The organism is Parvibaculum sp., from assembly GCF_030694575.1.
In the GTDB taxonomy this organism is placed as follows: Bacteria; Pseudomonadota; Alphaproteobacteria; order Parvibaculales; family Parvibaculaceae; genus Parvibaculum.
Genome location: NZ_JAUYUS010000032.1, coordinates 1 through 43328 on the forward strand (window position 1 = coordinate 1; position 43328 = coordinate 43328).

The window sequence follows — 43328 nt, forward strand, 5'->3', positions numbered from 1 at the left end:
TCGGGTGCGAGAAATCGCCCCTTGGCTTCGACGGCAACGCGGGGATACCGGCGGCGTTCTTCTTCCTGGTCGGGCTGCATCGGCTATGGCCTGTACATTGTCGAAAGCGCGAAAGCGCCGAATCTCCGGGCCAGAATACCCGCGTCACGGTTAATGATTTTTTACTGCGATGGTCTCGGCGTATCGAATATTTTCCCAATATGGACAAGCCTTTGGCTTATCCGCTTTGTGAAATTGACGCTTGCGTCAGCTTCCGCGATTCCCGACAATCGGCGAAATTCCGATCACTCAGGCAAATTGGCAGGGAATCGGGCAGGGAGCCGGCCATAAATGGAGCCGTGCGCCGCCGTCGCCACGCAGGCACCGGCCGCCACGTTTCCGGCGGCATCGCGAATGGCCAAACAACAAAGACCGGAAACAAAGCTTATGAGCGATTTCGACTACATCATCATCGGGGCGGGCAGCGCGGGCTGTGTATTGGCGAACCGTCTCTCCGAGAACCCGGCGAACAAGGTGCTGCTGCTCGAGGCAGGATCCAAGGACTCCAATTTCATGATCCATATGCCGGCGGGCGTCGGCAAGCTGATCGGAACGGACCTTGCCAACTGGTGTTACGACACCGAAGGCCAGCCGCATCTCAACAACCGCAAGCTCTACTGGCCGCGCGGGAAGGTGCTGGGCGGTTCGTCCTCCATCAACGGCATGATCTATATCCGCGGCCATGCGCGCGATTACGATATGTGGCGGCAGCTTGGCCTTGAAGGCTGGGGTTTTGCCGACGTTCTCCCCTATTTCCGCCGCTCGGAGGGCAACGAGAACGGCAACAGCGCCTTCCATGGCGGCGAAGGCCCGCTCGGCGTCAGCAACCCGCGCAAGACCAATGTGCTTTTCGAAGCCTTCGTCGAAGCGGGCAAGCAGGCCGGCCATCCCTATACGGAAGATTTCAACGGCCCGCAGCAGGAAGGCGTCGGTCCTTACCAGCTCACCATCAAGAATGGCCAGCGCTGCAGCGCCGCCAAAGGCTATCTCGTCCCCGCGCTCTCGCGTCCGAACCTGAAGGTCGAAGTCGAGGCGCTGACCTCGCGGGTGATCTTCGAGGGCAAGAAGGCGGTTGGCGTCGAATATACGCAGAAAGGCGAGACGAAAGTCGCCCGCGCGGCGAAGGAAATCGTCGTCTCCGGCGGCGCGGTCAATACGCCGCAAATTCTCATGCTGTCGGGCATCGGCAAGGGCGAGTATCTGCGCAAGTTCGGCCTCGATGTGGTGGCGGACCTGCCGGGTGTCGGCCAGAATCTGCAGGATCATCTCGACTGCGTCGTCATCAACGAATGCACGCAGCCGATCACGTTGCACAGCACGGTCAGCAATCCGCTCAAGCAGATCGTGAGCGGCATGCAATATACCTTCTTCAAGACGGGGCTTGCGACGTCGAACGGTCTCGAATCCGGCGGCTTCCTGAAGACGCGCCCGGAACTCGAAGTGCCGGACATACAACTTCACTTCGTCGCCGCCATGATGCGCGACCACGCGCGCATCAAGTCCGACCGTCACGGCTTCACCGTGCATATCTGCCAGCTCCGGCCGGAGAGCCGCGGTTATATCGGCCTCAAGTCGACCAACCCGTCCGACTATGCGCTGATCCAGCCGAACTATCTGGCGGCGGAATATGACCGCAAGGTGATGCGCGACGGTGTGCGCATCGTCCGCGATATCCTTTCGCAGCGCGCGATGGACCCTTATCGCGGACCGGAATTCTGGCCGGGTGCGGGCAAGCAGTCCGATGCGGAAATCGACGCCTGGGTGCGCGAGACGTCCGAGACGATCTACCATCCGGTCGGCACGGCGAAGATGGGCACGGATCCGATGGCGGTGGTCGATGCGAAGTGCCGCGTTCACGGGCTCCAGGGCCTGCGCGTGGTCGATGCCTCCGTGATGCCGACACTGGTCGGAGGCAACACCAACGCGCCGACGATCATGATCGCGGAGAAGATTTCCGACGACATGCTCGGCAAGGCGCCGCTGCCGGCTGAAAACGTCACGATTGCGGAAGACAGGATCGGCAACGCGGCCTGACGGACGTTTGCTTAAAAGACAAAAGCCGGTGTCGAAGGACACCGGCTTTTTTGCTGTTGGATTTTGGGCAAGAAGAGCAGGTTTAACCGTGTTCCTCGTTTCCGCCCAGCGCACCTTTCACGAGCCTGAGATATGAGCGCTCGCTCCGGAGCGGCGGCGTGCGGCCGGCGTGGCTTGCGATGCTCGAGATCGCGACGGGCGGTTTTTCAGCGAGGATACGGCGGGCGACCGTTGCGGCGGTTGGCGCGCGCTTCGGCATCCGTTCGGGGTCGAGGCGGCGCAGGCGGTCGATCCACTGGCGGGCGAGCAGCCGGTCACCGATCCAGGGAAACTGGTCGATCGGAACGGCGGCGCCCAGCACGCGGGACACCGAGCCGTCTTCATGTGCCAGCGGCAGCAGGATCATCTCGAAGGTTGCTTCACGCTTGTCGTTGGTGGCGGCGGTATATTCGACGACGCTGATGGTGGCGTTGGCGGTCACGTCCTCGAGCGCCTGTTTCAGATTTTCGACACAGTCGTCCTGCCACATGGAGAGCATGTTGTGGCCGCGAAATTCCATGCCGTAGACGCTGCAAAGGCCGGTGCCGGCAAGACGGAAGCGGTAATCGTTCCGGTCCTTCCGCTCCAGAATGAACACATAAGGCAGGATGCGGCGGATGTCGCCGGGTTCGATCTCGGCGCGGCGCGGCGCCGGGCGGCCTGCGCGGATGGCATTCCAGTAATCGAACAGCGCCTGGTTGGTCTTGTGCTTCATACCCGTCATCCCCTGCCGCACTTGACCCGTTCGGCGGGGGAAACCCCCGATTGCCCCAGAACGGGATACTAACTCATTCCTCGCGGATCGTCCCGTTTCGGGTCTCTCCGTCTTCCGCTGGTGCGCTTCCCGGTTCTCGTGTCGATCCGGTACGGCTTTCCTGGCGGACGAGGGGGTGGGAGCAGAAAGCGTGCCAGACGTTAACGGCTGGGACGCGACGAGGTGGGGCGAGGGCGGGAGAAGGTTGTTTTCACATGGAAATCAATGCCTTGCGGCGGGGATGACCGCGAAGGCGGGGAGGATCGTCAATTTTTGGGGCGGGGCTTGTGCCGGAAGGGTTCGGACGGCGGTGGTTTTCCGGTGCGGCATGGCTTCTGCATTCTTCCCGGCAGAACTCTCAACGACGCAGGCCAACGTGCCCTTTCGGGCCGGGAGTGTCAGGAATGAAAAAGATGAATGTCCCCCTTTCCAGCCGTGGGCTGGTCATGAGCTCGATGGCGGTCGGTGCCGCCCTGTTCCTTTATGCGCTGGCGGGTGCGAGCCCGGCCGCGGCCTGCGGCGGCGGCTGCACGCCTCCTCCGCCTCCCCCGAGCCACGATTGCGGCTGCGACGATGGCGGCGGCAAGGGCGGCAGCAAGAACTACAATTTCAACAAGAACTACAACTACAACAAGAACTACAACTACAATCACAACGAAAACACGAACATCAACAAGAACGTCAACAACAACCACAACGAGAACAACATCAACGTCGAAGTGAACGTCAACGCGAACTCCAACGCGAACGCTTCCGCGACGGCGACGGCCATCGCCAATGCCAATGCGGCGGCGGACAGCGCTTCGTCCGCTCTCGACCGCACAAGTTCGGTGGCCGTCGGTAACGGCAGCGGCGGCGGTTATGGCGGCGGCGGCTCGAGCTTCTACATCTCCGCGCCCCAGGCGGCGCCGATGGGTGCGCTCAATGTCATCGTCCGCACCGAGAAGGTCATGAAGCCGGTCAAGGCGATCTGCGTCAGTGCCAAGGGGCTCGAAGAGGCCGCGCGCATGAGCTCCAAGGTGACGGAGGTCAATCCGGACGACGACGTCGAGCTTTTCCACTGCGTCGCCGGCGACATGCTGGTCGCAACGCTCGGCCGCATGGCCGGCAAGGGCGAGGATGCACGTGCCGATTACACCGGCGGCTACGTCATCGAATGCCGCGCCGGCGAAGCGCTGCGCCACGGCTCGAACGGCATGCTCGCCTGCGTGCCGCAGCAGAAATACGGCTACAGCGAGATACCGGCCGCCACGCGCATGGCCTATGCGGAAGTCTTCATCCGCAAGAACGAGCGCGGCGAGGAAGCGGTCGCAACCGGCGGCGCCTTCTTCTCGGGCGGCGTGGGCTACTAATACGGTCAACCGGGGTGGGGACTACCGGGGCACGAGGAGCGGGGAGAGCGAAAGCTCTCCCCATTTTCTTTTCGTCTACTCGACCCGTTCCCAGGTCTGGGAGCGGCTCATTATTCCTTTCGAGCCGGTCACCTCGAGCTTCCGACCGCCGTCGAGGAGTTTCGCGCTCGCATTCGCCGTCTTGCCGTTGGCGGGGCGCAGGATCGTGCCGCCCGACCATTCGCCGCCCTTCGGCTTCACGTCCCACAGGATGACCATGCCGACAAGCGGCTGGTTCCTGCGGTCGCCGTCGCATTGCGAGCAGACCGTTTCGCCGTCGTCCAGCAATTCGACGATCTTGCCTTCGAGTGCGCCGTTCGTCTCGGCGATCTCGACGATTGTCTTCGCGGCGCCGGTATCGGGGTCGAATGTCCGCCATTTGCCGGCGGGAGAAGATGTGTCCGCCGCCGCAGGCATCGCAAACGCCGCCGTGAGCAGCAGCGTCGCCGTCAAACCTCTCAATGTCATGATTATCTCCTCCCGGCTATTTATTGGCAGTTACAGTGCCAATATAACGCGAGGTGGGCCCGATGCCAAGAGGATTGTGCCCGGTCCGTTGGGCGGGTCGCGCATACGGATTATTTCTTGTACGGTGTCGACCAGTCACGATTTCTGCGGGAGGAAAGGTGACGGTTCTTTCGGCACTCGACATTCGATTCGGGCGCGCTGGAGCGATGCTCCAGCGGCGGTATCTCGCTGAACGCGGCTGCCTGACGGCGCGTACGAACTTCGCCGAAAACGGCGCCGTCCCCTATGAAATTCCGAAATCGGCCGCTGCGAGGATGATGCGTTACTTCGTGCGCGAAAATGCAAGGCAGTTTCGTGCCGACGATTGTGCCGATGGATTTACTTCATCGGATCTTCCGGAAAAAACGGTCCGCAGGCTGAATGCGGAAAACACCTACTACGGCGTGCCGGATGAATCGGTTCAGGCAGCGCTGGAAGACTATCTGAAGCTGATCTCGGGAGCGGTGGCGGAGGAGCTTCTCGGTCATTTCAGCGTGGTGAATATCCGCGCCTGGGAAATGAAGCCAGGAGCGGCATTCGGTCCGAGCGCGTGGCATGTCGACGGATCATCGCCGTTTCTGACCAAAATAATGATCTATCCGAACGGAGCGAGTCCGGCGAAGGGATCGTTCGAGTTCTTCGACAGAAACGGTGTCCGGCGTCTTCTGGATTCCGACCAGCCGTTGGCGGTTCTGTTCGACAGCGCAGTATTGCTGCACCGGGGCGTGTCATCGCCGACGGAACGGCGGCCCGCTATTGAAGTTACACTGGCGCCCGACTTTGACACGACATCGTTCTTGGCGTTTGCTGGACAGAACGCGCGCTTTCCACATGCACATCTCCGGAAGCTGGAGGAGGGTCTGGAAGCCGCTTCCGGCGAGGTTCCTTCCAGGGTGCCGCCGGGAGGCGGTGCGGGCGGGGTATCGGGAATCAAATGTCAGCCGGTGGAAATATCTGAAATGTCGATGGTACAGTCTCATTCGCCCGATATGGATGCAGCCGCGTTCAACACGTCCGGCAAGGTCAATATTGGCGGCGGCCCGAACTTCCAACACGAAGGCTGGCTGAATTTCGACGAGTTTCCCGGTGCGGCCGAACAATCAGTCAAGCTGTCGGAGGAGACCGTGCTGCCGGTGCCTTCCGGCACCGTAGACATCGTCTATTCATCCCATTGTTTTGAGCATCTCCCCGAAGGCGCCATCGAGCGGTGTCTCGACGAGGCGTTGCGCATTTTGCGCCGGGACGGGCTCCTGCTGGTGAAGTTGCCGAGCTACGAGGCGATTCTCGAAGCTTACCGGAACGGCGATGCGGCCTTCTTCGATCTGTGGAATATCGGGGGCATTGCGTCGACGTGGGGAGCGCGACAGATCGAGGACAATCTTGCTAACCGCGCCTCGATGATATTCTGCGGTTTCTGGAACAGTGCCTATGGGCATGAGTTCGGCGGAATGCGGAAGCTGAAGAAGAAGTCTTTCCGCCGGTCGATCGTGCCGTTCTTTCGCGACGTGTTCGCGCGGATCACGGCCGCTTTCAGTGGAAAGAAGACGGGCACGCTCGCCGATGCCGAAGGCGCATCGGTGGGGCAGGCCGCGTATCACGGGCCGGCAGCGCTGCCCCTGCATGTCGTCGAAGACATATTGTCTCTCGATTCGCCGCGGGAAATCGCCCGGACCCTCCGGGCGCACGTCATCGCGACCGAGCCCGACCGCACCTTCAACCACCAATGCGCCTTCAGCGTTGCCGAATTCTCCGATCTGTTGAGCCAGCGCGGATTTGAATTGCTCACCACCGACAAGGCGCGCATTTGCAGCGGCTATGCAGATGTGCCGGGCATCCGGGAAATGTACGAGATCAGTTCATATTATCTGGCGAAGCCGAAAGGCTAGCGGATACTGCCGCCGTCCGGCTTCCTCGTTCACTCCACCCGCTCCCAGACTTGCGTGCGTCCGAGCATCGAGAAGCCGATATAACCACGGACGTTCAGCTTCTCGCCTCCATCCTGCAGTTTCACCGTCGCGTCGTAGGTGTCGCCGGATTTCGGATCGAGAATGGTCCCGCCGGTCCATTCGCCGCCTTCCGGTGCGAGACCCCACAGAACGGTCATACCCTTGATGGGCTGACCTTTCCGGTCGCCGGGACATTCGTCGCAGGTCGGGTTCGGATCCTGGCCTTCGCGGTCGAGCAGCTTCACGACCTTGCCCCGCAATTCGCCATCGGTTTCCGTAATCTCCACGATGCTCTTCGGGCGACCGGTTTCGTCGTCGATGGTACGCCAGTAGCCGGCGGGTGAGGTTTCGGACGTTGCAGCGAGAGCAGAGAGTGCCGTGTGCGAGGCAAGGGCCGTCAGCGTAGCGGCGGCGAGGACGATTACTGTATCGGTAGCAGACATGGTTCCCTCCATCGCTTCCCCGCCCTGAAAACGTCATGAAGGCCTTCAAGTTCCAGCCCTGTCTGCTATATATCGCGAGATCAGGGACGACCCTGTGTGGCGGAGCTTCGCTCCGTCATCCCATTCGCGGGGACGGCCTCGCTTCTTCCGACAGGAGAGGCGGCATGGCCTGGATTTATCTTCTCATCGCAAGCGCGGCGGAAATCGTCTGGGCCTTCACGTTGAAGGCGAGCGAAGGCTTTACGCGACCTTCCATGATTGCGTTGAACATCGCGGCGCTGCTTGTGGCGGTCTGGTTTCTCGTGCAGGCGATGCGCACCCTGCCGCTCGGTACGGCCTATGCGGTCTGGACAGGGATCGGCGTCGTCGGTGCGGCCATTCTCGGCGTCGTTCTTCTGGGAGAAAGCGCCTCGCCCGCGCGGCTTACCGCGATCGGCATGATCGTTGCCGGCGTCACGCTGCTCAAGGCGGTGGAGGGGTGAGGGCGGGGCGTTGAAAAAAGGGGGAGGGCAAAGCCCTCCCCAAGTGGTCTTCCGGAACGCGAGACGGAAACTCAAAGATCCCGTTCCGGTTGGCGGGCAAAGCTCCGCCGTAGCTCTCAAGGTTCGGCCGGAGGCCGCCGGGCCGAACAGGCTTGAGGGGTGGAGTCGGCTATGGGTGCCGGCAATTGCTGTGACTCAGGAGTTTCAGTAGGCGCCGCCGCGAAGGCCGCTGTCTTCGAAGACGGGCTCGTTGTAGTAGGCGTAGGGTTCGCTTTCGGCGGGCTTTGCAGCCATGCGCTGGGCGGGCTTCGCCGTCGCGGACGGATTGGCCTGGCGATAGTCGATCTCGCCCATCGGATCCTTGTTGCCGGGGAAGCGGGCGCAATCGGCGGGCTTCACGCCGTAGAGCGGAACAAGGAGCTTCAGGACCGCACGTTCGACGACGGCGCGCACCGCGAGCTGGATCGGCTCCTGGGCGCTGGAGCCAACGCCCAGCGAGAACAGGTTGCCGCCGAAGAAGTCGAACACGCCGGCCTTTATCTCGCGGCCGACGATCTGCTTCTGGTAGGACACATAGTCGACGACTTCGAGCGTGCGGCTGTTCACGAGGCGCAAGTCGAGGCCGATATTCATGACGTAGGTCGCAGCCGAAGCATTCGCCGCGGCGCCCATGTCGCCGCCTTCGGCGTAGGAGCCATTGATGCCGCCGGACTGGATGTTGAAATTCAATTCGGTGATGCCGCCGACGAGGTAGTAGTCGCTGCCGCGGATCTCGCCCGCATAGATCTTGCGGTATTCGCCGTCGACCGCGTCGCCGATGAGCTTGTTGTTGGTGTACTTCATTTCGAGTTCGGAGATCGACGTGTCGTAACGCTCGACCAGCGGCACGCCAGCCTTGCCGAGCGCCGACATCGCCATCAGCGAGGCGCCCTGCGTGACCTTCATGCCGGTGCCGTCGGCTTCGGCCTTGCCCGTGTAGTCGCGGATGTTGCCGACCGCGATGCGCGTCGTGTTGGCCGCCGACGGCACATGGCCGGCCAGGCAGCGCAGCGCGCTGGAATAGGGCGTCTCGTTGTTGATGACGGGAGCGTTGCCGATCGGAGCCACATAACGGCCGTCCGAACCCGCATTGGCGCTGACGCAGCCGGTGAGGGCGAATGCCATGGCGAGGGCTCCCAGCGTGCGCTTGGGCGTTCCCTTCTTCTTCGCGATCGACAGAACCGTTGTAAACACTTTGGCCTCCTGGTGGTCATCGGTCGAAGGTGAGCGCTGGCGATCATTTTTTCGATCTGCTCGGCGCGCCGCCGACCGTTCGGTTGCAGGGTGGATTGCAACCGGCATGCCAGCGCTTACCTTTTGTTAAGAACCGCAGAAAGCCTTGCTTTTTTCGGGTCGAACGGCGAAGGCGGGGAGCGGCTGAGCGAGCGCGCAACCGCTTCATTGCGAATCTGGCACGGCTTCCCCGTCCCGCTTCGATACGCGATGGGATCGTTGGACCGGGGCAGTACCGGAAGTTAAGGCGAATGCGTGTGGCGGGGTTGCAGGTGCAACGCGCGCGGGCGACACTCCGCGAAACGGAAATCGCATAATGTGAAGTGGACGGAAGCCTTGGCGACGCTCGAATTTTTCTTCGACTGCTCCAGCCCGTGGACCTATCTCGCCTTTGCCCGCGTCGAAGCGCTGGCGGAGCGGACGGGGGCGACGATCGAATGGCGGCCCATCCTGGTGGGAGGCGTCTTCAACGCGGTTAACGAAAGCGTTTACGAAGCGCGCGCCAACCCGCATCCGGTCAAAGGCCGCTACTACGTCAAGGACCTGCGGGACTGGGCGCGTTACTGCGGTGTCGAGATCGGCCAGCCGCCGGTCTTTCCGGTGCGTTCCGTGGATGCGATGCGCGCGGCCATCGTGGCGCAGGACGAGGGCAAGCTGCCGGCCTTCGCCTGGGCGACCTTCCGCAGTTATTGGGGCGACCTCAAGGACATCAGCCAGCCGGACGTGCTGGAGGAAATCTGCAATACGGCCGGGCTCGACTGGGCCGTCGTCGGCCAGCGCATCAAGGACGAGGATGTGAAGGCGCGGCTGCGGGCCAATACGGAAGAAGTGATCGCGCGGGGCGGCTTCGGCTCGCCGACCATGTTCGTCAACAAGACCGACATGTACTTCGGCAACGACCGGCTGCCGCTGGTCGAGGCGGCGCTTGCGAATGGTTGAGCCGGTGCAGAGGGAGATGGAGCGGGGCGAACCACCGGCATTCAATGTGCCCTGGCCCGTCGGCCTGCTGCTTGTGCTTATCGCCGGCGTTTTTCTGGCAATGAGCTTCTTGCCGCCGGAGGTGGCGGAGCAGGCGATATTGCTGTTCGCGCTTTTTCCCGCGCGCTATGCGCCGGAGACCGCCGCTCTCTACGGGGACCTGCCGGGCGGCCTCGCGGCAGCGATATGGAGCCCGGTCAGCTACACGTTCCTGCATGGCGGGCTGGAGCACCTGGTCGTCAACAGCGTATGGCTTCTTGCGTTCGGAACGCCGCTGGCGAGACGCTTCGGCGCATCGCGCTTCTTCATCTTCTATTTTGCGTGCGGCGCGGCGGGGGCCTTTCTTCACGTCCTTCTTTATCCGGGTTCGCCGATACCGGTGGTCGGCGCATCCGCCGCCATTTCGGGCCTGATGGGCGGCGCGGCGCGGTTCGTGTTCCTCGCGGGCGGGCCGCTTGGCGGGCTTGGCGGCCGCAGGGAGGTTTCGACGCGGCGCAGCGGAATTCTGGCGGCGCTGGGCGACAGGCGGACGCTGATCTTTGTCGGTATCTGGATCGGGCTCAACTTTCTCTTCGGTGCGACGCCGCTCAGCGGCGTGCTGGGCGTGACCGCGCAGGTTGCGTGGGAAGCGCATCTGGGCGGGTTTATTTTCGGTCTTCTGGCGTTCGGGCTGTTCGATCCGCTGCGCTTGTCGCCGTCGGGCGGGCCGGGCAATGTCGGTTACGGCGAATGGCTGGGCGACAACCGGCAGGACGAAAGCCGTCATTGAATCGGGGCCTGGCCGAACCACATATGGAAAAGGCCCTTTATCCGGGGGCTTTATTCAGGAGGAGGTCCAATGAGCGACACATCCGCATATCCGGGCGCAGAGCAGCCGGAGGGTCCGCGATCCGCCTACGACGAAACCGCTCCCGCCGGGCGCAGAGAATTGTGGATTCGCTTTCTCTACATGATCGCGTTCTGGTTTCTCGGCAACATCGCCTTTTCCATTGCGATCTTTCTCGGCGCCGTCCAGTTCGTCGTGATCCTCGTCAACGGCAACAAGAACGAGGAATTGCGGACGTTCAGCCGCAATCTCATTCAATATGTCTGGGAGTGCCTGGCGTTCGTCATCTTCGCGCGCGAGGAAAAGCCGTTTCCGCTCGGCAAGTTTCCGTCGGTCACCGGGCCTTTGTGATCGCGTCGAATTTCTTCAGGCCTTTCGGCGTCAGCAGGCCGCGCAGGACCGCTTCAGCCGTCACATGGAAGCGTTTCTCCGCGGCTGCGGCGCTGGCGTGAAAGCCGGCCAGCTCGAGGCTGCTCAGTCCGTGCACGGCGGCCCAGAGAGCGTCCGCCAGTATTTCGGACTCGATGTCGGCGGGGAAACTTCCCTCCGCGACGCAGGCTTCCACCGCATCCAGCAATGTCCGGTATGAGGGGTGGCGCGTGATGCTTCGCGCCGCCGGTTCGCCGCCGTCGGGAACGGCGTGGCGCAACGAGGCGGGCACGGGCAGGGTCGCGCTGATCATCAGCGCGTAATAGGACGGGTTCTTCAGGGCGAAGCTGCGATAGGCGCGCGCGAGATCGGCGAGCCAGAGCAAGGGCTCGGCGTTGCGCGGCACCGCCTGTTCGAGCGCGGCGAGACGGTCGAAGGCTTCCTCGAAGAGCGCGGTGACGAGCCCCTCCTTGCCGCCGAAGGCGGTATAGACGGCCATGGTCGATGTGCCGACCTTTGCCGCGAGCTTGCGCAGGGAGATGGCGTCGGGGCCGCCATGGACGAGCATTTCGCTGGCGGCATCGAGGAGGGCTTCACGCTGGGCCGTGCGACGGTTGCCGGCGGGCGATGTATGCGGCTCGATACTCATGCGCTCTCTATCGAACAGGCTTGACCTCAAGTCCAGCCCTAACTATAACGGAACCATAACACTGTTATAGGCCCTGCGCCATGCGCGCGGCAGAGGGGGAGGAGAGCAATCATGTCGAAGCCTTATCCGAACAATCCGTTTCTTCAGGCCAATTTCGCGCCGGTGCAGGCCGAGTGCGATGCGCCCGATCTCGTGGTCGTCGAAGGCGAATTGCCGCGCGAGCTGGCGGGCACGCTTTACCGCAACGGACCGAACCCGATGTTCCCGCCGCTCGGCAACCAGCATCACTGGTTTCTCGGCGAAGGCATGATCCATGCGATCAGCGTGGAAGACGGCAAGGCGAGCTACCGGAACAGATGGGTGCACACGGAGCAATACGAAGCGCAGCGGAAGGCGGGCCGGCGCCTGCTGCCGACGGGCTTCGGCGAAGCGCCGGTGGCGGGCGCGGAGACCGTGAAGCGCAATGTCGCCAACACCAACGTCGTCTGGCATGCGGGCAAGCTGCTGGCGCTGGACGAGGGAAGCTCGCCGGTGGCGATGGACGGCGACACGCTGGAGACGGCGGGGCCGTGGACCTTCGAGGGAAAATACCAGGGGCCGATGACGGCGCATCCGAAGTTCGATCCGAAGACGGGCGAGATGCTGTTCTTCGGTTACATGGCGGCAGGGCCGGGGACGCCGGACATTTCGTACCAGGTGGTGGACCGCAACGGCGCGCTCGTTCGCAGCGACATGTTCAAGGCGCCTTATGCGAGCATGGTTCACGACTTCATCGTGACCGACGAGCACGTGATCTTTCCGATCTTTCCGGCGACGATCGACGTCGAGCGGATCATGAAGGGCGGACCGACGATCGCATGGGACCCCGATGCCGGCACGCATATCGGCATCATGGCGCGCGATGCGAGCGTCGACACGATCCGCTGGTTCAAGGGCGATCCCTGTTATGTCTATCATCCGATGAACGCATGGACGTCGCATGAGGGCGGACGCACGCGCGTGATCGCGGACATGATGAAATACAGCCGCGTGCCGCTGTTTCCGAGCGCGGACGGCAGCAAGCCGCCGGCCGACCTTGCCGACGAGCAGAGCATACTGGTGCGCTGGACGTTCGATCTCGACAGCAATTCGGATTCGTACACGGAAGAAGTTCTGACCGATCTCGGCGGCGAGTTTCCGCGCTTCGATGAGCGGTTTGCGGGGCACAAGAACCGGCACGGCTATTACGCCGCGATGAAGAGGCCGAAAGAGGCGCCGGGCTCGTCCTACGACACGCTGGTGCATATCGATCTGGAAAGCGGCAAGCGGCGCGAATGGGAACCGGGCGTGGGAAAGTACCTGCACGAACCGGTTTTCGTGCCGCGAAAGGAAGGCGCGGCGGAGGGCGACGGGTTTATCGTTTCGCTCGCCTACGACACGGCGCGGAACATAAGCGACTTCGTTGTGATGGATACGGACGATATTTCGAGGGGTCCGGTGGCGCGTGTCCAACTGCCGATGCGGGTGCCTTTCGGCTTCCACGGCAACTGGCGAAACCGGGCATAAAGCGGGGTTATCCCCGCGACTGTCATCGAACTGTCACCTAACTGTCATGTGGGGTGCGCAGGCGACTTATCCCCGGCGGCGCGGATGTGCCGGTCGCCGGAAGGTACATTCGCCTGACCGACCGGCGGAGCATCCTTGCGCTCATGTCATGAAAAACGTGCGCGGGGATGTACGCGGCGGTGTCCTCAGAAAAGCGGTTCCTCGTAGACCGGCTCGCCGTCGAGGCGGAGGCCTTTGATCGCAGCTTCGCCGTCGCTGCCGAGGGCGACATCGACGGTGAGAGAACCGGCGTTACGCTGGTCTTCCAACTCGCGGCCTTCGCCCTCGGGTACGAAGTAGCTTTCGATGCCGTAGGCGACGGTTGCCGAGTTGCAATCGATGCAGGGCGCCTCTTCTCCATCCGCAGGCGCCGTGACGGGGCGTCCTTCGATCACCCAGGAAACGCGGCCGCGAATGATTTCGTTACCCGGCGACGGGTTGCGGCGTTCGCGCCATGCGGCGACGGGTTGCCAGATGGCTCCCGCGGGCGTCAGCTCGACATAGATCGTGTCGCCCTGCGCGAAACCGTCGTCGCCTTCGAGGGTATCGAGAGACAGCCGCGATATTTCATAGTTGAGGATGACGTAGTCGCCGCGAAAGATGTCGCGCGGGTCGATGGGTTCGGTCTTGAGGGTGACGACATGGTCCGAGCGGAGAAGCGTCACGCGATCCTGGATCATGGCGGCAAGGAAGAGCGACTGGCCGATGACGAGCGCGAGGCCGAAGCGGGAGGTCATGCCTGGCCTCCATCGGTTGCCGTTTTCACGAGGCGGCGGCGCATCCGCTCCATGACGAAACTGCCGACGATGAGAAGGATGCCGCCAAGCGCGAAGAAGAGGGCGGTGTCGAGAAGGTCGCCGAGGGTTTCAAAATAGAGGTAGAGGACTTCCGCCGCGAAGGCGACGAAGCCGAAATTGACGGCGAAGCGGCTGCCGCGCCCGGTGCCGTAGGAGACGAGCCAGGCGGCGAGCGCGAGGAAGGCGGCGGCGTAGAGCCACGGGATCGTTTCCTCCGCGCCGGATTTCAGAACAGGGAACAGGAGGGCGAGGAGAGCCAGCGCCCCGATGCCGGCGAGGTGGCGCGCTTCCAGCTTTCGTCCGGCAACGCAGAGCAAGGCGAGGCCCGCCACCAATGCCGCGGAGAGCGCCATTGCCGTGGGACCGATGGCCGTCGAGGCCTGCTCATTGTCGGTGGGCGCGGTCTGGAAGATCCAGAAGAGAACGAAGGCGAGCGCGACGGCATAGCTCTCCGCGATGGCGGCGAAGCGCGGGCCGCGCTCCGACAGGAGGACCGCCGCAAGCCAGACCGCCAGCATTTCCATGAGAAAGACGATGGCGAGTTGGGTTTCCGCCAAGCCGTATGTCTCGACGATCGCCTCGGCGTTCATCGCCTGCCAGATGAAGCCGGCGATCAGCGAGAGATGCAGGCCGGGCGCCCATGAAAGCCGCAGCGAGAGGAGGATGGCCGCCGCCCAGGGCAGCCAGAAGGCCCAGTGCGGGGAGGCGGTGCCGCCCATCTGCGCGACGAACCAGGTCCAGACGACGGCGAGCAGGATGCCGAGCGCGAGGGCAGGGCGCGAGGGAAGGAGCCATGCGGTGGCGAGAGCGGCGATGCACCAGGCGAGCACGCCTGCCGGATCGTCGGTGACGATGTGATAAATCTGCGCGACGAGCATGATGCCCGCGCCGAAGAGGCCGAGCCCGATCAGCACGGCGGCCTGCGCGAAGGCCGGATGATCGCGCTTCTGGAGGATGAAGGCGGCGACATAGGCCGCCCACATGGCGCCGAAGATCATGACGAGTTTCGCGAGCTTCGAAATCTCCGCCCAGTTGGCGGCGACGAAACTCATGACAGCGAAGCCGATAAGGACCGCGCCGAGAATGGCGAGGACGCCCGGCATGCGGCGCGCCGTTGCGGGCTCGCTCGCGGATTGCAGGATGGCTTCGGCATTGCCGGCGGTGACCCAGCCCCGCTCGATCCACAGATCGAGATCGCGCTTCAGCCGCTGCAGATAGACGCGCTGCCACATGGGAAGGCTGTTTCCTTTTTTACCGGAACGGGAGAGCGGGTCTGCGGGGGGACTCAGTCGGGCACGCGCCGATTATCGGGCGGGGAGGCAGGAAGTCAAAGGGGCCGGTTGACGTCGGGGGAACAAGGGCGGAATCGCGCCATTTATGTGCTTGCGCTTGCCCGCTGCGGCGGAATGCCGCATCATTTCCCCAGAGGCGGTTGCCGGTGCGGCTGGGGGGCTGCGACGGCGGGGGCCGATCTCGCCGGTACAAACCGAACGGCCCAACTGGGAGGAGACGCCATGAATGTTGCCGCGATTTTGAAGGCCAAGGGCTCCGATGTCGTGACGGTGAGTCCCACCGCGACATTGGGCGAGATTGCGGTCCTGCTCAGCGAGCGCCGCATCGGCGCGGTCGTGGTGATGCAGGACCGAAAGGTTCTGGGCATCGTGTCCGAACGCGACGTGGTGAAAGCCATCGCGCGGAACGGCGCGCAATCGCTCAATGCGCCGGTGCGCGACGTGATGACGGCCCGCGTCGTCACATGCGGCCTCAACGATTCCATCGACGAGCTGATGGATTCGATGACGATGGGCCGCTTCCGGCATCTGCCCGTGATCGAGGGCGGCGAGCTGGCGGGCATCGTGTCCATCGGCGACGTGGTGAAGCACCGGATCGCCGAGACGGTGATGGAGACGGAAGCGCTGCGGCTCTATATCGCCAACGGCTGACGCTCTACTGCATGATCTCGATGGTTTCGAGGATCTGAGGGATCGCCTCTTCAGCGGCCTCTTCGCCGAGCCGTATCAATTCGTCGGCACGGTCGAAATCGAGCAGGCTCAGGTGGCCGACGCGCGGCGCGATCATGATGTCGGGCGGGTCGCCCGCCATGCGCATGCGGGCCAGCCTGTCCTGCACGATGTTGAGCGAGGCGAGCATGACGCTGGCGATGCCCGGGCCGCGCCGATTGCCGCCGATGACACGGCGCATCAGCTCGCGTTCCGGGTTGCGCTTCCAGGTGAAGTTTTTCAGGCTCTGCCTGATCCGGTCGGCGACGGCGGGTGTCGTTTCCGCGGCGTCCTTCACAAGCTCGGCGGCACCTTCCGAGGCGTCTTCTTCTTCCTGCTCCGCATCTTCCTGCAGGTTCAGTTCCTCCTCGATCCTGTCCTCGATGTCGTGGAACAGATCGTCGTCGGGCAAGGGTGGCGGCGAGGAACGGATATAGCCGGGATGGACCGCCTCATGCGCGCGGCGGCGCGCGGCGGGGTCGAAGGGATCGGTGTTGAGATTGACGGCGATGACGACGCGGGCGCCGAGCGCGCGGGCGACGGAAACGGGGACCGGGTTCACCAGCGCACCGTCGATCAGCCAGCGGCCATCGACCGCGACGGGCGCGAAGACGCCGGGGAGCGCATAGGAAGCGCGGATCGCCTGAATGAGGTTTCCCTTGTGCAGCCAGAGTTCGTGGCCGGTGGTGAGCTCGGTCGCGACGCCGACGAAGGTCCGCGTCAGGTTTTCGATGTCGATGTCGGAAAGCTGTTCGCGCATCAGTTCGGCGAGCTTGGAATCGCCGATGAGCCCGGAGGAGCGGAAACGGAAATCGAGCAGGCTCAACATGCGGCGGCGCGTCAGCGAGCGCGCGAAGTCCTCAAGCGGCTCGAGCCTGTCCGCGACGAGACAGCCGCCGACAAGCGCACCGATGGAGGTGCCGGAGACGATGTCGGGCTCGATGCCGGCGCGCTTCAACGCTTTCAGGACGCCGATATGCGTCCAGCCGCGCGCTACGCCGGCGCCGAGAGCTATGCCGATTTTGGGGCGGGGCATGCGGAACTGCTTCATGGTCAAGAGGACTTGCGACAAACAATATAGCGGACCGCCCGAGCGGCGGTTTCGTTTTATATGGGTGGCAATTGTGACGAAATTCGAGCGCGGAGGGCGAGGCGTTCGGCAGTAACAATCAAAAACATCAATCGTCATGCCCGGGCTTGACCCGGGCATCCAGGGCGAGGAGGTGAGGCGCAAGAGTCTTGTGAAGAGAGACGCCGCTTTGCGGCTACTGGATTGCCGGGTCAAGCCCGGCAATGACAAGTATTAGGTTGAGTGAAGAGTATCGGGTTTAACCGCCAGTGTTGAGCTTAGTGGTCGTGGCTGTGCAGCTTCGTCGCGCCTGTGGCTTCGAGTTTCGCGGGCTCGCCTTTCGGGACGCGGCGGTAGAAGCAGGAGCGGTAGCCGACGTGGCAGCAGCCGCCATCGCCCGCGACATCGACCTTGAGCCAGACGGTGTCCTGATCGCAGTCGGTGCGGAGTTCGACGACGGTTTGCACCTGGCCCGAGGTGTCGCCCTTGTGCCAGAGCTCGTTGCGCGAGCGGCTCCAGTACCAGGCTTCGCCGGTTTCGACGGTGCGGGCCAGCGCCTCGGCGTTCATCCATGCGACCATGAGGAGCTCGCCCGTCTTCGCGTCGGTCGTGACGGCCGTGATGAGGCCGTCGCGGTCGAATTTGGGTGAGAAGGTTGTGCCTTCCTCAATTTCCTGCGCGGTGCCGCGCGGGGCGAAGGGGGATGTGCCAGTCATGTCTCTCGTTTCCAATTGAAAAAGGCCCCGCCATTCAGATGAAGGCGGGGCCTCTTGTCAAAGCCGGATGGCTTTTGAAGGTCAGTATCCGCGGATCATCTGCATGAACCGGGCTTCCATGCGGGGATCATCGCGGAAGACGCCGGTGAACTGCGTGGTGATGGTGGCGACATCCGGCTTCTTGATGCCGCGCGTCGTCATGCATTGATGCTTCGCCTCGATGAGGATGGCGACGCCCTGGGGCTGCAGCGCGCGGTTGATCGTATCGGCGATCTGCGCCGTCATCGTCTCCTGCGTCTGGAGGCGGCGGGCGTAGATCTCGATCACGCGGGCAAGCTTCGAAATGCCCACCACCTTTTTGGTCGGCACATAGGCGATATGCGCGCGGCCGAGGATGGCGACCATGTGATGCTCGCAATGCGACTCGATGTTGATGTCGCGGAGCATGACCATGTCGTCATAGCCCTCGACTTCCTCGAAAGTGCGGGTCAGTTCCTTGTAGGGGTCTACGTTGTAGCCCTCGAAGAACTCTTCATAGGCGCGCACGACACGGCCGGGCGTGTCGATCAGGCCTTCGCGGTCCGGATTGTCGCCGGCCCAGGCGATGAGAGTGCGGACGGCGGCTTCGGCCGCCTCGCGGGAGGGCTTTTCGACGTGCGTCAGGCGCTCGTCCTCCGTCGGGGCCCGAAGCCCATCAACTGCAGCATTCATGTCCATTCGACCAATCTCGTTTAGGGGTTTCCCGGCCATACAGCCCTTCTTCGGGGCCGTTTGTCCGGTTCAAGTCACAGGCGGTTCCGTTGCCGGGACCGCCCATTTTGCCCATCAAGCACGGGGTCTTATGCCATGCTGAAGCTGATGTGACATCGTCTCAACCATGCATATAGCCTTGCGGAAAGGGGCTATCAAGGGTGCGTGAAACGCAAGGTTGCGCAAAATGGGGGTTCGGTCCGGGGCGTAATTTCCGGTCTTTGGACGCAGAAAAGCGGCTGCCGGTTCTCTTTCGCGGCGTTTTTGGTTAATTCTTAAACCTTGCCGGGCAGCATCGGCTCGGCTAACAGAGTGGCAGACGGTCCACAGGATTTGATGGTCATGACGCGCCGGACGACATGTTGTCGAACTTCGCTCCACCCCTCCTTCGTTTTTTGGGGCGGATGCGCGGACTGCTGCGCAGGCACCCGCACCGCCGACTGAGGGCCCGTGAGGAAGGCGGGCCGCCAGGGAAGCCCACGCCGAACCACATCAAGGCCTGACCGATGAATACCCAGCCCAACAAGTTGAAGCTCTCGCTCTACAACACGCTGACGCGGCAGAAGGAAATCTTCGAGCCGGCGGAGCCCGACCGCGTGACGATGTATGTCTGCGGGCCGACGGTCTACAACCGCTCGCATATCGGCAACGCGCGGCCGGCCGTCGTGTTCGACGTGCTGGCGCGGCTGCTCCGGCGGCTTTACCGGCATGTCGTCTATGCGCGGAACATCACCGACATCGAGGACAAGATCATCGCCGCCGCGAAAGAGGCGGGCGTCGATATTTCGGTCATCACCGAGAAATACGCGCGGATATACCGCGAGGACATGGGCGCGCTCGGCGTGCTGGCGCCGGATATCGAGCCGAAGGCGACGGAGAGCATCGCCGAGATGATCTCGATGATGGAGCGGCTGATCGCGAGCGGGAACGCCTATGCGGCGGAGGGGCATGTACTCTTCAACGTGCCGAGCTTTGCGGAATACGGGCGGCTTTCGGGGCGGGACCGCGACGACATGATCGCGGGCGCGCGCGTCGAAGTGGCGCCCTACAAGAAGGACCCGGCGGATTTCGTGCTGTGGAAGCCGTCGACGCCGGAGCAGCCGGGCTGGGACAGCCCGTGGGGACGCGGGCGGCCGGGCTGGCATATCGAATGCTCGGCGATGATCGAGAAGCATCTGGGCGAGACCATCGACATTCACGGCGGCGGCATCGACCTGCAGTTCCCGCATCACGAGAACGAACTGGCGCAATCGTCCTGCGCGCATGGGCGGGCGCCGCTCGCGCGGTTCTGGCTGCATAACGGCTTCGTGAACATGGGTGCCGAGAAGATGTCGAAGTCGCTCGGCAATGTGCTGCTGGTGCATGAGCTGATCGCGCAGGCGCCGGGCGAGGCGGTGCGGCTTGCGCTGCTCAACGCGCATTACCGGCAGCCGCTGGACTGGTCGGACGAGGGGCTGGCGCAGGCGAAGCGGATGCTCGACCGGCTTTACGGCGCGCTGCGGGGGCTTTCGGACGTGAAGGCGGAACCGACAAGCGATGCGGCGCCTGATGCCTTCATGGAGGCGCTGGCCGACGACCTCAACACGCCGAAGGCGCTGGCGGTGCTGTTCGACCTCGCCAAGCGGGCCAATACGGAGACGGACCCGGGCACGAGGGCGCAGCTGAAGGCGGCGCTGATCGGGGCGGGGCGGCTTCTGGGCGTGCTCGAAATGGACCCCGAAGCCTGGTTTGCAGGGGCGGGGGCGGCTTCCCATATAGACGGGGACGAAGTGGAGCGGCTGATCGCGGCGCGCAATGCCGCGCGCAAGGCGAAGGATTTCGCCGAGGCCGACCGCATCCGCGGCGCGCTTGCCGAGATGGGCGTGGCGATCGAAGATGGGCCGCAAGGCACAAGCTGGAGAGTGGCGAGCTAGATGCTCAACGAGATCTACAACAAGCGCATTCTCGAACTCGCATCGGATATTCCGCATGGCGAGCGGCTTGCCGCGCCCGACGCCTCGGCGACGGCGGTGTCGAAGCTGTGCGGTTCGAAGGTGACGGTCGATGTGAAGCTCGACGGCGACCGGGTTGTGGATTACGGCGCGGATGTGAAGGCATGCGCGCTGGGGCAGGCGTCGTCCTCCATCATGGCGCGGCATGTGATCGGTGCGAGTGCCGCCGAGCTGCACGAGGTCGGCGCCGCGATGCGGGCGATGCTGAAGCAGGGTGGCGAGCCGCCGCGCGAAATCTATGGCGGCAAGTGGAAAGACCTCGAGGTGCTCGAGCCGGTGCGCGAATACAAGGCCCGGCACGCCTCGACGCTGCTGGTATTCGACGCGGTGGAGGAGGCGGTGGAAGCCGCGCTTGCCGAAAAAGGGAGTGGTACTGCGCCGCAGACCGGGACCCTCACTAGCACCGGCCCGGCCGCTTAGGCGCCGGGCCCGACCGCTCCCGCGCGACATGCGCCCGGGCGGCTTTTCCCAGACGAATCAGACGGATAGGCCGAAAGGCGCCGACGGCGCCTGCAAGTTGTGCCGATTCCGATTAAAAGCTAACAAGTGCGTGTAACCGGAGCGGGATCGCTCTTCTTCGAATCGCAATCCCGCTCCAGTCCTTTTGTTTGTCGCGCAATTTATGGGCGAACTGCTGCGCATTTCGCCCGATTGCGCTTAGGGGACTTCCGATCCCATGCGGCGCGATCCTTTGTCGCTCATCATGCGCGGGCTGATCCGGTTCTATCAGTGGTTCATATCGCCGCTGATCGGGCCGAAATGCCGGCATTTGCCGACCTGCTCGGACTATACGATGCAGGCGATCGAGCGCTTCGGGGCATGGCGTGGCGGATGGCTGGGGCTGGCGCGGATCGCGCGGTGCCACCCATGGGGAAGCCACGGCTTCGACCCGGTGCCGGAGCGGCTGGCGGACCAGCCTTTCTGGGCGCCGTGGCGATATGGAAGCTGGCGGATGGAAGAACAACGCGACTGCACGCACGGAACGCATTGAGAGAGACACATGATAAAGCTGAAACTTCCAGACGGTTCCGTTCGCGAGCATGAGGCGCCGCTTGACGGGCTCGCCTTTGCCGAGAGCATCGCAAAGTCGCTGGCGAAAAAGGCGGTCGCGATCAAGATCGACGGCCAGATGAAGGACCTCTCGACGGTGATCGACCGCGACGCCGCGGTGGAGATCGTCACGCGCGAGACGCCGGACGGCGTCGACCTGCTGCGGCACGATGCCTCGCATGTGATGGCCGAAGCCGTGCAGGAGCTTTTTCCGGGCACGCAGGTGACGATCGGGCCGGTGATCGAGAACGGCTTCTATTACGACTTCGCGCGGGCCGAACCCTTCAAGGCGGAAGACCTCGAGAAGATCGAACAGCGGATGCGCGAGATCGTGGACCGCGACGAGACGATCACGCGCGAAGTGTGGGACCGCGATGAGGCGGTCGCGTATTTCCGAAAGATCGGCGAGCATTACAAGGCGGAGATCATCGCTTCCATTCCGGGCGGTGAGCCGGTTTCGATCTACCGGCAGGGCAACTGGCTCGACCTGTGCCGGGGGCCGCATCTGCCGTCGACGGGCAAGCTCGGCAAGGCGTTCAAGCTGACGAAGCTCGCCGGCGCCTATTGGCGCGGCGACAGCCGCAACGAGATGCTTCAGCGCATCTACGGGACGTGCTGGGCGAACGACAACGACCTCAAGGCCTATCTGACGATGGTGGAGGAGGCGGAGCGCCGCGACCATCGCAAGATCGGCCGCGAGATGGATCTGTTCCATCTGCAGGAAGAGGCGCAAGGGTCGGTCTTCTGGCATCCGAAGGGCTGGCGCATCTGGCAGGCGCTGGAGCAATATGTCCGCAGGCGGATCGATGCGGCGGGCTATGTGGAAGTGAGGACGCCGCAGCTTCTCGACTCGAAGTTCTGGGAGCAATCCGGCCATTGGGGCAAGTATCGCGAGAACATGTTCGTGGTGCCGGACGAGGTGCCGTCGACGGATGAGGACGCGCCTGTCCTCTCCGGCAAGGCGAAGCTCATGGCGATCAAGCCGATGAACTGCCCCGCGCATATCCAGATCTTCAAGCAGGGCGTGAAATCCTACCGCGACCTGCCGCTGCGCATGGCGGAGTTCGGCTGCTGCCACCGCAACGAGCCGCATGGCGCGCTGCACGGTCTCATGCGCGTGCGCCAGATGACGCAGGACGACGCGCATATCTTCTGCACGGAAGACCAGATCAAGGAAGAGACGGAAGCCTTCGTGGCGCTGCTCGAAAGCGTCTATGAGGATATGGGCTTCACGGGCACGAAGCTCAGGCTTGCGACGCGGCCCGATGTGCGGGCCGGTACGGACGAGACGTGGGACAAGGCGGAGAAGGCGCTGGAGGAAGCGTTGCGCGCGCTGGGCAAGGAGTTCGACTTCGCGCCCGGCGAGGGCGCGTTCTACGGGCCGAAGCTCGAATTCCACCTGCGCGACGCCATCGGCCGTTCGTGGCAGCTCGGCACGCTGCAGCTCGACTTCGTGCTGCCGGAACGTCTCGATGCCTCTTATATCGGCGAGGACGGCAACAAGCATCGCCCGGTGATGCTCCATCGCGCGATCTTGGGGTCGCTCGAACGCTTCATCGGCATCCTGATCGAAAACTATGAGGGACGCTTCCCGCTCTGGCTGGCGCCGGTGCAGGCGGTGGTGACGACGATCACGTCGGATGCCGATCCCTATGCCGAAGAGATGCTGCAGAAGCTGCGCGATGCGGGTATCCGGGCGGAGCTCGATCTTCGGAACGAGAAGATCAACTACAAGGTGCGCGAGCATTCGGTAGCGAAGGTGCCGGCGATCTTCGTGGCCGGCAAGCGCGAGGCGGAGGAGGGGACGGTTTCGATCCGCCGTCTCGGCTCGCAGCAGCAGCAGACGATGAAGCTCGACGAGGCGATCAAGGCGCTGGCCGAAGAGGCGACGCCGCCGGATTTGCGATAGCGTTCTGCCTGAGTGATGTGAGTGGCCCGTCCTCCTTTGCAATAAAGGTGGGCGGGCTTTTTTATGGAGAGGCACGGAGCGAGCCGCTCCTGGATTGCCGGGTCAAGCCCGGCAAAGACATTGTTTTTAACTGGCGGTTCTCATGGCAGGGTTCGGTTGTTCTCCGGCGGTCTATTTCCTGTAGCGCGCGCTGTACTCGCCCTCGATGCCCTCGAAGGCTTCCCAGAAAGGCGTTCTGGGGTTGCCCTCCAGCTGCTCGGTGAGCATCCGCAGATGGGTGTGCCAGCCGCCCGAGAAATTGATCGCGTCGGAGATGCCGGAGACGCGGCGATGGGTGAGAACGAGGCGGACCTTGTCACCTTCCTCCGTCAGTTCGATCTCAACGACCGAACCCTTGGGGTCCATGTCGTCGTCCCAGGTGAAACCAAGGCGGCGGGGCGGCTCGTAGATCGTGACGACATGCTTGCTGTCGAAGGGGCCGCCATATTTCCTGAAGCGTTCGGGCGGCGCGGAGGGGCGCGGTCCGAGATTCGAATTGTCGAAGACGATGTCCATCTTGCCGCCGACGCGGGATTCCATCGGGCCGGCGGCGAACCAGAGCCCGCGCAATTCGGCATCCGTCAGATATTTCCAGACGCGCTCGATGGGGCCGGGGAGAAGCCGCTCGAAGCGGACCGTGTGGTCGTCGACCAGGGTGCCGTATTCACTCATCGGGTTACCTCGCGAGTTGGTTCGTGTTTACCGCTTCCTGTCCCGCTCCGCCGCCGCGAGAAGTTCGCGCTCCAGTGCGTCGAGCTTCGGCGTCCAGAACTTGCGGATATTCGCAAGCCAGCGGTCGAGCTCGCCGAGCCCCTGCGGATCGAGGGAATAGATGCGGCGCTGGGCATCGACGCGGACGCGGACGAGATGCGCGGCCTTCAATGCCTTCAGATGCTGGGAGACCGCGGGCGCGCTCATCGAGAAGCGCCGCGCGATGTCGCCCGCCGGGAGCTCGCCCGAGGCGAGCATTTCGACGATCCGGCGCCGGGTGGGGTCTGCGAGGGCGGTGAAACTTTCCATGCGTATATATTTTCTGTTTCACTTAATTAAGTCAACACAGAAATATGGATCAGGGCATGGTTCCCCCGATACGCCGCGCAAAACCTCGCGATTCCGGTTAAGTTGAGACAAGACGAAGCTGGGAGAGGGCGATCATGGCGGCGCGTTTGCTGAGGCGGTCGGGGGTGCTTGCCGCCGTGCTCGGGTTCATGGCGGTGGCGGCATGGGCCGAGACGCCTTCCACGGCGACGATGACGCCGGTGGCGAGCGGGGGCGAGGTGCTGGACCCCGCGCATTACCAGACGCCCGAAGGTTTTCGCTGGCGCATCACCAAAACCGCGTGGACGGAAAGCGACGAGCGCGCCTTCGGCGAATTCGTGACCGCGATCGGCGAGAGCGATTGCCGGACTTTCGACGAATGCCTGAAGGGGCCGTGGAACATCTACCGCGCGAGCGATCCGAAGGGCATGTTCTTCTATGCCGATTGCGCGGACCTGCCCTATGCGCTCAGGGCCTATTTCGCGTGGAAGACGGGTTTGCCCTTTTCCTATGCGAGCGGCGTGGCGGCGGTCGGGCAGTCGCGGGATTTGCGCTATTCGCGCTATGGCAACTACGTCTACAAGCGGAGCGACGTGGTTCCTTCCGTGGAAGGCGCCTTTCCGAACGGGCGGAGCGTGCTCAATGCGATCAACAATGTCGTTTCAAGCGCCATGTACCGCTTTGCGCCGGAACAGACGCGGGGCGAGACGTTCGACTTCTACCCGGTGAAGATCGCGAAGGGATCCATTCGTTCGGGTACGGTGATTTACGATCCGAACGGGCATGTGGCGGTCGTCTACAGCGTGGACGACGAGGGCCGCATTCGCTTCATCGACGCGCATCCCGACAATTCGCTGACGCGCGGCACATATGGCAAGCGGTTCGTGCGGGCTTCCGCGCCGATGGGGGCGGGGTTCAAGAACTGGCGGCCGATGAAGCTCGCAGGTGCAAGGCAGGGCGCGGACGGCACCTGGCATGGCGGGCGCGTGGTTCTCGCCGCGGATCACGAGATCGCCGATTGGTCCGACGAGCAATTTTACGGGAACGGCGCGCCTGGTGCGAAGCAGTGGGGATCGGCGGTCTTCATCCATGACGGGCAAAGGCTCGATTATTACGATTATGTGCGGCAGGCGGTGGCCGCCGGCAACGTGACCTACAATCCGGTCATGGAAACGAAGCTGATGGTGCGGGAGCTTTGCGACGACCTGCATTACCGCGCGCAATCGGTCGATGTGGCGGTCATGGCAGGGCTTCAGCGGCAACCCCAACCGTCGCGTCTGCCGGACAATATCTACGGCACGACGGGCGACTGGGAGACCTATTCGACGCCGTCGCGCGATGCGCGGCTCAAGACGTCGTTCGTGGAATTGCGCGAGCAGATCGTGCGGTTCATCGAGATGGCGCGGACGGGCGACCCGAAGCTCGACTATGCCGGGACGAACCTGCCGGCGGACCTGCAGGCCGCCTATACCGAGGAGGCGGAGGCCTGCGAGGTCGTCTACACCGCAAGCGACGGCACGGCGCGGTCGTTGAGCTTTGAAGAGGCGCGGATGCGTGCGTTCGATTTCTCCTTCGATCCCTATCATTGTCCCGAACTTCGCTGGGGCGCGCGCTCGGCAGCGGAGCTTGCCACCTGCCCGGACGGCGAATTGAAGCGCGCGTGGTACGACGCGCAGCAGCGGTTGCGGAACCAGGTGGAGCGCACTTACGACGCGCGGATGGGATTCACGCTCAGTGATTTGCAGATGCGGGTGGCCGGAAGCGGCGCCGACGCGCCGCCGGATACCGATGCGCTCGCGGCGCTGCGGAAGCATCTGTCGCAAGCGGGCGCCGACGAACTCCGGGCCGCATCGTCCGAACCCTGAGTCAGAAGCGATACCAGAGAGCGAACCGGGCGACCGTCTCGTCGACGGTGCTGCGCCCGATGATGGTGCGTTCGATGCCTGCCTCCGCCGACCAGCCGGGCGCCAGATGGTCCGGGAGGGCGTAAACGGCGGAGAAGGCGAGTTTGCCGGACTGGTAGCTTTCGCCGTTCGAGGCCGGTTTCAAGGCGACGGTGTTGAGGCTTTTCACGAGGAGCATGATGCGCGGCCAGGGCTTGATGCCCAATGTCACGTCCGCGCGGACCTCGTCCGGCCGGTTCCGGTCGCGATAGCGGTAGCCGACTTCCTGAACGGAGAAGATGTCGAGGCCGGAGAGCGTTTCGTTCCGTGCCATGACGAGCGCCAGTTCGGCGTCGATGTCGCCGCTCGCCGTCGCCGCGGGATCGTCGCCAGTCCGCATGAGGTGGAGCGTCATCAAGGGCTGCAACGAGAACAGGGTATCCTTCCAGCTGCCGAGCGCGAGGCGCGCGCCTGCCTTGAGACGCGAGATATCCGTGTTGCTGTGTTCTTCGCCGTAGTAGTCGGTCTTTTCGGCGGTATAGGCGGCTTCGCCTATGAGGGTCAGGTTCCGGGTCAGGCCGTATTCGGCATAGGGGGCTATCTCGAATTTGGTATAGCGGCTCGTCGCGCGTTTGCTGCCGTCCGCCTCGTATCTCTCATCGGCGGAGAGCCACGTGAAACTCGCGATTATCTCGCCGGTTCCTGGCGCCAAAGGCCAGCCGCCCGCCTTCGCCTGCGTGGCGGAAAGCGACGCAGCGAAGGCGCAGATCAGGAAAATGCCGTTGCGCGGTAAAGATCGCCGCACCCAAAGCCCCCCATGGCGACAGGGCCATGGTGACGGCCGGACTTGTCTAAGTAAAGCGGCGGGCCTAAGTAAACCGCCGGGAGAGGCCCACTCACCGTCACCGGACAGAGGATTTCTTTTGCCCCGATCTCAGGAAACCATCGACCTTCTACTGACGCGCCGGTCTGCGAAAGCGCTGACCATGGTGGAGCCGGGGCCGGGGGACGCGGAACTCGAAATCATTCTGCGGGCGGGCGCGCGCGTGCCGGATCACGGCAAGCTGGCGCCGTGGCGCTTCATCGTCTTCAAGGGAGAGGCGCGCCGGCAGTTCGGCGAAGTGCTCAGCCGCGCCTGTGCCGCGACGCAGCCGGGGGCGACAAGCGATCAGGTGGCCTTCGAGGCCAACAGGCTGACGCGGGCCCCGGTCGTCGTCGCCGTGATCTCGCGGGTGACGCCGGGCATAAAGATACCCGAGTGGGAGCAGCTTCTGTCGGCCGGTGCGGTCTGCCAGAACATGCTGATCGCCGCTACCGCGCTCGGATATGGCGCACAATGGCTGACCGAGTGGTATGCGTTCGATGCCGGGGTCAACGAGGCGCTCGGGCTGGCGGAGAACGAGAAGGTTGCGGGATATCTCTATTTCGGCAGCGAAAGCGTGCCGAAGGACGAACGTCCGCGGCCGGAGCTTTCCGAGATCACGTCCGAATGGACGCCGAAAGACTGAGGCCTAGCCGTTCTTGTAGTTGGGCGTGCCCCGCACTTCGCCTTCGGCGAAGCGGGTGAGGGCCGCACCCTGGGCAATGGCGACGCCCGCCTTGCCGCCGGGAACCGGCTTGCGGGAGCCGCCGCCGAAAATCGCGCTACGGTTGTCGAAGACGAATGACACGAACACCAGTCCCATGAGCAGCCCGACGCCGGTTGCCCCACCGCCGCTCTGAAGATAGATCAAGCCCGTCACGCCGACGCAGAAGGCGGCGATGAGCAAGGCGAGGATGATCTTGAAAGTCCTCATGACGGCATCCCTCCGGCTTCCGATAGCTGGTCCCGGGTGACACTATAGATCGGAATTGTGTCGAAACGGAACAGAGACGGTGGCGATGGGCGGCGAAGTGCGGGGGAAGGTTCGGGGTATCCTGTTCGACAAGGACGGAACGCTTTTCGACTATCACGGAACCTGGGCCCCGATCCTCGTCGAGGCGGCGGAGATTGCCGCGCGGGGCAGGCGCGAAATCGTGCCGGAAATGCTGGCGGCCATCGGCTACGACGTGAAGACCGCGCGGGTGACGGCGGGGAGCATCGCGGCGGCGGGCGACACGTTCGGCCTCGCCGATGCGTGGCTTTCGATCGCCGGCGGCTGGGACAGGCGGGCGCTGATCGAGGAAATGGACGGGCTCTTCGTGCGGCTGGCGCCGGAGCGGTCGCTGCCGGTGACAGACCTGCCGGCATTTTTCAACGGGCTGCGGAACAGGAGCATCCGGACGGGGATCGCGACCAACGATGCCGGCGCATCGGCGTGGGCGACGATCCTGCGGTTCGGGCTCGAGAGCTATATCGAGTTCGCGGCGGGATATGACAGCGGACACGGGCAGAAGCCGGGCCCGGGCATGGCGCTCGCTTTCTGCGCGGCGACGGGGCTGGCGCCGGGCGAGATCGCGGTGGTGGGCGACAACAGCCACGATCTGGAGATGGGCCGGAGCGCGGGCGCGGCGCTGAAGATCGGCGTGCTGACCGGCACCAGCAGCCGCGACGAATTGCTGCCGCTTGCGGATCATGTCATAGGCAGCATCGTGGAACTGCCCGCGCTGCTCGACAGGCTGGCGCTTAAGCGAGATCCCAGATCGACTTGAAGTCGCGGGACTCTCCGAGGAGGCGCTGGGCGGGCGTCTTCTTGTCGATATGGCCGATCAGGTTCATGTAGGTGCCGAAGCCGCAGAGTTCCTGCAGGCGCGGCTCGAAAGTCTTCACGAGGTCGAGCGGCAGGCCGAGCTGCTGGTTCTCCTGCTGGCGGATGTAGCCGGCGCAGTAGTTCATGGCGATGCCGACGCGGCGCTTATCGGACCGGTTGGCGCCGCCGCCATGCCAGAGACTGCCATGCCAGACAAGGACCGAGCCTTTGGGCATTTCGGCCGGGATGCTGTCGTAATGCGTTCCGTATTCGGGGGAACGATCCCATTTATGCGTGCCGGGGATAATGCGCGTGGCGCCGTTTTTCTCGGTGAAATCCGTCAGCGCCCACATCGAATTGCAGACGAAGGGCACATGGGGCTTTGCCACCGGCATGACCTGGTCGTCGGCGTGGATGGGCTGGCTCCTCTCGCCCGGGTCGATGGAGATGGAGGAGAGCGAGGAGATCAGGCAGCCCTTGTCCAGCACGCCTTCGACGATGGGCAGGACGGATGTATGGACGGGGATGCGCTGGAAGACGGCGCCGAAGGCGAGCAGGTTGTAGATGCGGACGGTGTGGTGACCCTCGAAACTGTTTTTCGCGGGCACGATATTCATGTCGCGCTCGAGCTTCAGCAGGGTCTCGTTCAACTCATCGACGAGAGCGGGCTCGATGGCGTTTTCGACGATGGTGTAGCCGTCCGCTTCGACCGCGGCGAGATGGCGGGCTGTTTCTTCAGGTGTCATTTTGTCCTCCCCGACAGCCGCATGATACGCGCAGCGGCGGTTTCGTCCATATCGCCGGGCCGGTTCACCGCCAGCTTGTCGGCTTCACGTCGAAAGCGAGGCTGATGCGCTGCACGTCGCCCGAGAAGGGCAGGGTGCGGTGGAAGAGGTAGGAGGGGAAGAACAGCGCGTCGCCCTCGCGGGGTTCGTAGGCAATCGTCTTCGGCTCGAATTTCGCGTCGAATTCCGGCGGCGGATGGCCGAACTCGATCCAGCCGTCATGACCGTCTTCGCCCTTGCCGAGAGCGGGGGGCAGGGCGACGTAGTAGACGCCGCTCATCCAGCCGCCGACATGGATATGCGAATGCTGGTGGCCGCCTTCGGAGAGAAGCGTGCCCCACAGGTCGAGATGGTAAGTCTTCGGGATCTGGCTGCGAAAGGGGTGGCGGGGTTCGCGCTCGATGCCGTCGAAATGGGCGTCGATGGCGCGGCGAAGCGCCTTTTCGAAGGAGATGAAGGGTTCGCGCGGCGCATCGAGGAGGAGGCCCGTCTGGCCGCCCTTGCGCGTCGCCTTGCCGAGCGGTTCCCAGGTGACCGTCGGGTCTTCGGCGAGGGCGGCGGCAAGTGCCTTGTTGAGATCGGCGAGGCTCGCATATCCGTCCGGGGGCGTCAGTGTCGTGCGGCCGATGAGTTTGCCGAGTTCGGCACGGTAGCCGGCGGGCATGTCGCCGAATTCCTGCGCGCGGGCGAAGGGCAACCATGCCGCCGCGCGCCGTTCCGGACCGTGGACGGCGAGCGTGCGCTCGAAAATCTCCGCTGCTTCGCGCGCCGCGCCGAGCTTCAGCCGCGCCATGCCGAAGCTGACATAGGAGAGCGTGTCCCTGGGGTTGAGCGCGACCGCTTTTTCGTAAGCGGCGGCGGCGGCCTCGATGTTGCCGCGCTTCTGCTCGGCATTGCCGAGATTGCCGTAGGCAGCGGCGAGTTTCGGGTTGAGCGCGATGGCGGTCTGGAGCGCCTCGATCGCTTCATCCGTGCGGTCCTGCCGGAGCAGGACCATGCCGAGCTGCATGTAATAGGTGGGCAAAGGCTTGTGTTCCAGCGCGCGGCGGTACTCCGCTTCCGCATCGGCGAAACGGCTCGCCCGCTGATAAAGCTGCCCCAGCGTCGCGGCGATGCCCGGATGGGCCGGGAAGAGGTTGGCGGCGTGGCGGTAATGTTCGAGCGCCTCGCCCCAGCGGCCGGTTTGCTGGAGCAGGCGCCCGAGGTTGATCCAGGGCGTCGGCTCCGTCGGCATTAGCTTCAACGAGTGCCGCAGCAATCCCTCGGCTTCCTCGAACTGGCCGTTCTCCACGATGATGGAAGCGAGCAGCGCCATGGCGTCGCCGTCGGTGGGCGTCTCCGCGAGCAGTTCGCGGCTGCGCTCCTCGGCGATGCGCTTGCGGCCCTCCTTCATCAAGGCGAGAACTTCGCGGTAGCGGTCGGGAAGGGCGGGCTCGGCGGCGTTTTCGGTGCTCAAATTCTTATCCATTTATCGGCAAAACGAGGTTTGGCCGGGCTCAACCTGCACAGGGCCGCCTTGCCCGTCAATGCCGTGGCGACGGCTGCATGTATCACAATCGGGTGCCATATTGGCGGTTCAGGGGAGATTCGCTACCGGAAGGCTGGATTGGATGACCGAACTGCGCACCGTTTCGTTTGGGGAGGCTTTCCGGGTCTGGGCGAAGATCGGTTTTCTGAGCTTTGGCGGCCCGGCGGGGCAGATCGCGCTGATGCACCGCATTCTGGTGGATGAGAAAAAGTGGCTCACCGAGCCGCAATTCCTCCATGCGCTCAATTTCTGCATGCTGCTGCCGGGGCCGGAGGCGCAGCAGCTTGCGACCTATGCGGGCTGGCTGCTGCATGGCGTGAAGGGCGGGCTGGCGGCGGGCCTCATGTTCATCCTGCCGGGCGTGGCCGTGATGCTCGGCCTCAGCATGCTTTATGCGGCCTATGCCGATCTCGGGCCGGTGGAGGCCGTGTTTTTCGGGATCAAGGCGGCGGTCTTCGCGATCGTGATCGAGGCGCTGATCCGCATTTCGAAGCGGGTGATGAAGTCGGGTGCCCTTTATGCCGTGGCGGCAGCCGCGTTTGCCGCGATCTTCTTTTTCGATGTGCCGTTTCCGCTGGTCATCGCGGGTGCGGCGCTTTTCGGTTTTGCCGCGGCGAGGCGTGCGCCGGGGATATTCGGCGATGCATTGAAAGTACCGGAGGACGAAGAGCCGGGGATAAACGGTGGCGATCACACGCGGGCGTCGGCGGGGCGCGCGCTTGTCACGGCGGTCGCGGGACTGGCGCTGTGGCTCGGGCCGGTGGTGGCGCTGATCCTTGTCTTCGGCATGGGGCATGTGTTCGCGCAAGAGGCGGTTTTCTTCAGCAAGATGGCGGTCGTCACCTTCGGCGGCGCCTATGCGGTGCTGGCCTATGTGGCGCAGGAGGCGGTGCAGAATTACGGCTGGCTCAATCCCGGCGAGATGCTGGACGGGCTGGGGCTCGCCGAGACGACGCCGGGGCCGCTGATCCTGGTTTTGCAGTTCGTGGGATATCTGGCGGCGCATCGGGCGGAGACGGGGATCAGTCCTGCTCTTGCGGGCACCATCGGTGCGCTGGTGACGATTTGGGTCACCTTCGCGCCGTGCTTCCTGTGGATTTTTCTCGGCGCGCCTTATGTGGAGCGGTTGCGGAAAGTCGAGACCCTCAATGCGGCTTTTACGGCGATCACGGCGGCGGTTGTCGGCGTGGTCCTCAATCTCGCGATCTGGTTCGGACTGCACGTGTTGTTCGGCGAGGTGGAGGAAGTGCGAACGGGGATATTGCGGCTGTGGGTGCCAGACCCGGCCACGCTCGATCCGTGGGCTCTCGCCCTGAGCGTGGCCGCGCTGGTCGCGGTCTTGCGCTTTCACGCGGGCATGCTGCCGGTGCTCGGTATGGCAGCGGCGGCAGGCGTTGCGATCAGCTTTCTTTGACGATCAGTCCGCCGCCTGAACGGACGGGGCCTGACGCTGCGGGCCACGGATGAGGCGGCCCGGCATTTCGCCCGTCGCCTCGCCGTTCTCGAACGTCACCGCACCGTTGACGATGGTGGCGCGGTAGCCCTCGGCGCGCTGGATCATGCGGCGGCCCTCGGCGGGAAGGTCGAAGACCATTTCCGGCGCGAGGATGCGGAGCTTGTCGAGGTCGATCACGTTGAGATCGGCCTTCATGCCGGGCGCGACGACGCCGCGATCGTTGAGGCCGTAGAGGCGGGCTGTATCGTGCGTCTGCATGCGCACGACTTCCTCAAGCGGCAGACGCTCACCGCGCGAACGGTCGCGCACCCAGTGCGTCAGCATGTAGGTCGGGAAGCTCGCGTCGCAGATGACGCCGCAATGCGCGCCGCCGTCGGACAGGCTCAGCACCGTTGCCGGGTGGCGCATCATATCGCGGATATGGTCGAAGTTGAAGAGCGAGTAGTTGAGGAGCGGCAGGTAGACATATCCCCGGCCGTCCTTCTCCATCAGCATGTCGTAGACGATCCCGGCGGGGTTTGCGCCGGTGCGCTCCGCGAGGGCGGCGACGCTGTCTTCCGCGCGGGGCTCATATTCGAGGCTGCCTGCATTCTCCAACCGGAACATGCGGTCGAAGCCCTTGGTCAGGATGCTGCCGAGGGGGCCGAATTCGCGCGGCTTGTCGGCGACGATGCGGGCGCGGACTTCCGGGTCCTTCAGTTTTTCGAGCCGCTGGGCGAAGGGAAGCGCGGCGATCTCGTGATAGGCGGGATGCGCGATGAAGGGATGCACCGTGCTCTGCCAGCCGAGCACCATGCCGGTGGGGCGGCAGGCGATCTGCGCGGTCACGTTCGCGCCCTGCTTGCGGGCTTCGTCGGTGAGGCGAAGCATGTCGCGCCACTTTTCCGGCTCGACCGGCGATTGCAGGAGGGCATAAGTGACGGGGAGCCCCGTTTCGGCGGAGAGTTCCTTCATCCAGTTGAATTCTTCTTCCGCAGGCGTCATGTCGGAGGCCATTTCGAAGACGCCGTGGCCGGCTTTCCCAAGCGCGCGGCCGATGCCCATCAGCTCCGCCTTGTTGGCGAAGGTGCCGGGAACGGGCTCGCCGTCTTTCGAGAGATGCAGCATGGTGCGCGAGGTCGAGAAGCCGAGCGCGCCGGCGGCAATGCCTTCCTCGACGATCTTCGCCATGGCGGCGATGTCCTCGTCGGTCGCGGCTTCGTTGCGTGCGCCGCGTTCGCCCATCACATAGGCGCGGACGGAGCCGTGCGGCACCTGCGTTGCGACATCGAGCACGCGCTTCTGCCTGTCGAGGCTGTCCATATATTCGGGGAAGGTTTCCCAGTTCCACTCGATGCCTTCGGCGAGCGCGGCACCGGGGATATCCTCGACGCCTTCCATGAGGCTGATGAGCCAGTCGTGCTTGTCGGGACGGGCGGGCGCGAAGCCGACGCCGCAATTGCCCATCACGACCGTGGTGACGCCATGCCAGCAGGAGGGAGAGATGAGCGGGTCCCATGTGACCTGGCCGTCGTAATGCGTGTGGATGTCGACCCAGCCGGGCGTGACGACGAGGCCCGTGGCGTCGATCTCGCGCTTGGCGGTGCCCGTGACGGTGCCGACTTCGGTGACGATGCCGTTGTCGATCGCGACATCGGCGACACGCGCGGGCGCGCCTGTGCCGTCGACCAATGTGCCGCCGCGAATGATGAGATCGTGCATGACCGGGTTCCTCCTCCGAGTGCTGTTGGAGAAACCGTAGGGCGATATTTCAGGAGACGCCAGAGAAAAATAGACCTAGGTCTATTTTTGTGCGGTGCGGCTGAAATCAGCCGGGCAGGACCGGGTTCGGAAGGGGCTTGCCTGCGAAAAACGCATTGAGATTGGCGATCACGGTATCGCCCATTGCAACGATCGCTTCCGACGTTCCGCCGCCCACATGCGGGGTCACCACCACGTTGGGCAGGCTGACGAGATCGGGACGGGGATCGGGCTCGTTCTCGAAAACATCGAGGCCCGCGCCCGCGATGGTGCCGGATTTGAGGGCGGCGATCAGTGCGCCCTCGTCGATGGCGGAGCCGCGCGAGATGTTGACGACATGGCCTTCGGGGCCAAGTGCGTTCAGCACGGCGGCATTCACCAGATGGCGGTTCGTCTCGCCGGCGCGGTGGGCGAGGATCAGCGTATCCGCCCATGTGGCGAGGTCGAGCGCGGAGCGGAAATAGCGGTACGGCACGCCGGGCTTTTCACTGCGGCCGGTATAGCCAATCTCCGTTTCGAAACCTTCGAGGCGGTTGGCGATCTTGAGGCCGATGGCACCGAGGCCGACTATGCCGATCTTGCGGCCCGTGAGCCCACGCAGGAAGAGAAGCGATGCCGGATTGTCGCCGCGCCACTTGCCCGCGCGGGTGAGCCGGTCCGCTTCCGCGACCTTGCGGATGGAGGCGAGGAGAAGTGCCACGGCGAGATCGGCGACGGTGGCGGCATTGGCGCCCACCGTATTCGCGACCTTGATGCCGCGCGCTTCGGCCGCCGCAACATCGACGCCTTCATGGCCGGAGCCGAAGCAACAGATGAGTTTCAGCTTCGGCATTTCGTCCATGAAAGCCGCGTTCGTCTCCATCGCGCCGATGGTGACAAGGGCTTCGGCCTCGTTGCGCCGGTCGGGATCGGCGATGACGGTGAAGCGTTCGGCGAGTTTGCGCTCGAAGGGCTTGCCGAGCGGCAGGGTGAGAAAGACTGCAGGTTTCATCGGCTCACTTTTACTCAACGCCGGCGCGGGCGAGGAGCGCCCTTGCCTGTTTCAGATGGGGCATGTCCAGCATGACGCCGTCGAGCGCGACGACACCGACGTCACCCGCTTGCTCGAAAGCCGCGACAACAGCGCGGGCATGGGCGAGGTCGCTTTCGCCCGGCGTGAAGACGTCGTTGATGACCGCGACCTGGGCCGGATGGATCGCCATCTTGCCGGTGAAGCCGTCGCGCGCGGCGGCGCGGGCTTCGGCTTCGAGGCCTTTCTCGTCGCGGAAATCCTTCCAGATGCTGTCGATGGGGGCGACGCCTGCGGCAACGGCGCCGAGCAGCGTGAGCGTGCGGGCGAGCTGGTAGGGGCCGGTGTAATTCCCCTGCTCATCCTTGTTGTCGCGCGCGCCGAGCGCGGCGGAGAGGTCTTCGGCGCCCCAGGTGAGGAAGGCGAGGCGGGGATGCGCGCCTCCATAGGTCCCGAGGGTGAAGAGGGAGGCGGCGGTTTCGGTCGCGACGCAGCCGATGCCGATGTTGCCGCCGCCGAGGCGGTCGATCCGCTCGCCGACTTTTTTCACGCAGGCGCCCGACAGGGTTTTCGGAATGACGATCATGTCGGGCTTGGCGGGTATAACGGCTTCGAGGTCGGCCTCCCAGAACGGCGTGTCGAGCGCATTGATGCGGAGCACGAGTTTGGGGCCCGAACGGTCGGCGCCTTTCAGGTAGTCCGCTGCGGATTTGCGCGCGGCTTCCTTGTTCGAAAGCGCGACGGAATCTTCCAGATCGAGGATAAGTGCGTCGGCGCCGGAGCCGAAGCCCTTGGCGAGTTTCTTTTCGCTGTCGGCGGGGACGAAGAGCAAGGACCTCATGGCTCAGGCCTCTTCGACGCTTTTGGCGTGCATGAAAGCCTGGCGCGTGCAGGAGGCGACTTCGTCTCCATGCTGGTTGTAGGCCTTGTGCTCGAAGGTGACGATGCCGGCGAGCGGGCGCGATTTCGAGCGGCGCTTCGAAAGCACCTTCGTTTCGATGCGCAGCGTGTCGCCCTGGAAGACCGGTTTCGGAAAGACGACGTCGTTCATGCCGAGATTGGCGATGGTGGTGCCGAGCGTGGTGTCGTTGACGGAGATGCCGATCATCAGGCCGAGGGTGAAGAGGCTGTTCACCAGCGGCTTGCCGAATTCGGTTTCATTGGCCGCGTAGTGGTGGTCGAGGTGGAGGGCGGCGGGGTTCATGGTCATGGTCGAGAAGAGGACGTTGTCCGTCTCGGTGACGGTGCGCCTGATCGGGTGCCTGAAGAGCTGACCCTCGCTGAATTCCTCGAAATAAAGTCCCGGCATATCGACCCCTGTTTTTCTCGCAGGCTGTCTCGCCGCCCGCATCCCGGCTAGGTTATAGCCTCGCGCGGCAGAACGCGAAAAGACGCCGGGGAGGCTATATGGATTTCAGGTTCAGCGAGGATCAGCAGGCGATCAGGGATGCCGTCGCGCGGATCTGCGCGAAGTATGACGATGCCTTCTGGCTAAAACACGACAGGGAAGGCGGTTTCCCGGAGGATTTCGTGGGCGATATCGCGAGCGGCGGCTGGCTCGGGATCGCGATGCCGGAGGCCTATGGCGGTTCGGGGCTTGGCGTGACGGAGGCCGCCATCGTGGCGCAGACGATTGCCGAATCGGGGGCGTGTCTGTCGGGTGCGTCGGCCATTCACATCAATCTGTTCGGGCCGATGCCCGTGGTCGTGTTCGGCACCGAGGAGCAGAAGCAGAAGAACCTGCCGCCGCTCATCAAGGGCGAGGATCGCTGTTGCTTCGGCGTGACGGAGCCGGATGCGGGGCTCAATACCACGGCGATCTCCACGAAGGCGGAGTGGGACGGGAAGGCCTATGTGGTGCATGGGCGGAAGATGTGGACCTCGACGGCGCAGACGGCGAACAAGATATTGCTGCTGGCGCGGACGACGCCGAAGGAGAAATGCGCCAAGGCGACCGAAGGATTGTCACTCTTCTATACGAACCTCGATCGCGGCGGGGCCACCGAGGTCCGCGAGATCGAGAAGATGGGGCGGAAGGCGGTCGACTCGAACGCGGTGTTCTTCGACGGGTTGCGGGTGCCGAAGGAGGATCTGATCGGCGAGGAGGGAAAGGGATTCCACTATCTGCTGCATGGGCTTAACCCGGAGCGGGTGCTGATCGGCGCGGAGGCGGTGGGTGTCGGCCGCATCGCGCTGAAGAAGGCGACGGATTATGCGCGGGAGCGGGAAGTGTTCGGACGGAAGATCGGGCAGAACCAGGCGATCCAGCATCCGCTGGCGAGGTGCTGGGCGGAACTGGAAGCGGCGAACCTGATGGTGTTCAAGGCGGCGGCGCTTTACGACGCGGGCGAGAATTGCGGGGCGGAGGCCAATGCGGGGAAATATCTGGCGGCGGAGGCGGGCTTCCGGGCCTGCGAGACGGCGATCATGACGCATGGGGGCATGGGCTATGCCAAGGAATTCCACGTGGAGCGCTATATGCGCGAGGTGATGATCGCGCGGATCGCGCCGGTGAGCCGCGAGCTGATCCTGAGTTTCATCGCCGAGCGGGTGCTCGGTCTGCCGAAGTCGTATTGAGGTCATTCATGGCGTTCACCCTTCACGAGCGGCTTGCCGCCGATACGTTGCTGGTGGCGGACCTGCCGCTGTGCCGGGTGCTGCTGATGAACGACCGACGGTTTCCCTGGCTGATCCTGGTGCCGCGGCGCGAGGGATTGCGGGATTTCGACGATGTGGCGGCGGCGGAGAAGACGAAATTCCATGCGGAGATCGACCTTGCCTCGGATGTGCTGAGGGAGGCGGCGAAGGCGCACAAGATGAACGTGGCGGCGCTCGGCAACATGGTGCCGCAGCTTCATGTGCATGTGATCGCCCGGTTTCCCGAGGATGCGGCATGGCCGGCACCCGTCTGGGGCGTGGGGACGGCCGAACCTTACGGCGAGGAAGAAGGACGTGCACTCATCGAAAGGCTGGCGCGGGGCTTTCACGGCTGAAGGCGGCACGGTTAACGATTGGTTTAAGACTCGGAGCCCAATATCCGGCTGAGGACGGGGTGATTCACCCGCATTCCGGAGCCGGGACCTTGAACACAGCGCTTGTTGCCGATCCATCGCCTGCCGCGCGCCGCGCCGCGAGCCATCTGCTCGAACGGCTCGGCTTTCGGGTGGCGTGCGCTTCCGGCAGCGAGGAGGCGCTGGCGCTGATCGCGGGGACGATGCCCGATCTGCTTCTGGTCGATGGCCGCCTCGAGGCGCCGAACGGCGGCTTGCTGGCCGAGGCCATACGGCGGTTGCCGGGCGGGCCGGGCTTCTGTCTTTTCCATGTGACGGGCGATGCCGCGCCCGCGTCGGTGCGGCGCGCGATGGAGGCGGGGGCCGACGATTATCTCGTGAAGCCGTTCGACGAGGCGCTGCTGGGTTTCAAGCTCGCGCAGGCGCGGACGCGCGGCCGGCTCGATGGCAGGAGGTCCCATCTTCGGCTGGTGCAGGATAATTCGGCCGCGGGCGCCACGGCATGGCGCTTCGGGCTGTTTGGCAAGGCTGTCTGATATCCATACTGTGGATATGTATCCAACCTCCTGAAATCACCTATATATAGACGATCTCCTGATATTTAGGGTTAAGTAGCCTGTGGATATCCATATTTTGAGATTCTGAATCCGGTTGCGGGTTCAATCTCTTGTTTCTGTTGTCATTTTTCGTTCTGTGCGCTCCAGCGCTTCAGGTAGTCGAGGCTCTGGAGATAAGGCCTCAGGCCGAGGAAACCGGCCGTGATGGCGAGGGTTAGAACGACGGCCGGAACGATGGCCAGCGAGTAGCGCAGCATCGCTTCGTCGCCATAGACATAGTCCGTCACCAGCGCGATCGAGGTGGGCCCGAGGCCGAGGCCGATGATCGTGACCACGAAGATCAGGATGGCGGAAGCGAAGCCGCGCATCTGGTTCGGCATCAGTTCCTGCAGGGCGGAGGGGCCGGCGCCGGTGGTGAAAGTGGCGAAAAAGGTCGAGGGGCAGAGGAGCAGCAGCGCGATCCACGGATCGTCGATCAGCGGATAGGCGACGGTGAAGGGGAAGGCGACGAGGCCGGTGAAGGCGCAGACCATCATGCGGCCGTTGCGGATACCCTTGCCTGTGAGGAAATCGCCCGTCCAGCCGCCGGCCATGACGCCGGTGGTGCCGAAAACGACGATGACCAGCCCGTACCAGAAACCGGCCTCCGGATAGGACCAGCCGTGGGTGCGTACGAAGAGGGTTGGGATCCAGGCAGCGACGCCATAGGCCATCATGGCCGAAAGCGCATAGCAGAGATTGAGCGGGACCATGGTGCGCCAGTTTTTGCCCATGTATCCAAAGACTTCGGAGACGGGCACCTCGACGCGGCGGCTGACGCCGTCGGTGCCGGTTTCCCGGCGGATATGGCCGCGGCGCTCCGGCTCGCGGAGCGTCCAGACCCAGAGCGCGACGAGGATGCCGGGCAGGCCGACGATGAAGAAGGTGATCTGCCAGGCGTAGATTTCGCCGATGAGGGGCAGGGTGGTGCTGCCGCCTTCGGAGACCAGCGCGATGACGGCGGCGCCGATGATGAGGGCGAGGCCGGCGCCGATATAGACGCCCATGCCATAGACGCCGAGCGCGAAACCCAAGCGTTTCGGCGGGAAATAGTCGGCGATGATGGAATAGGCGGCCGGCGAGAGGGCGGCCTCGCCGACGCCGACGCCGGCACGGAAAATGAACAATTGCAGGAACGAGCGGGCGGTGCCGCACAGCGCCGTCATGACCGACCAGACGAAGACGCCGAGCGCAATGATGTTGACGCGGTGGTGGCGGTCGACGAGCCGTCCGATGGGCAGGCCCGCAATGCAATAAAACGCAGCAAAAGCAAAGCCTTGCAGCAGACTCATTTGCGTGTCGGAGATGCCGAGATCGCGTTTGATGGGGCCGACGAGCAGGCTCAGAATCTGCCGGTCGATGAAGGAGAAGGTAAAGGCGAGAACGAGGACCGCGACGACATACCAGCCGTAAGTGGCTTTGGGATAAGGCTTTTCGACGACATCCCGTTTCGGATGATGGAGTTCCCCTTCGACTTCCGCCGCGACGTCGACCTCGGCCATCCGCATCTCCTCCCTCTGTCAGGTTGCACGGTTTTCCCGTGCTTTTGACGAAGCTTAACGCGGCTGCATGGAAATGCTCATGAAAAACAACGGCTTTCCGCCGTGTGGAATGGCACAGGGCTTGCGACGTCTTCTCGCGAAGAGAAGGAAATGGCCCTATGAGCCTTGTCGAAAACATTGCCGTACAGCCCACGATCGCGACCGCGCTGAAAGCCGCGAGCGAGCGCACGGGGACGGATTTCGACTATCTGCTGAAGACGGCGATGCGCGAGTCGAGCCTGAATTGTGAAGCGCAATCAACGACTTCCAGCGCATGCGGGTTGTTCCAGTTCACCGAACAGAGCTGGCTCGGCACGCTGAAAAAGCATGGGGCGGAATTGGGGCTCGGCGACTATTCGGCGGCGATTTCGCGCAATGCCAATGGCCGCTATGTCGTGGAAAATGCTGCCGAAAGGCAGGAAATTCTTGCCCTGCGGAACGATGCGCATGCCTCGGCGCTGATGGCGGGGGCTTATACGCAGGACAGCGCCGCGATGCTGGAGGACCGGCTGGGCCGCGCGCCGAACGAGGGCGAACTCTATATCGCGCATTTCCTTGGCGCGGGCGGCGCCTCGAAGCTGATCGGCGCGGCGGAAGACACGCCAAATGCCCGTGCGGACGCGCTTTTTCCGGCGGCAGCGGGGGCCAACAAGTCGATCTTCTATGACGGCGAGGGGCGCGCGCGGAGCGCATCCGAGGTCTACCGGAACCTGGTTGCCAAGCACGAGAACACGGACGCGGCACCGATCGCAAAAACGGCGGAAAACCGTTCGCTGTCATCGAACCGCAATCAAACTGTCACAAACAGGAATCCTGACCTTGCCGACGCCTCCGGCGAGAGTGCAAGGCGGAGTTATGCAACACGCGGCGCGGCGGCCTTATCCCCGGTTTCGGGTAGCGGCTCCTCCTTCGCCATGACCGGGGCGGGGACAAGTGTCACCAGGGCCCCGCTGCAACTTACCCCCGGTATCGTCGAACTGCTCGCGACGCTCGATCCTCTACCCGAAGGCAGCGAGAGCTTGCGGAGCGAGGACAAGACCGATGCGCGCAACGATGCACGCAACGAGGCGCGCGAGCGCGCGCGGCTGCTGCCGCGTTCGGGCTTCGCCTATAGCTGAAGCCCACTTCCCGCCGGAACCAAGTTCCACCCCTCCCGTTGGTAGAGAAGGGCAGCTTCGATCTGCCTGCATACCGATTGGAGGCCCTTGTGGAGACCGAATTCACGAACGCATTCTGGACCGGCGGCTATCTCTGGCTTTTCGTGGTCGGTGGCGGCGCCGCGGTGCTGGGCGGTGCGTTGATCTATGCAACGACGCAATGGCGCGCGGCGCGAAAGGAAGAGACGCCCGCACAGAAGGTGGAGCGCGAGGTCGTAACGCGCGAAAACTTCGGCAAGACCGAGCCGGGCAAGCACTGATCCGTCTCAGCCCGCGAGAGCGAGCAGGCGGCGGAGCGGCTTCGGCCGGGCGACGAGATCGGCCAGCGTCGCCTCGTCCAGCACGGCGAGCCAGGCATCGAGCGCCTCCTTCAGCAGGTGTTTGAGGCGGCAGGCAGGGCCGATGCGGCAGCGGTTCGTCTCCGCCGCGAAACATTCCACGATGCAGAAATCCTCTTCCATCGCGCGGACGACATCGCCGATGACGATTTCCTCCGGCATGCGCGAGAGGCGCAGGCCGCCGCCGCGCCCGCGCAGCGTTTCGACGAAGCCGGCGCGTCCAAGTTCATGCGCGACCTTCATCAAATGATTGCGGGAGATGCCGTAGCTCTCCGCCACGTCGGAGATGGTGACGATCTCGCCGGGCTTCAGCGCCAGACAGGTGAGGAGGCGGAGCGCGTAGTCGGTGTGGAGCGTGAGGCGCATGGGGCCCTTCATGAACCGGCGAAATGCCGCAGGCGGAGAGCTTGCATCCGGCATCGCGAGGCGCGATTTTAAAGATGTATCTTATATGCATGTTAAAGGAGCGGGCGATGCCGGGCAACGATAAAGGCGGCAACAACGGCACGGACGGAAATGTCCGCTGGTGCATCGACGAGGATGCGAAGCGCCGCGTGACCGACGAGGCGGAAATCGAGCGGCTGGTGCGTGCCTTCTATGTGAAGGTGCGGAGCGACGCGGTGCTGGGGCCGATCTTCAACGGCATAATCGGCGAGGACTGGGAGCCGCATCTGAAAAAGATGTTCGACTTCTGGTCGAGCGTGATGCTGACCACCGGTCGCTACAAGGGCCAGCCGATGCGGGCGCACATGAAACTGAAGCAAGTGCGGCCGGAACATTTCGACCGCTGGCTGGCGCTGTTCCGCGAGACGGCGGACGAAATCTGCGCGCCGGAGGTGGCGGACCTCTTCACGGAAAAGGCGGCGCGGATCGCGGAGAGTTTGCAGCTCGGCATGTTCTTCAAACCGGCGCTGCACGATCCGGAGCGGAAGAGCGGGTGTTG

General features: G+C 63.9%; 45 protein-coding genes. 23 read left to right on the forward strand and 22 right to left on the reverse strand.

Going from position 1 to position 43328, the window contains the following annotated elements; translation table 11 throughout:
- Nucleotides 1-426: 426 nt before the first annotated feature.
- The gene (locus Q8S60_RS05675) at nt 427-2073 is read left to right on the forward strand and encodes a choline dehydrogenase (RefSeq protein WP_305276700.1); all 1647 of its coding nucleotides are present in this window, start codon (nt 427-429) and stop codon (nt 2071-2073) included.
- Between the two features lie 82 nt (nt 2074-2155).
- Here Q8S60_RS05675 and Q8S60_RS05680 read toward each other — a convergent pair whose 3' ends face one another.
- On the reverse strand, nt 2156-2827 hold the full coding sequence (locus tag Q8S60_RS05680; RefSeq protein WP_305276701.1) for a PAS domain-containing protein: 672 nt from the start codon (nt 2825-2827) through the stop codon (nt 2156-2158).
- Nucleotides 2828-3270: 443 nt separating this feature from the next.
- On the opposite strand from Q8S60_RS05680, the gene Q8S60_RS05685 reads away from it, so the two are divergent.
- Complete coding sequence (locus Q8S60_RS05685; RefSeq protein WP_305276702.1) at nt 3271-4218, forward strand: hypothetical protein; 948 nt, start codon at nt 3271-3273, stop codon at nt 4216-4218.
- Nucleotides 4219-4293: 75 nt separating this feature from the next.
- Here Q8S60_RS05685 and Q8S60_RS05690 read toward each other — a convergent pair whose 3' ends face one another.
- Nucleotides 4294-4725, reverse strand: a complete 432-nt coding sequence (locus tag Q8S60_RS05690; protein ID WP_305276703.1) for a DUF2147 domain-containing protein — start codon at nt 4723-4725, stop codon at nt 4294-4296.
- A gap of 158 nt (nt 4726-4883) precedes the next feature.
- Here Q8S60_RS05690 and Q8S60_RS05695 point away from each other — a divergent pair, with 158 nt between their 5' ends.
- Nucleotides 4884-6650: a methyltransferase domain-containing protein gene (locus Q8S60_RS05695; RefSeq protein ID WP_305276704.1), complete on the forward strand. Its 1767-nt coding sequence runs from the start codon at nt 4884-4886 to the stop codon at nt 6648-6650.
- A gap of 29 nt (nt 6651-6679) precedes the next feature.
- On the opposite strand, the gene Q8S60_RS05700 is transcribed toward Q8S60_RS05695, so the two are convergent.
- Complete coding sequence (locus Q8S60_RS05700; protein WP_305276705.1) at nt 6680-7153, reverse strand: DUF2147 domain-containing protein; 474 nt, start codon at nt 7151-7153, stop codon at nt 6680-6682.
- Nucleotides 7154-7317: 164 nt separating this feature from the next.
- On the opposite strand from Q8S60_RS05700, the gene Q8S60_RS05705 reads away from it, so the two are divergent.
- Complete coding sequence (locus tag Q8S60_RS05705; protein WP_305276707.1) at nt 7318-7635, forward strand: multidrug efflux SMR transporter; 318 nt, start codon at nt 7318-7320, stop codon at nt 7633-7635.
- 204 nt (nt 7636-7839) lie between these two features.
- Here Q8S60_RS05705 and hfaB read toward each other — a convergent pair whose 3' ends face one another.
- The gene (gene hfaB, locus Q8S60_RS05710) at nt 7840-8868 is read right to left on the reverse strand and encodes a holdfast anchoring protein HfaB (RefSeq protein ID WP_305276709.1); all 1029 of its coding nucleotides are present in this window, start codon (nt 8866-8868) and stop codon (nt 7840-7842) included.
- 357 nt (nt 8869-9225) lie between these two features.
- On the opposite strand from hfaB, the gene Q8S60_RS05715 reads away from it, so the two are divergent.
- The 3 genes from Q8S60_RS05715 (at nt 9226) to Q8S60_RS05725 (ending at nt 11062) form a co-directional block, all read left to right on the forward strand.
- Complete coding sequence (locus Q8S60_RS05715) at nt 9226-9846, forward strand: 2-hydroxychromene-2-carboxylate isomerase (RefSeq protein WP_305276710.1); 621 nt, start codon at nt 9226-9228, stop codon at nt 9844-9846.
- On the forward strand, nt 9839-10654 hold the full coding sequence (locus tag Q8S60_RS05720) for a rhomboid family intramembrane serine protease (RefSeq protein WP_305276711.1): 816 nt from the start codon (nt 9839-9841) through the stop codon (nt 10652-10654). The genes Q8S60_RS05715 and Q8S60_RS05720 overlap by 8 nt, the downstream gene beginning before the upstream one ends.
- A 69-nt stretch (nt 10655-10723) precedes the next feature.
- The gene (locus Q8S60_RS05725; RefSeq protein WP_305276712.1) at nt 10724-11062 is read left to right on the forward strand and encodes a DUF4389 domain-containing protein; all 339 of its coding nucleotides are present in this window, start codon (nt 10724-10726) and stop codon (nt 11060-11062) included.
- On the opposite strand, the gene Q8S60_RS05730 is transcribed toward Q8S60_RS05725, so the two are convergent.
- Nucleotides 11046-11729, reverse strand: coding sequence for a TetR/AcrR family transcriptional regulator (locus Q8S60_RS05730; protein WP_305276714.1), 684 nt, complete (start codon nt 11727-11729; stop codon nt 11046-11048). The two genes, Q8S60_RS05725 and Q8S60_RS05730, sit on opposite strands and share 17 nt — an antisense overlap.
- A gap of 111 nt (nt 11730-11840) precedes the next feature.
- Here Q8S60_RS05730 and Q8S60_RS05735 point away from each other — a divergent pair, with 111 nt between their 5' ends.
- Nucleotides 11841-13274, forward strand: coding sequence for a carotenoid oxygenase family protein (locus tag Q8S60_RS05735; protein ID WP_305276716.1), 1434 nt, complete (start codon nt 11841-11843; stop codon nt 13272-13274).
- 185 nt (nt 13275-13459) lie between these two features.
- On the opposite strand, the gene Q8S60_RS05740 is transcribed toward Q8S60_RS05735, so the two are convergent.
- Both Q8S60_RS05740 and Q8S60_RS05745 read right to left on the reverse strand, forming a co-directional pair.
- Complete coding sequence (locus Q8S60_RS05740) at nt 13460-14050, reverse strand: GDYXXLXY domain-containing protein (protein ID WP_305276717.1); 591 nt, start codon at nt 14048-14050, stop codon at nt 13460-13462.
- Nucleotides 14047-15342, reverse strand: coding sequence for a DUF2157 domain-containing protein (locus tag Q8S60_RS05745; RefSeq protein ID WP_305276719.1), 1296 nt, complete (start codon nt 15340-15342; stop codon nt 14047-14049). Before Q8S60_RS05745 ends, Q8S60_RS05740 begins: the two co-directional genes overlap by 4 nt.
- 282 nt (nt 15343-15624) lie before the next feature.
- On the opposite strand from Q8S60_RS05745, the gene Q8S60_RS05750 reads away from it, so the two are divergent.
- The gene (locus Q8S60_RS05750; protein ID WP_305276721.1) at nt 15625-16053 is read left to right on the forward strand and encodes a CBS domain-containing protein; all 429 of its coding nucleotides are present in this window, start codon (nt 15625-15627) and stop codon (nt 16051-16053) included.
- Nucleotides 16054-16057: 4 nt separating this feature from the next.
- Here the strand turns inward: Q8S60_RS05750 and Q8S60_RS05755 are convergent, their stop codons facing one another.
- From Q8S60_RS05755 to folE, 3 genes are all read right to left on the reverse strand, one after another.
- Nucleotides 16058-17146: a patatin-like phospholipase family protein gene (locus Q8S60_RS05755; RefSeq protein ID WP_305276722.1), complete on the reverse strand. Its 1089-nt coding sequence runs from the start codon at nt 17144-17146 to the stop codon at nt 16058-16060.
- 311 nt (nt 17147-17457) lie between these two features.
- Nucleotides 17458-17895 carry a phosphoribosyl-AMP cyclohydrolase gene (hisI, locus tag Q8S60_RS05760; RefSeq protein ID WP_305276723.1) on the reverse strand — a complete coding sequence of 146 codons (438 nt, stop codon included), beginning with the start codon at nt 17893-17895 and terminating at the stop codon, nt 17458-17460.
- Between the two features lie 81 nt (nt 17896-17976).
- Nucleotides 17977-18606, reverse strand: coding sequence for a GTP cyclohydrolase I FolE (gene folE, locus Q8S60_RS05765; RefSeq protein WP_305325543.1), 630 nt, complete (start codon nt 18604-18606; stop codon nt 17977-17979).
- 545 nt (nt 18607-19151) lie between these two features.
- Here folE and cysS point away from each other — a divergent pair.
- From cysS to thrS, 4 genes are all read left to right on the forward strand, one after another.
- Complete coding sequence (gene cysS / locus Q8S60_RS05770) at nt 19152-20558, forward strand: cysteine--tRNA ligase (RefSeq protein ID WP_305276724.1); 1407 nt, start codon at nt 19152-19154, stop codon at nt 20556-20558.
- Entirely contained in the window at nt 20559-21056 is a 498-nt protein-coding gene (locus Q8S60_RS05775) for an iron-sulfur cluster assembly scaffold protein (RefSeq protein WP_305276726.1), read from the forward strand.
- 256 nt (nt 21057-21312) lie between these two features.
- Nucleotides 21313-21627 (forward strand): membrane protein insertion efficiency factor YidD, encoded by a 315-nt coding sequence (yidD, locus tag Q8S60_RS05780; RefSeq protein WP_305276727.1) that lies wholly within the window; start codon nt 21313-21315, stop codon nt 21625-21627.
- Nucleotides 21628-21636: 9 nt separating this feature from the next.
- Entirely contained in the window at nt 21637-23595 is a 1959-nt protein-coding gene (gene thrS, locus Q8S60_RS05785; RefSeq protein ID WP_305276729.1) for a threonine--tRNA ligase, read from the forward strand.
- A gap of 171 nt (nt 23596-23766) precedes the next feature.
- On the opposite strand, the gene Q8S60_RS05790 is transcribed toward thrS, so the two are convergent.
- The gene (locus tag Q8S60_RS05790) at nt 23767-24306 is read right to left on the reverse strand and encodes an SRPBCC family protein (RefSeq protein WP_305276730.1); all 540 of its coding nucleotides are present in this window, start codon (nt 24304-24306) and stop codon (nt 23767-23769) included.
- Nucleotides 24307-24333: 27 nt separating this feature from the next.
- Entirely contained in the window at nt 24334-24654 is a 321-nt protein-coding gene (locus tag Q8S60_RS05795; RefSeq protein WP_305276731.1) for a helix-turn-helix transcriptional regulator, read from the reverse strand.
- Between the two features lie 134 nt (nt 24655-24788).
- On the opposite strand from Q8S60_RS05795, the gene Q8S60_RS05800 reads away from it, so the two are divergent.
- Nucleotides 24789-26537: a hypothetical protein gene (locus Q8S60_RS05800; RefSeq protein ID WP_305276732.1), complete on the forward strand. Its 1749-nt coding sequence runs from the start codon at nt 24789-24791 to the stop codon at nt 26535-26537.
- 1 nt (nt 26538) lies between these two features.
- Here the strand turns inward: Q8S60_RS05800 and Q8S60_RS05805 are convergent, their stop codons facing one another.
- Nucleotides 26539-27360 (reverse strand): hypothetical protein, encoded by an 822-nt coding sequence (locus Q8S60_RS05805; protein WP_305276733.1) that lies wholly within the window; start codon nt 27358-27360, stop codon nt 26539-26541.
- 118 nt (nt 27361-27478) lie between these two features.
- Here Q8S60_RS05805 and Q8S60_RS05810 point away from each other — a divergent pair, with 118 nt between their 5' ends.
- Entirely contained in the window at nt 27479-28063 is a 585-nt protein-coding gene (locus Q8S60_RS05810) for a nitroreductase (protein ID WP_305276734.1), read from the forward strand.
- 3 nt (nt 28064-28066) lie between these two features.
- Here the strand turns inward: Q8S60_RS05810 and Q8S60_RS05815 are convergent, their stop codons facing one another.
- A complete protein-coding gene (locus Q8S60_RS05815) occupies nt 28067-28351 on the reverse strand; it encodes a hypothetical protein (protein WP_305276735.1) in 285 nt (94 codons plus the stop codon).
- A gap of 85 nt (nt 28352-28436) precedes the next feature.
- Between Q8S60_RS05815 and Q8S60_RS05820 the strand changes: the two genes are divergently transcribed.
- Complete coding sequence (locus Q8S60_RS05820; RefSeq protein ID WP_305276788.1) at nt 28437-29186, forward strand: HAD family hydrolase; 750 nt, start codon at nt 28437-28439, stop codon at nt 29184-29186.
- Here the strand turns inward: Q8S60_RS05820 and Q8S60_RS05825 are convergent.
- The gene (locus tag Q8S60_RS05825; protein WP_305276736.1) at nt 29161-29970 is read right to left on the reverse strand and encodes a phytanoyl-CoA dioxygenase family protein; all 810 of its coding nucleotides are present in this window, start codon (nt 29968-29970) and stop codon (nt 29161-29163) included. The genes Q8S60_RS05820 and Q8S60_RS05825 overlap by 26 nt on opposite strands.
- Before the next feature lie 64 nt (nt 29971-30034).
- Nucleotides 30035-31465: a tetratricopeptide repeat protein gene (locus Q8S60_RS05830; protein ID WP_305276737.1), complete on the reverse strand. Its 1431-nt coding sequence runs from the start codon at nt 31463-31465 to the stop codon at nt 30035-30037.
- 154 nt (nt 31466-31619) lie between these two features.
- Here Q8S60_RS05830 and chrA point away from each other — a divergent pair, with 154 nt between their 5' ends.
- Entirely contained in the window at nt 31620-32951 is a 1332-nt protein-coding gene (gene chrA, locus Q8S60_RS05835; protein ID WP_305276738.1) for a chromate efflux transporter, read from the forward strand.
- 3 nt (nt 32952-32954) lie between these two features.
- On the opposite strand, the gene Q8S60_RS05840 is transcribed toward chrA, so the two are convergent.
- From Q8S60_RS05840 to Q8S60_RS05855, 4 genes are all read right to left on the reverse strand, one after another.
- On the reverse strand, nt 32955-34694 hold the full coding sequence (locus tag Q8S60_RS05840) for an amidohydrolase family protein (RefSeq protein WP_305276739.1): 1740 nt from the start codon (nt 34692-34694) through the stop codon (nt 32955-32957).
- 106 nt (nt 34695-34800) lie between these two features.
- Nucleotides 34801-35724: a 2-hydroxyacid dehydrogenase gene (locus Q8S60_RS05845; RefSeq protein WP_305276740.1), complete on the reverse strand. Its 924-nt coding sequence runs from the start codon at nt 35722-35724 to the stop codon at nt 34801-34803.
- Between the two features lie 10 nt (nt 35725-35734).
- Nucleotides 35735-36583: a CoA ester lyase gene (locus Q8S60_RS05850; RefSeq protein WP_305276741.1), complete on the reverse strand. Its 849-nt coding sequence runs from the start codon at nt 36581-36583 to the stop codon at nt 35735-35737.
- Between the two features lie 3 nt (nt 36584-36586).
- Complete coding sequence (locus Q8S60_RS05855; RefSeq protein WP_305276742.1) at nt 36587-37051, reverse strand: MaoC family dehydratase; 465 nt, start codon at nt 37049-37051, stop codon at nt 36587-36589.
- A gap of 98 nt (nt 37052-37149) precedes the next feature.
- Between Q8S60_RS05855 and Q8S60_RS05860 the strand changes: the two genes are divergently transcribed.
- The 3 genes from Q8S60_RS05860 (at nt 37150) to Q8S60_RS05870 (ending at nt 39289) form a co-directional block, all read left to right on the forward strand.
- Nucleotides 37150-38319: an acyl-CoA dehydrogenase family protein gene (locus tag Q8S60_RS05860; protein WP_305276743.1), complete on the forward strand. Its 1170-nt coding sequence runs from the start codon at nt 37150-37152 to the stop codon at nt 38317-38319.
- A gap of 8 nt (nt 38320-38327) precedes the next feature.
- Entirely contained in the window at nt 38328-38735 is a 408-nt protein-coding gene (locus Q8S60_RS05865) for an HIT domain-containing protein (RefSeq protein WP_305276744.1), read from the forward strand.
- A gap of 89 nt (nt 38736-38824) precedes the next feature.
- Nucleotides 38825-39289 carry a two-component system response regulator gene (locus tag Q8S60_RS05870; protein ID WP_305276745.1) on the forward strand — a complete coding sequence of 155 codons (465 nt, stop codon included), beginning with the start codon at nt 38825-38827 and terminating at the stop codon, nt 39287-39289.
- Between the two features lie 143 nt (nt 39290-39432).
- On the opposite strand, the gene Q8S60_RS05875 is transcribed toward Q8S60_RS05870, so the two are convergent.
- Nucleotides 39433-40851, reverse strand: coding sequence for an MFS transporter (locus Q8S60_RS05875; RefSeq protein WP_305276747.1), 1419 nt, complete (start codon nt 40849-40851; stop codon nt 39433-39435).
- 158 nt (nt 40852-41009) lie between these two features.
- Between Q8S60_RS05875 and Q8S60_RS05880 the strand changes: the two genes are divergently transcribed.
- Nucleotides 41010-42008, forward strand: a complete 999-nt coding sequence (locus Q8S60_RS05880; RefSeq protein WP_305276750.1) for a lytic transglycosylase domain-containing protein — start codon at nt 41010-41012, stop codon at nt 42006-42008.
- Nucleotides 42009-42097: 89 nt separating this feature from the next.
- A complete protein-coding gene (locus Q8S60_RS05885) occupies nt 42098-42307 on the forward strand; it encodes a hypothetical protein (protein ID WP_305276751.1) in 210 nt (69 codons plus the stop codon).
- Nucleotides 42308-42313: 6 nt separating this feature from the next.
- Here Q8S60_RS05885 and Q8S60_RS05890 read toward each other — a convergent pair whose 3' ends face one another.
- Entirely contained in the window at nt 42314-42751 is a 438-nt protein-coding gene (locus Q8S60_RS05890; RefSeq protein WP_305276752.1) for an Rrf2 family transcriptional regulator, read from the reverse strand.
- A gap of 107 nt (nt 42752-42858) precedes the next feature.
- Here Q8S60_RS05890 and Q8S60_RS05895 point away from each other — a divergent pair.
- A partial coding sequence (locus tag Q8S60_RS05895; protein WP_305668424.1) for a group III truncated hemoglobin occupies nt 42859-43328 on the forward strand: 470 nt, incomplete at its 3' end.

Bases quoted from the DNA above. Each gene is read 5' to 3' on its own strand.
- Q8S60_RS05675 (WP_305276700.1), top strand. From the start codon at position 427: ATGAGCGATTTCGACTACATCATCATCGGGGCGGGCAGCGCGGGCTGT.
- Q8S60_RS05680 (WP_305276701.1), bottom strand. From the start codon at position 2,827: ATGAAGCACAAGACCAACCAGGCGCTGTTCGATTACTGGAATGCCATC.
- Q8S60_RS05685 (WP_305276702.1), top strand. From the start codon at position 3,271: ATGAAAAAGATGAATGTCCCCCTTTCCAGCCGTGGGCTGGTCATGAGC.
- Q8S60_RS05690 (WP_305276703.1), bottom strand. From the start codon at position 4,725: ATGACATTGAGAGGTTTGACGGCGACGCTGCTGCTCACGGCGGCGTTT.
- Q8S60_RS05700 (WP_305276705.1), bottom strand. From the start codon at position 7,153: ATGTCTGCTACCGATACAGTAATCGTCCTCGCCGCCGCTACGCTGACG.
- Q8S60_RS05705 (WP_305276707.1), top strand. From the start codon at position 7,318: ATGGCCTGGATTTATCTTCTCATCGCAAGCGCGGCGGAAATCGTCTGG.
- Q8S60_RS05720 (WP_305276711.1), top strand. From the start codon at position 9,839: ATGGTTGAGCCGGTGCAGAGGGAGATGGAGCGGGGCGAACCACCGGCA.
- Q8S60_RS05725 (WP_305276712.1), top strand. From the start codon at position 10,724: ATGAGCGACACATCCGCATATCCGGGCGCAGAGCAGCCGGAGGGTCCG.
- Q8S60_RS05730 (WP_305276714.1), bottom strand. From the start codon at position 11,729: ATGAGTATCGAGCCGCATACATCGCCCGCCGGCAACCGTCGCACGGCC.
- Q8S60_RS05735 (WP_305276716.1), top strand. From the start codon at position 11,841: ATGTCGAAGCCTTATCCGAACAATCCGTTTCTTCAGGCCAATTTCGCG.
- Q8S60_RS05740 (WP_305276717.1), bottom strand. From the start codon at position 14,050: ATGACCTCCCGCTTCGGCCTCGCGCTCGTCATCGGCCAGTCGCTCTTC.
- Q8S60_RS05745 (WP_305276719.1), bottom strand. From the start codon at position 15,342: ATGTGGCAGCGCGTCTATCTGCAGCGGCTGAAGCGCGATCTCGATCTG.
- Q8S60_RS05750 (WP_305276721.1), top strand. From the start codon at position 15,625: ATGAATGTTGCCGCGATTTTGAAGGCCAAGGGCTCCGATGTCGTGACG.
- Q8S60_RS05755 (WP_305276722.1), bottom strand. From the start codon at position 17,146: ATGCCCCGCCCCAAAATCGGCATAGCTCTCGGCGCCGGCGTAGCGCGC.
- hisI (WP_305276723.1), bottom strand. From the start codon at position 17,895: ATGACTGGCACATCCCCCTTCGCCCCGCGCGGCACCGCGCAGGAAATT.
- folE (WP_305325543.1), bottom strand. From the start codon at position 18,606: ATGAATGCTGCAGTTGATGGGCTTCGGGCCCCGACGGAGGACGAGCGC.
- cysS (WP_305276724.1), top strand. From the start codon at position 19,152: ATGAATACCCAGCCCAACAAGTTGAAGCTCTCGCTCTACAACACGCTG.
- Q8S60_RS05775 (WP_305276726.1), top strand. From the start codon at position 20,559: ATGCTCAACGAGATCTACAACAAGCGCATTCTCGAACTCGCATCGGAT.
- yidD (WP_305276727.1), top strand. From the start codon at position 21,313: ATGCGGCGCGATCCTTTGTCGCTCATCATGCGCGGGCTGATCCGGTTC.
- thrS (WP_305276729.1), top strand. From the start codon at position 21,637: ATGATAAAGCTGAAACTTCCAGACGGTTCCGTTCGCGAGCATGAGGCG.
- Q8S60_RS05790 (WP_305276730.1), bottom strand. From the start codon at position 24,306: ATGAGTGAATACGGCACCCTGGTCGACGACCACACGGTCCGCTTCGAG.
- Q8S60_RS05795 (WP_305276731.1), bottom strand. From the start codon at position 24,654: ATGGAAAGTTTCACCGCCCTCGCAGACCCCACCCGGCGCCGGATCGTC.
- Q8S60_RS05800 (WP_305276732.1), top strand. From the start codon at position 24,789: ATGGCGGCGCGTTTGCTGAGGCGGTCGGGGGTGCTTGCCGCCGTGCTC.
- Q8S60_RS05815 (WP_305276735.1), bottom strand. From the start codon at position 28,351: ATGAGGACTTTCAAGATCATCCTCGCCTTGCTCATCGCCGCCTTCTGC.
- Q8S60_RS05820 (WP_305276788.1), top strand. From the start codon at position 28,437: ATGGGCGGCGAAGTGCGGGGGAAGGTTCGGGGTATCCTGTTCGACAAG.
- Q8S60_RS05825 (WP_305276736.1), bottom strand. From the start codon at position 29,970: ATGACACCTGAAGAAACAGCCCGCCATCTCGCCGCGGTCGAAGCGGAC.
- chrA (WP_305276738.1), top strand. From the start codon at position 31,620: ATGACCGAACTGCGCACCGTTTCGTTTGGGGAGGCTTTCCGGGTCTGG.
- Q8S60_RS05840 (WP_305276739.1), bottom strand. From the start codon at position 34,694: ATGCACGATCTCATCATTCGCGGCGGCACATTGGTCGACGGCACAGGC.
- Q8S60_RS05845 (WP_305276740.1), bottom strand. From the start codon at position 35,724: ATGAAACCTGCAGTCTTTCTCACCCTGCCGCTCGGCAAGCCCTTCGAG.
- Q8S60_RS05850 (WP_305276741.1), bottom strand. From the start codon at position 36,583: ATGAGGTCCTTGCTCTTCGTCCCCGCCGACAGCGAAAAGAAACTCGCC.
- Q8S60_RS05855 (WP_305276742.1), bottom strand. From the start codon at position 37,051: ATGCCGGGACTTTATTTCGAGGAATTCAGCGAGGGTCAGCTCTTCAGG.
- Q8S60_RS05860 (WP_305276743.1), top strand. From the start codon at position 37,150: ATGGATTTCAGGTTCAGCGAGGATCAGCAGGCGATCAGGGATGCCGTC.
- Q8S60_RS05865 (WP_305276744.1), top strand. From the start codon at position 38,328: ATGGCGTTCACCCTTCACGAGCGGCTTGCCGCCGATACGTTGCTGGTG.
- Q8S60_RS05875 (WP_305276747.1), bottom strand. From the start codon at position 40,851: ATGGCCGAGGTCGACGTCGCGGCGGAAGTCGAAGGGGAACTCCATCAT.
- Q8S60_RS05880 (WP_305276750.1), top strand. From the start codon at position 41,010: ATGAGCCTTGTCGAAAACATTGCCGTACAGCCCACGATCGCGACCGCG.
- Q8S60_RS05890 (WP_305276752.1), bottom strand. From the start codon at position 42,751: ATGCGCCTCACGCTCCACACCGACTACGCGCTCCGCCTCCTCACCTGT.